Origin of the sequence: Wolbachia endosymbiont (group A) of Pogonocherus hispidulus, assembly GCF_964028195.1 — a bacterium.
Classification (GTDB): domain Bacteria; phylum Pseudomonadota; class Alphaproteobacteria; order Rickettsiales; family Anaplasmataceae; genus Wolbachia.
The window spans coordinates 57672-115342 of record NZ_OZ034750.1; the positions used below are offsets into that span (position 1 = coordinate 57672).

At 35.3% G+C, this 57671-nt stretch carries 53 protein-coding genes, 2 tRNA genes and 1 riboswitch (2 of these 56 cut by a window edge); of the genes, 28 read left to right on the forward strand and 27 right to left on the reverse strand.

Annotation, left to right across the window (positions count from 1 at the left end):
* Positions 1-192 carry the 3' portion of a tRNA 2-thiouridine(34) synthase MnmA gene (gene mnmA, locus ABWU58_RS00235; RefSeq protein WP_353283224.1) on the forward strand. 921 nt of this gene lie to the left of the window's left edge, so the window shows 192 of its 1113 coding nt (coding positions 922-1113); the start codon falls outside the window, past its left edge; the stop codon is at positions 190-192.
* A 553-nt stretch (positions 193-745) separates the two neighbouring features.
* On the opposite strand, the gene ABWU58_RS00240 is transcribed toward mnmA, so the two are convergent.
* Complete coding sequence (locus ABWU58_RS00240; RefSeq protein ID WP_353283225.1) at positions 746-967, reverse strand: hypothetical protein; 222 nt, start codon at positions 965-967, stop codon at positions 746-748.
* On the opposite strand from ABWU58_RS00240, the gene ABWU58_RS00245 reads away from it, so the two are divergent.
* The 7 genes from ABWU58_RS00245 (at position 966) to ABWU58_RS00275 (ending at position 5812) form a co-directional block, all read left to right on the forward strand.
* Positions 966-1106, forward strand: coding sequence for a hypothetical protein (locus ABWU58_RS00245; RefSeq protein WP_353283226.1), 141 nt, complete (start codon positions 966-968; stop codon positions 1104-1106). The two genes, ABWU58_RS00240 and ABWU58_RS00245, sit on opposite strands and share 2 nt — an antisense overlap.
* A 66-nt stretch (positions 1107-1172) precedes the next feature.
* Positions 1173-2432 (forward strand): hypothetical protein, encoded by a 1260-nt coding sequence (locus ABWU58_RS00250; RefSeq protein ID WP_353283227.1) that lies wholly within the window; start codon positions 1173-1175, stop codon positions 2430-2432.
* A 76-nt stretch (positions 2433-2508) separates the two neighbouring features.
* Positions 2509-3015 (forward strand): inorganic diphosphatase, encoded by a 507-nt coding sequence (ppa, locus tag ABWU58_RS00255; RefSeq protein ID WP_353283228.1) that lies wholly within the window; start codon positions 2509-2511, stop codon positions 3013-3015.
* 133 nt (positions 3016-3148) lie between these two features.
* Positions 3149-3239, forward strand: a tRNA-Ser gene (locus ABWU58_RS00260).
* 176 nt (positions 3240-3415) lie between these two features.
* The gene (locus ABWU58_RS00265) at positions 3416-4561 is read left to right on the forward strand and encodes a SurA N-terminal domain-containing protein (protein ID WP_353283229.1); all 1146 of its coding nucleotides are present in this window, start codon (positions 3416-3418) and stop codon (positions 4559-4561) included.
* A 95-nt stretch (positions 4562-4656) separates the two neighbouring features.
* Positions 4657-5277, forward strand: coding sequence for an oxidoreductase (locus ABWU58_RS00270; RefSeq protein ID WP_353283230.1), 621 nt, complete (start codon positions 4657-4659; stop codon positions 5275-5277).
* Positions 5261-5812, forward strand: coding sequence for a 5-formyltetrahydrofolate cyclo-ligase (locus ABWU58_RS00275; RefSeq protein WP_353283231.1), 552 nt, complete (start codon positions 5261-5263; stop codon positions 5810-5812). The genes ABWU58_RS00270 and ABWU58_RS00275 overlap by 17 nt, the downstream gene beginning before the upstream one ends.
* 32 nt (positions 5813-5844) lie before the next feature.
* Here the strand turns inward: ABWU58_RS00275 and ABWU58_RS00280 are convergent, their stop codons facing one another.
* Positions 5845-6885 (reverse strand): hypothetical protein, encoded by a 1041-nt coding sequence (locus tag ABWU58_RS00280; RefSeq protein ID WP_353283232.1) that lies wholly within the window; start codon positions 6883-6885, stop codon positions 5845-5847.
* A 149-nt stretch (positions 6886-7034) separates the two neighbouring features.
* On the opposite strand from ABWU58_RS00280, the gene elbB reads away from it, so the two are divergent.
* Positions 7035-7742, forward strand: coding sequence for an isoprenoid biosynthesis glyoxalase ElbB (gene elbB / locus ABWU58_RS00285; RefSeq protein ID WP_353283233.1), 708 nt, complete (start codon positions 7035-7037; stop codon positions 7740-7742).
* 170 nt (positions 7743-7912) lie between these two features.
* Complete coding sequence (locus tag ABWU58_RS00290; protein ID WP_353283234.1) at positions 7913-8221, forward strand: hypothetical protein; 309 nt, start codon at positions 7913-7915, stop codon at positions 8219-8221.
* Between the two features lie 2 nt (positions 8222-8223).
* Here the strand turns inward: ABWU58_RS00290 and ABWU58_RS00295 are convergent, their stop codons facing one another.
* Positions 8224-9771, reverse strand: coding sequence for a peptidoglycan D,D-transpeptidase FtsI family protein (locus ABWU58_RS00295; RefSeq protein ID WP_353283235.1), 1548 nt, complete (start codon positions 9769-9771; stop codon positions 8224-8226).
* 20 nt (positions 9772-9791) lie between these two features.
* Here ABWU58_RS00295 and ispH point away from each other — a divergent pair, with 20 nt between their 5' ends.
* The gene (gene ispH, locus ABWU58_RS00300) at positions 9792-10721 is read left to right on the forward strand and encodes a 4-hydroxy-3-methylbut-2-enyl diphosphate reductase (protein ID WP_353283749.1); all 930 of its coding nucleotides are present in this window, start codon (positions 9792-9794) and stop codon (positions 10719-10721) included.
* A gap of 581 nt (positions 10722-11302) precedes the next feature.
* A complete protein-coding gene (locus ABWU58_RS08095) occupies positions 11303-11545 on the forward strand; it encodes a hypothetical protein (protein ID WP_410542043.1) in 243 nt (80 codons plus the stop codon).
* 151 nt (positions 11546-11696) lie between these two features.
* Here the strand turns inward: ABWU58_RS08095 and ABWU58_RS00315 are convergent, their stop codons facing one another.
* From ABWU58_RS00315 to rlmB, 6 genes are all read right to left on the reverse strand, one after another.
* A complete protein-coding gene (locus ABWU58_RS00315) occupies positions 11697-11894 on the reverse strand; it encodes a hypothetical protein (protein WP_264688032.1) in 198 nt (65 codons plus the stop codon).
* A 236-nt stretch (positions 11895-12130) separates the two neighbouring features.
* On the reverse strand, positions 12131-13108 hold the full coding sequence (locus ABWU58_RS00320; protein WP_353283236.1) for a quinone oxidoreductase family protein: 978 nt from the start codon (positions 13106-13108) through the stop codon (positions 12131-12133).
* A gap of 202 nt (positions 13109-13310) precedes the next feature.
* A complete protein-coding gene (locus ABWU58_RS00325; RefSeq protein ID WP_353283237.1) occupies positions 13311-13463 on the reverse strand; it encodes a hypothetical protein in 153 nt (50 codons plus the stop codon).
* Between the two features lie 44 nt (positions 13464-13507).
* Positions 13508-14044, reverse strand: a complete 537-nt coding sequence (locus ABWU58_RS00330; RefSeq protein WP_353283238.1) for a cytochrome c oxidase assembly protein — start codon at positions 14042-14044, stop codon at positions 13508-13510.
* Positions 14045-14767, reverse strand: a complete 723-nt coding sequence (locus ABWU58_RS00335; RefSeq protein WP_353283239.1) for a Bax inhibitor-1/YccA family protein — start codon at positions 14765-14767, stop codon at positions 14045-14047.
* A gap of 79 nt (positions 14768-14846) precedes the next feature.
* Positions 14847-15611 carry a 23S rRNA (guanosine(2251)-2'-O)-methyltransferase RlmB gene (gene rlmB / locus ABWU58_RS00340; RefSeq protein WP_353283240.1) on the reverse strand — a complete coding sequence of 255 codons (765 nt, stop codon included), beginning with the start codon at positions 15609-15611 and terminating at the stop codon, positions 14847-14849.
* Positions 15612-15703: 92 nt separating this feature from the next.
* Here rlmB and ABWU58_RS00345 point away from each other — a divergent pair, with 92 nt between their 5' ends.
* Positions 15704-16204 carry a Smr/MutS family protein gene (locus tag ABWU58_RS00345; protein WP_353283241.1) on the forward strand — a complete coding sequence of 167 codons (501 nt, stop codon included), beginning with the start codon at positions 15704-15706 and terminating at the stop codon, positions 16202-16204.
* A gap of 514 nt (positions 16205-16718) precedes the next feature.
* Here the strand turns inward: ABWU58_RS00345 and ABWU58_RS00350 are convergent.
* The 9 genes from ABWU58_RS00350 to pgsA form a co-directional block, all read right to left on the reverse strand.
* Complete coding sequence (locus ABWU58_RS00350; protein ID WP_353283242.1) at positions 16719-16874, reverse strand: hypothetical protein; 156 nt, start codon at positions 16872-16874, stop codon at positions 16719-16721.
* A gap of 449 nt (positions 16875-17323) precedes the next feature.
* Positions 17324-18016: a thiamine diphosphokinase gene (locus ABWU58_RS00355; RefSeq protein ID WP_353283243.1), complete on the reverse strand. Its 693-nt coding sequence runs from the start codon at positions 18014-18016 to the stop codon at positions 17324-17326.
* Positions 17997-18272 (reverse strand): SemiSWEET family sugar transporter, encoded by a 276-nt coding sequence (locus tag ABWU58_RS00360; RefSeq protein WP_353283244.1) that lies wholly within the window; start codon positions 18270-18272, stop codon positions 17997-17999. The genes ABWU58_RS00355 and ABWU58_RS00360 overlap by 20 nt, the downstream gene beginning before the upstream one ends.
* A riboswitch (TPP riboswitch) is annotated at positions 18261-18363 on the reverse strand. (Overlaps the previous gene by 12 nt.)
* Before the next feature lie 76 nt (positions 18364-18439).
* The gene (locus ABWU58_RS00365) at positions 18440-19285 is read right to left on the reverse strand and encodes an SPFH domain-containing protein (protein ID WP_353278223.1); all 846 of its coding nucleotides are present in this window, start codon (positions 19283-19285) and stop codon (positions 18440-18442) included.
* Between the two features lie 7 nt (positions 19286-19292).
* Positions 19293-20456 (reverse strand): peptidoglycan DD-metalloendopeptidase family protein, encoded by a 1164-nt coding sequence (locus tag ABWU58_RS00370; RefSeq protein ID WP_410542044.1) that lies wholly within the window; start codon positions 20454-20456, stop codon positions 19293-19295.
* Positions 20453-21193 (reverse strand): YebC/PmpR family DNA-binding transcriptional regulator, encoded by a 741-nt coding sequence (locus ABWU58_RS00380; protein ID WP_353283672.1) that lies wholly within the window; start codon positions 21191-21193, stop codon positions 20453-20455. Before ABWU58_RS00380 ends, ABWU58_RS00370 begins: the two co-directional genes overlap by 4 nt.
* Positions 21194-21252: 59 nt before the next feature.
* Positions 21253-21960 carry an outer membrane protein assembly factor BamD gene (locus ABWU58_RS00385; RefSeq protein ID WP_353283245.1) on the reverse strand — a complete coding sequence of 236 codons (708 nt, stop codon included), beginning with the start codon at positions 21958-21960 and terminating at the stop codon, positions 21253-21255.
* A 60-nt stretch (positions 21961-22020) separates the two neighbouring features.
* Positions 22021-23007, reverse strand: coding sequence for a hypothetical protein (locus ABWU58_RS00390; protein ID WP_353283246.1), 987 nt, complete (start codon positions 23005-23007; stop codon positions 22021-22023).
* Between the two features lie 108 nt (positions 23008-23115).
* Positions 23116-23658, reverse strand: a complete 543-nt coding sequence (gene pgsA, locus ABWU58_RS00395) for a CDP-diacylglycerol--glycerol-3-phosphate 3-phosphatidyltransferase (RefSeq protein WP_353283247.1) — start codon at positions 23656-23658, stop codon at positions 23116-23118.
* Positions 23659-23792: 134 nt separating this feature from the next.
* Here pgsA and ABWU58_RS00400 point away from each other — a divergent pair, with 134 nt between their 5' ends.
* From ABWU58_RS00400 to grxD, 3 genes are all read left to right on the forward strand, one after another.
* Entirely contained in the window at positions 23793-25115 is a 1323-nt protein-coding gene (locus ABWU58_RS00400; RefSeq protein WP_353283673.1) for a malic enzyme-like NAD(P)-binding protein, read from the forward strand.
* Between the two features lie 78 nt (positions 25116-25193).
* On the forward strand, positions 25194-25412 hold the full coding sequence (locus tag ABWU58_RS00405; RefSeq protein WP_096641415.1) for a BolA/IbaG family iron-sulfur metabolism protein: 219 nt from the start codon (positions 25194-25196) through the stop codon (positions 25410-25412).
* Between the two features lie 15 nt (positions 25413-25427).
* The gene (gene grxD / locus ABWU58_RS00410) at positions 25428-25751 is read left to right on the forward strand and encodes a Grx4 family monothiol glutaredoxin (RefSeq protein WP_164224629.1); all 324 of its coding nucleotides are present in this window, start codon (positions 25428-25430) and stop codon (positions 25749-25751) included.
* A 66-nt stretch (positions 25752-25817) separates the two neighbouring features.
* Here grxD and ABWU58_RS00415 read toward each other — a convergent pair whose 3' ends face one another.
* From ABWU58_RS00415 to dnaG, 3 genes are all read right to left on the reverse strand, one after another.
* Positions 25818-26900 carry an efflux RND transporter periplasmic adaptor subunit gene (locus tag ABWU58_RS00415; protein WP_353283248.1) on the reverse strand — a complete coding sequence of 361 codons (1083 nt, stop codon included), beginning with the start codon at positions 26898-26900 and terminating at the stop codon, positions 25818-25820.
* Positions 26901-27109: 209 nt separating this feature from the next.
* On the reverse strand, positions 27110-28192 hold the full coding sequence (locus tag ABWU58_RS00420; protein ID WP_353283249.1) for a Fic family protein: 1083 nt from the start codon (positions 28190-28192) through the stop codon (positions 27110-27112).
* A 237-nt stretch (positions 28193-28429) separates the two neighbouring features.
* A complete protein-coding gene (gene dnaG, locus ABWU58_RS00425) occupies positions 28430-30169 on the reverse strand; it encodes a DNA primase (protein ID WP_353283250.1) in 1740 nt (579 codons plus the stop codon).
* Between the two features lie 514 nt (positions 30170-30683).
* On the opposite strand from dnaG, the gene ubiG reads away from it, so the two are divergent.
* Both ubiG and metG read left to right on the forward strand, forming a co-directional pair.
* Positions 30684-31853: a bifunctional 2-polyprenyl-6-hydroxyphenol methylase/3-demethylubiquinol 3-O-methyltransferase UbiG gene (ubiG, locus tag ABWU58_RS00430; RefSeq protein ID WP_353283251.1), complete on the forward strand. Its 1170-nt coding sequence runs from the start codon at positions 30684-30686 to the stop codon at positions 31851-31853.
* An 880-nt stretch (positions 31854-32733) separates the two neighbouring features.
* The gene (metG, locus tag ABWU58_RS00435; RefSeq protein ID WP_353283252.1) at positions 32734-34332 is read left to right on the forward strand and encodes a methionine--tRNA ligase; all 1599 of its coding nucleotides are present in this window, start codon (positions 32734-32736) and stop codon (positions 34330-34332) included.
* A gap of 73 nt (positions 34333-34405) precedes the next feature.
* On the opposite strand, the gene ABWU58_RS00440 is transcribed toward metG, so the two are convergent.
* Both ABWU58_RS00440 and ABWU58_RS00445 read right to left on the reverse strand, forming a co-directional pair.
* Positions 34406-35653, reverse strand: a complete 1248-nt coding sequence (locus ABWU58_RS00440) for a hypothetical protein (protein WP_353283253.1) — start codon at positions 35651-35653, stop codon at positions 34406-34408.
* Between the two features lie 116 nt (positions 35654-35769).
* Positions 35770-37221, reverse strand: coding sequence for a replicative DNA helicase (locus ABWU58_RS00445; RefSeq protein WP_064124936.1), 1452 nt, complete (start codon positions 37219-37221; stop codon positions 35770-35772).
* A gap of 114 nt (positions 37222-37335) precedes the next feature.
* Between ABWU58_RS00445 and ABWU58_RS00450 the strand changes: the two genes are divergently transcribed.
* Together ABWU58_RS00450 and ABWU58_RS00455 are read left to right on the forward strand one after the other, a co-directional pair.
* Positions 37336-37418: transfer RNA gene (locus ABWU58_RS00450), tRNA-Leu, on the forward strand.
* 24 nt (positions 37419-37442) lie between these two features.
* Entirely contained in the window at positions 37443-38039 is a 597-nt protein-coding gene (locus tag ABWU58_RS00455) for an RDD family protein (RefSeq protein ID WP_353283254.1), read from the forward strand.
* 33 nt (positions 38040-38072) lie between these two features.
* Here ABWU58_RS00455 and lysS read toward each other — a convergent pair whose 3' ends face one another.
* Positions 38073-39767 (reverse strand): lysine--tRNA ligase, encoded by a 1695-nt coding sequence (gene lysS, locus ABWU58_RS00460; protein WP_353283255.1) that lies wholly within the window; start codon positions 39765-39767, stop codon positions 38073-38075.
* A 116-nt stretch (positions 39768-39883) separates the two neighbouring features.
* Here lysS and ABWU58_RS00465 point away from each other — a divergent pair, with 116 nt between their 5' ends.
* From ABWU58_RS00465 to rsmD, 8 genes are all read left to right on the forward strand, one after another.
* Positions 39884-40180 (forward strand): type IV secretion system protein VirB3, encoded by a 297-nt coding sequence (locus ABWU58_RS00465; protein WP_353283256.1) that lies wholly within the window; start codon positions 39884-39886, stop codon positions 40178-40180.
* A gap of 9 nt (positions 40181-40189) precedes the next feature.
* Complete coding sequence (locus ABWU58_RS00470) at positions 40190-42595, forward strand: VirB4 family type IV secretion/conjugal transfer ATPase (protein ID WP_353283257.1); 2406 nt, start codon at positions 40190-40192, stop codon at positions 42593-42595.
* Positions 42588-45053 carry a type IV secretion system protein gene (locus tag ABWU58_RS00475; RefSeq protein WP_353283258.1) on the forward strand — a complete coding sequence of 822 codons (2466 nt, stop codon included), beginning with the start codon at positions 42588-42590 and terminating at the stop codon, positions 45051-45053. Before ABWU58_RS00470 ends, ABWU58_RS00475 begins: the two co-directional genes overlap by 8 nt.
* A gap of 33 nt (positions 45054-45086) precedes the next feature.
* A complete protein-coding gene (locus ABWU58_RS00480; protein WP_353283259.1) occupies positions 45087-47525 on the forward strand; it encodes a type IV secretion system protein in 2439 nt (812 codons plus the stop codon).
* Complete coding sequence (locus ABWU58_RS00485) at positions 47525-50554, forward strand: type IV secretion system protein (RefSeq protein WP_353283260.1); 3030 nt, start codon at positions 47525-47527, stop codon at positions 50552-50554. The genes ABWU58_RS00480 and ABWU58_RS00485 overlap by 1 nt, the downstream gene beginning before the upstream one ends.
* A 90-nt stretch (positions 50555-50644) precedes the next feature.
* The gene (locus tag ABWU58_RS00490) at positions 50645-53854 is read left to right on the forward strand and encodes a type IV secretion system protein (RefSeq protein WP_353283261.1); all 3210 of its coding nucleotides are present in this window, start codon (positions 50645-50647) and stop codon (positions 53852-53854) included.
* Positions 53844-54476: a hypothetical protein gene (locus ABWU58_RS00495; protein ID WP_353283262.1), complete on the forward strand. Its 633-nt coding sequence runs from the start codon at positions 53844-53846 to the stop codon at positions 54474-54476. Before ABWU58_RS00490 ends, ABWU58_RS00495 begins: the two co-directional genes overlap by 11 nt.
* Positions 54477-54599: 123 nt before the next feature.
* Positions 54600-55148, forward strand: a complete 549-nt coding sequence (gene rsmD / locus ABWU58_RS00500) for a 16S rRNA (guanine(966)-N(2))-methyltransferase RsmD (protein WP_353283263.1) — start codon at positions 54600-54602, stop codon at positions 55146-55148.
* Here rsmD and ABWU58_RS00505 read toward each other — a convergent pair.
* The 3 genes from ABWU58_RS00505 to murD all read right to left on the reverse strand — a co-directional run.
* On the reverse strand, positions 55145-56491 hold the full coding sequence (locus tag ABWU58_RS00505; protein WP_353283264.1) for a hypothetical protein: 1347 nt from the start codon (positions 56489-56491) through the stop codon (positions 55145-55147). The genes rsmD and ABWU58_RS00505 overlap by 4 nt on opposite strands.
* 90 nt (positions 56492-56581) lie before the next feature.
* Positions 56582-57172: a COQ9 family protein gene (locus tag ABWU58_RS00510; RefSeq protein WP_353283265.1), complete on the reverse strand. Its 591-nt coding sequence runs from the start codon at positions 57170-57172 to the stop codon at positions 56582-56584.
* Positions 57173-57179: 7 nt separating this feature from the next.
* Positions 57180-57671, reverse strand: partial view of a UDP-N-acetylmuramoyl-L-alanine--D-glutamate ligase gene (murD, locus tag ABWU58_RS00515; RefSeq protein WP_353283266.1) — the end only. It continues 915 nt past the right edge of the window; only the last 492 of its 1407 coding nucleotides appear in the window; its start codon lies off the right edge, out of view; its stop codon occupies positions 57180-57182.

Below are 57671 nucleotides of genomic sequence, written 5' to 3' on the forward strand. Positions count from 1 at the left end.
AAGGAAGGTATGGAAGTAACTGTGAAGCTGAGATCATCACATGCGGGAAGTTTAGCAACAATACATTCAACTGACGAAAAAAATAAAGCCTGTGTCATTTTAAACGACGATTACTTTGGCATCAGTCCAGGTCAAGCCTGTGTAGCGTATAAAGATGAGCAAGTAATTGGCGGTGGATGGATATGCTCTTAACTGAAAGCTTTGATGCAGAATGTAAACGTACAATAGACTTCTTGCATAACCATATAACAGAAACGAAAAAACTTACTTGACAAGCCTCGCCAGCGCCCTTATCATGAAACTGAAGCTATTTATTTATCTTCGCAATCTGTGCAGGTTAATGACAAAAAACTTAGGGTATTTGGCGTCTCATGTTTAATTTTTCGCACTACGTGCATCGCATGTCTTTAAAAATTTTTAGGTTTTTACCTATATAAGCCGAAACGCGCTTACAAAGCGTTTAAGACAGCAAAAAACGTCAAATTGACAAGGGAGAATTTGAATGCTAGCTACTACGGGGTTTCTTTGCCTTTTTTCCTGCTTAGTAAATTTCTTAAACACTTGCGGTGTAGGTAAGTTGCAAGTTAAAAGCAGCTAAATCGCTCTTAATCAAGCGTTTTAGAATAAAAAAACCGCCGATATTTTAGTACATAGTAAATAGCCAACCACCACGGGGCTTCTTTTGCCTTTTTTTTCGTTTGGTAAATTTCTTAATATTTATGGCTAAAAGAGCCCAAGAGAGGTGTCATTCCAGTGCTTGACACTGGAATCTAGCCTTTATTATTTGTTTGAAATTAAGTCTTCTGGATCCCAGTGTCAAGCACTGGGATGACAGGAGAAGGAGGCTACTTGCATGACACCATTCTTTTTTCTGAATCCCAGTGTCTGGGCACTGGGATGACAAAGAAATAGGCACTGGGATGACGAGAAAGGAGCACTGGAATGACATCATAGGGGCTACTTTCATGACATCATTCTTTTTCCTGGATCCAAGTAGTCAGGGCACTGGGATGACAAGAAGAGGGCACTGCCGTCATAAGGGAACCAGTGTCAGCTACTTGGGTGATACCTTTTTCTACTTAGTTTGGGTTATGCAAGAAGTCTAATAACATTTGTTGCTATTTTACCATATATCCCTTATACTATAAAGTAGAACATTATAGGTTTTAACAATGGTTAAGGAAGTTGAAGAACTAATAAAAATTGTTGGTAAGGGCAATTTATTAGAGGCTTTGTTTATTCGTTTAGGTAGCTTTCAACATGCCGATTTAGATCGTAGTATGGATCACAGAAATCACACAGATCTTTCTGCATTCATACAGAAGCAAGATGAACAATTAGATTACTATTTTAACTTAAAATTTAGTCTACAAGGGCTGTTTTTAATTTATGCTCAAGCTTATAGAGTTCTTGCAGAAAATGCTCATCTCAATACTCAAGAAGTAATTGATAAAATATATGCTGCAGTCGAAAGCGAAAAAACATCTACTACTTATAACGCACTAGGAAAATTGCTAAGAGAAATTGTAGATCAAGCAGGATTGACAGAAGATCAAAAAAAATTAAAGCTTCTTAACGTTTTAGCAAATCCAAAGAGAGACCCAATATTTGAAACAGTAGAGGATTTTGAAGATAAGGTACTTATTGATGTTAGAAAGTTGTTAAGTGAAGAAAATATATTAAACAACAAATATGACAGAGAGTTTGCTTTAAATAAATGTATTATTGATTTCTATTATTCTATTCATCAAGATATAAAAGTAGATAAAGATGTAGCATTGTTGTTTTCCATTTACTATGAAAAACTTTCACCGTTTAACAAAACAGTAAAAAGAGAAGTACTAGGGATAGATAAGAATCCGTTTATAGAGTTCTTAGCTCAAGCACTACATATGATCAAGTTATCAAGTAGAGATGGAACCATCAAATATACAATCAACCATGAGGGTGTGGATCGACAAGAGGAAGGATTGAAAATGGATGGACCTAAGTTATATCCTATAAATGCAAAAAATACCCTAGAGCAACTGTTAAAAAAACAGAGCAGTGATGAATTTGAGCAATTGGTAACGAGCCCTGAGAATATATACTACTCAGTGCCGCAAGAAGAGAATGGATGTAGGCCAAATTTCATCATCAGCAAGAAAAAAGAAAAAGACTATAAAAACACGATCTGTAAACTTATTTTAGGTATGTTTGTATTATCTGTTGGGTTATATGTTGCTGATTATTTCTTTATGGAGCAAAAATTGTTCAACTCAATAAAAGATGTTTTGCCACAAAATAACCTTACTAACCTGATAGTTGCTGCTGTGCTGACTATTGTAGTAGTATATGCTTTATTTCAACTATTGAAATCACCACAGGAACCACCACTTTCAACAGTCAATGGAATGACGAGTGAAAATTTAAAACAGTCCCATGAAAAATAAGCTTAGAACTACATAAATGTAGCAACTTAAAAGTACATATTGTATAATGCTTATTCTTAAGTTAAGAAGGTAATTTATGGATTTAAGTAAAATAACAGCGGTACCAAATGCGGTGAATGTGGTAATTGAAATAAGTGCAAATGCTGAGCCTGTAAAGTATGAATTTAATAAAGAGCTTGGGTTGTTACAAGTTGACAGATTTTTGTCTACCTCAATGACTTATCCTTGCAATTATGGGTTTATACCAAATACCTGCGCAGGTGATGGTGATCCTGTGGATGTTTTGGTGCTAACTCAATTTCCCTTAGCATCTAGTGTTTTAATACCGGTGCGTCCAATAGGCGCATTACTCACTAAAGATGAAAAAGGAGAAGATGAAAAGATATTAGCTGTGCCTGTTTCCAGTGTTGATAGCTATTATGACAATATAAAGGACTATTCTGACTTATCTAAAAACCTACTAGATAAAATTGCTCATTTCTTTTCTCATTATAAAGATCTAGAAAAGGGAAAAACGGTAGCAGTTGGAGAATGGGTTGGTATAGAAGAAGCAAAGAAAATCATTGAAAAAAGCAGAAATTAGTTTACGTTGATTTAGCCTGGAATTACAGTTATTCGGAAAAATGTTGTTGTTTTTAATGGGTAAATATTGCAATTAAAAGCATTAGACAGGCGGTAGAGGTCTTGGTATTATATAATCTTTAGGTTCTAAATTTGGAAGGGTGGCCGAGTGGCTGAAGGCGGCGGTTTGCTAAACCGTTATACGATTGAAAAGTCGTATCGAGGGTTCGAATCCCTCTCCTTCCGTATACTGTTTTTAGCACGATCTAAGCCCGCTATATTAGTATATTTTTAGCCTATTTACCAACGTACCTGATTTTGTTGCAATGGTTTTTATTTTCATTGCCACTTAGATCATTATTAAAAAGTTGGCTAGCATTGACTTAGTACTTACTATAGAATTGGTTATTAACCTTACTTATATGCATAAAATACTAATTTTACTGTTGATAGTGTTGCCACTTAGGTTGCTTGCAACCGAGATTGAAATTATTGCAGATGTAAATGGCGAGCCAATTTCAAATTTAGATATCGAAAAACGCATCAACTTTATAAATTCATTGTTTGGCACTCAAAGTGTTGATCGAAAAGAAGCAAAGCCTCAAATTCTTAGGGAGCTAATAGACGAAATTATCATTATCAATGAAGCACAGAGGCTGAATATAAAATTGAGCAACGAGGAGTTAGATAATGCTATCATATTATTTTTAACCCAAAGTTTTAAACTTAAGGCTAATGAAGTTGATCAATACATAGAGAAGCATAATATAGATCTTGGTATTTTAAGAAAACAAATAAAATGTCAGTTACTGTGGAGCAAAATTATTGAAGTAAGAATTGTGCCATTTATTAATATAAGCGATAAAGAAGTAGATGATGTAAAAAGGCAAACAGAAAAGCCGGATTATCTTATCACGTTCCAAGAGTTTATAATTCCTGATCAAAAAGACAAGGATGTTTATGGTATAGCTGAAGATTTAGTAAAAAAATTACGTAATAGTAATAACCCAGAATCTCCAATAAAGATGCGTAAAGCAACAGTTAATTTAAATCAACTGAAAGGCAAACTCAAGAACGTTTTAGAAGGATTAGAAATCAGCGACATAGCAGGTCCATTCAGTTTCAGTGAAGGTTGCTCTGTTATAAAAGTAATAGATAAAGTACAACTTAATCATGCACTGCTGGAAAGCACTTTAAAATTAAAACAGATTGTGGTTGAAGGTTCAGAAAGTTTATTGGATAATCTCAAGGAGCAAAAAGTTAATTGTTTAAATTTTGATAAATTGGCAGATAATTTTAAGTTGCCGAATGCAAAAGAATTTGAAATAAAAATGCGAGATTTAAATCCTGATTTACAGATTTTATTTAGTAAAACAAGTGTGAATGAAATAGTAGAATTAAGAGAAAATGGCACTGCAAAGTTAATGATGTTGTGTGATATCAAGAGTAATGCAGCGGATATAGAAGCAATTAAACAGCAGATGTACCAACAAAAGATTATGATACAAAGCAACTTGTTATTAGATGATATGCGTAAAAATTCAGCTGTCAGTTATCGGTATAGTTGAAGTCAGAGAGTGTCCTTGTCTCTGTCTTTGTGTGCGAAAATTACTTTATTCTATAAAATTTCAAAAAATTTGAACAAATATAGTTAAAATAGTACATGAAGAATATAATGCTAATTGGTGGTGGAGTTGGAAATGCAGTGTTATTTTCGATAGGGAAGGCATGTCTTGAAAATAATAACAAGGTTTTGTACTTCGCTGGCTATAAGAAGTTAAGTGATGTATTTAAACGAGCACTGATAGAGCGTGCATCAAATGCGGTAGTTTGGGCATGTGAAGAAGGATTGATAGAAACAAGCAGAGATCAAGATAAATCCTTTCATGGTAATATAGTTGATGCAATAGTCTCTTATCAACAAGGAAGATTAGGTATTAATTTAAACGCTATAGATAAAATTATCACTATTGGTTCTGATAAAATGATGAAAGCTGTGAATGAAGCTAGAAAAACAATTTTAAAGCCATATCTGAAGTCAAGTCACATAGCAATATCGTCAGTTAATTCTCCTATGCAGTGTATGATGAAAGAAATCTGCGCTCAGTGTGTTCAGCAACATATAAATACGGAAACAGGAGAAAGGAGTTTTGTTTATAGCTGCAGTAATCAAGACCAGGATATGGAATTTATTGACTTTGATTTTTTAAGTGAGCGCTTAAAGCAAAATAGTTTACAAGAAAAACTCACTGCAAAATGGATAGATCATGTTCAAAGATATTAAACAGCACAAAAAGGAAATAAGAGAGCAATATAGAACTATAAGAAAAGATGTTGATGAAAGTTATTCCAGTTATGCAGCAAATTCCCTTATTAATCTCTTTAATCAGAACTTAAGTTACGTTAAAGGCAAAACAATAGCGGCTTACATTCCAATGGATGGGGAAATAAACGTTATGCCTTTGATGCATAATTTACTCAATTTAGATTATAAAGTAGCAATTCCTAATAAAAATAAGTTACTAAAATTTGAGGAATGGAACAAAACAGATGAAGATGTAATTCCTGACACAATCATTACTCCTGTTATTGCTTTTGATGATCATTTTAATAGATTAGGTTTTGGCGGTGGTTGGTATGATACAATGATAGAAAAACTGCGGCCACTTGGAAAAATATTTATAGGTGTAGCCTATGAGAAACAATATTGTAAAGATTTACCTGTAGAAAAACATGATCAAAAATTGGATATTATAATCACTGAGATGTGTGTTAGGTGTGGAAGTGGATTGCTCAAGAAAGTGGATAGAAAGGAGTAGATCTCTATCTTTCCCATTCCCTCTCCAAGCCATCAGAGGGTTTTGTTTTCTCCTATGCTCGCTTGTTCAGAACTTGGACTATCTACTTGAGAATCTGGCTTCATTTCCTGAGCTTTCTCATTAACTTTTTGTTCTACCTCTTTTATGTCACTACCAATTGCCATAATTGCAGGTTGAAATTTATTTATAAGATCATCAAGTGCTTCTTGATCATCTAGATGAGTACTGAGGCCCTTTTCCAGAAGTCTGCTCATATCATCTTCTGAAAAATTTTGAATGGTTCCATCTTTTACTAATTCCTTTATGGCCATTAATTGCTCTTTGTTTTGAAGTATTTTTACCACTTCTAGCATATTAGAAAGATTGTTTTTAGTTTCATCTTCTCCAGTTTCTTCTCGCTTTTGTGCCGTACCAATTTCTATAATACGCCCAGACAAGTCATTTTTGAACTTATCAAAATTATTCTCTCTTGCTTGAATCGTAGGTAATTTATCTATTAAATCCTTATATGAACTTTTCACTGCCTTTCCTGCTTCAATCGCACCTTCTTTTATTTTTTCCCCTGCCTTTCCTATACCTATTCCTACATAACGTGCTCCAATAGCTACAAGCGCTATTAATGTAGCAAGCACAATAAGCGGAGAAAATGCTGCTCCTAATACCATTACGGCAGAAGCTATTCCAATTTTTTCATTTGCAGATGCTGATTTAAAATAGTTAACTAGATTATCCAGCGGACCTTTATTATTATTTATAACATTACTTATTGCTTGCTGATTAACAGATTGTAGTGCTTCTTCTATTATCTTTGGCTCGATATCTTCAGGCTTTAAATTTCCAAGCGCCTCTTCAATGAATTTTATAAATAATTCTTTGTTGACCTCCTTTTGCAAGCCTTGGTCATTAATTGCTAAACCTAAATCTTTGAGATTCATTTCTTTAACTTGTTCTGATAGGGCTTTAAGCAACTCCTCTTTTCCCTCTGATGGGGATTGTGCGATGCTTTCTATTATATCTGAAATAGCTTTTTTTAGTTCTTGGTAGTCAGTTTCATTATCAAAGAACTCAGCCACATTTTACTCCATTGACTATAAATATGCCTAATTATACATAATAATTATTAATTATATTATAATAAATATGAGATAATTAATATAATAACCTCTTTCCAAATATAGAATTTGTATTAAAATATCTAGATTACATGAAATTAAGGTACTTTATGGGTGGAAAAAAATTAAAAGCTGCTGTGGTTTTATCAGGGTGTGGTCACCTTGACGGTGCAGAGGTAAGAGAAGCGGTTTTAAGTTTGCTTGTGCTTGATCAGCAGGAAGTGGATGTTAAATGCTTTGCACCTGATATCAATATCACACAAGTTATGAATCATAAAACAAAAGAGGCAACAAAAGAAAAAAGGAATGTACTTGTGGAAGCAGCAAGAATCGCAAGAGGCGAAATATATGACTTAAAAGAAGCCAAAGCTGAAAATTTTGACATGCTAGTTGTACCTGGTGGATACGGGGTTGCAAAAAATTTGTCTGACTTAGCTGAGAATAAAGACATGGTGACAGTAATGCCTGAATTTGAAAGATTAGTTTCAGAATTTTTTGTTACAAAAAAGCCGATAGGAGCGATATGCATATCTCCAGCCATCATTGTTTCAATTTTAAGTAGCAAGATAGGTAAAGAAGAAAGTAAGGTTAAGGTAACTATAGGAGATGACAGAGAACAGTTGATAGAGAAGCTTGGTGGTGAACACATAAAGTGCGATACAGGGTTATCAATAGAAGACGAAGAACATAATGTATTTTCCTGTTCTGCTTATATGCGTAGCGACGAAAGTACATACTCTGTATATCAAGGGATAAAGCATATGATTGACAGCATGGTAAAAAAGATTAACAAAAAAACTAAACAACCATTCCTCTAAGATGTAGTAATTTAGACTTCCTTACACAATTAACTGTTGAATTTTACATTCCTAGCTGTATTATGGTTATATAGCTAAGAGACCTAGGTTTACTGACTATAGCGGTATGGCGTAGGGCTGCACTAGCTATATATATTTAGCTCTTTTTTTATAAACGTAAGGTATTTTATATGTCAGACCTTTTCTATATTGAAACTGTGTGTTGTGTGGACGGTCAGTGTGATGTCTATACAGGGGAAGTGAGTTTTAATGATGTCATGTCAGGCAAGTTCAGTCTAAATTCGTGCAGTGGGAAAGAAGCTATGATAAATCTAGACGTTATTACATTCGATATTAATATCGCTATCGATGGTCAAAATGGAAAGACAATAAAAAGAGACCTTAAAGGTCTTGAATTTGTAACTAAAGATGATGGTTCTTGGTATATTAATAAGGATTTTGGTAATGATAGATTTGAAGTTATAGTAAAGCAATCATAATTTTACATCTCAGGTGTAACATTTAGTATAGGTGCTATTCTATTTATAATGTTCTTTACTATAGGCGCAGCAATTATTCCCCCGGTATGGTGTATCCCTTGAGGTTCATCAATAGCAATTAGCACTATATATCTTGGGTCAAGCATGGTTAGCACTCCTATAAATGACGCTATGTTTGCATCTTTGCTATATTTACCATCTACAACTTTTTCCGCCGATCCAGTTTTTCCTCCTATTGAATATGCCTTTATTTTTGCTTTTCTGCCAGTGCCATCCGTTACTGCCGCACGTAATAATTTTCTCATTTCCCTGGAAGTTCTTCTTGAGATAATTTGCTCTCCTATACTTCTTTTATTCAATATCAAGGTTGCGTTATGAAATATCCCATTGTTGATTAATGCTGCTGCAGTTTGTGCAAGATGTATAGGAGTTACAGCTATGCCATAACCGTAAGATGCAGTTATTAAAGTGCTTTCACTCCATTTATCCGGGATTATCGGTGTAGATTTTTCTGGTATTTCTATTTTTAAAGGAGAAAATAGCTTCATAGCTTTAAAGTATTCTACTTGTTTTTCAATGCCTAATTTGACTGCAATTTTCGCTGCACCAATGTTGGATGATTTTACAAATATATCTTGCACAGTAATTTTTGGAATTTTAGATTTGTGAAAATCCTGAATTTTATACTTTCCAATGGTGATTGGTGTTGATACGTCATATAAATCGCTAGTTTTTGTAACGTTTGCATCAAGCGCTGCGGCTATTGTAAAGAATTTTAATACCGACCCCATCTCATACACCCCAAGACTGGCGCGATTAAACTTTTGTACGTCTTCTGCCTTATTCTGTAGGTTGGGGTTAAAATCAGGTAGACTGACCATCGAGATAACTTCACTATTTCTCACATTTAAAACAATTCCAACTCCGCCAAGTGCCTGATATCTGCTTACAGCTTTAGTTAGCTCTTCATGCACTATGCTTTGCACTCGTGTATCTAAGGATAGTATTATGGGCTTTTCTTGCTCATTGTTTTTACTTATATATGCCTCAACTCCTGCAATACCGTTGCCATCTATGTCAGTGTAACCAAGCACGTGTGAAAATAAATTACTGTGAGGATATATACGTTTTACATCGTTATAGAAACTTATTCCTGGCACGCCGGCATTTTTTATTACTAACAGTTCTTTTGGAGTCAAGTGCCGCTTTATCCAAGCAAATTTCTTTTTTGAAGTAAGTACTCTATATAAATTCTCGTATTCAAGATCATTCAAAATAGAACACAGTTGTGCTGCTATACTTTCCGGATTCTTTACTTTGGTTGCATCTGTATATAGTGATGTTGTGGGCACATTTGTTGCTATTACCACTCCATTTCTATCTAAAATATCAGGTTGTTTATGTACTATATTATCTTTTCTAAAATTTTCTGAAGTAGTAGGTTGATCAAATGTTAAAGAGAATATGCGAAAAATAATTATTATATAAAACGTAAATAATGGTACTATAAAACACAGTGAGCGGAGCTTATTTTTAAGTAATGCTTGCATATTTACTTGATTTGACAAAAATGGAAATCATCTTAGCTGAGCCGCGAGGTTTTTGTGCCGGGGTAAAAAGAGCTGTGGACATATTAGCTATTACTTTAGAAAAGTACAAAAACAAGTGCCAAGTTTATGTGCTACACGAAATTGTTCACAATAAATATATAGTAGAGGACTTTAAGAGACAAGGAGTGGTTTTTGTGAACAGTATCGAGGAAATTGAAGATAATGGAGGAATACTGATCTTCAGCGCGCACGGAGTATCAAAAAATATAGAAGATGAGGCAAAAAGAAAGGGTATTCAAGTGATTGATGCAACATGTCCTTTAGTCAGCAAAGTGCATAAAGAGGCAAAAAGGTATGAAAACGGTGGTAAAGAATTAATTCTCATTGGGCATGAAAACCATCCAGAAGTTAAGGGAATTAGAGGAAGAGTAAATAATCCTATCATTTTAGTGCAAACTGTGCAGGACGTACGCAATTTAAAAGTTAAAGATCCAGATAATTTATCTTATGTTACGCAAACCACATTAAGCATCGACGATACACGTGAAATTATTGCTGCTCTGAAGCTCAGGTTTCCAAGCATAACAGGTCCAGATTTAAAGGACATATGCTATGCAACGCAAAACAGACAAAATGCTATTAAAAAGCTAGCTGAAATTGTAGACATGGTGTTAGTTGTAGGAAGTAAAAATAGCTCAAATTCAAACCGCTTATTAGATCTGTGCACTGCCAGAGGAAAAAGAGCCTACTTGATTGATAATTACAGCTGTGTGAATAAAAGCTGGTTTCATGGCGTAGAAAAGATAGGAATCACTGCAGGTGCTTCCGCTCCTGACATATTGGTTGATGAATTAATGGACTACCTAAAAGTAAACCTGAGTGTAAAAATTTCAGTTATGCCAGGTGGTATTATTGAAAATGTTCAGTTTAAAATACCGAATCTGGTTTAAAACACAACTTATCTACTAAGCTTCTCTTGAAATTACTGGGAGCACACAAATCAGCATCTATAGCTAAGACGTCATACCGCGATTCATTAGACTTCTTGCATAACCTTATAACAAACTTTTATTGGGAATAGAAACGAAAAACTTACTTGACAAACTCCGCCAGCCCCCTTATCATGAAACTGAAGGTATTCAGTTATCTTCATCTGTGCAGATTAAACAGCAAGAAAACAACGTAGTTGGCGTCTTATTTTTAATTTTTTGCACTATGTGCACCTTATGTCTTCACAATATTTCTAGGTTTTTACCTATATAAGCTGAAACGCGCTTATAAGTCGTTTAAGACAGTATAGTACGCCAATTTGAAGGATTAGAGAGTGAACACTAATTACCACGGGATTTCTTTTGCCTTTTTTTCTGCTTAGTAAATTTCTTAAACATTTGAGATAAGGTGAGTTGCATTTAAAAGCAGCTAAATTGCAGTGTTTAAGGCTTAAAAAACGCCAATACTGAAAATAGACAATGACCAGGGCTTCTTTTGCCTTTTTTTTCGTTTGGTAAATTTCTTAATGTTTGTAGCTAACATGAACAAACATTTGAGAGTAACTTCCGCTAGTAGGGTGTCATCCCAGTGCTTGACACTGGGATCCAGCTTTCTTTATAAATTCACCAAAAGTGCTTCATTCTATAACGCAAAACCCATACTCACCAAACCCAATGCATTACTTGCAATTAAGTTTCCTGGATCCCAGTGTCTGGGCACTGGGATGACAGGAGAAGGTACTAGCCTGACAACCGTCATCCCGCTATGTGTTAGCGGGATCTAGAGATACCGCGAATGAATCGCGGTATGACGTAGGACTGCTGTCATTCCAGTACTCCTTTTTTTGTCATCCCAGTGCTTGACACTGGGATCCAGTTTTCCATATAATCTCATCGAAAACGTTGTATTTTAACGTAAAACATCTATTTTTATGCTTACCAACTTAATAAAATTCCTGGATCCCAGTGTCTGGGCACTGGGATGACACCATTCTTTTTTCTGGATTCCAGACTGGAATGACACCGTCTTGGATGGAAACCAGTGTCAGCTACTTTCATGACACCATCATAAGGTGAAACTGGATCCCAGTATCTGGGCACTGGGATGACAGGAGAAGGGGCTACTGCCGTCATAAAGGAACCAGTGTCAGCTACTCGGATGATACCTTTTTCTACTTAATTTGGGTTATGCAAGAAGTCTATTCGCGGTATCTCAGCATAGATTCCGCTAACACGTAGCGGGATGACGGTTGTCGGTAAATCTAAGTCAGTTTAGCTATATGCTTTTAATTCCCCCAAAAGGAGAATTAAATATGTGAAGTTCTAGTTGATATGATTTAATGAATGGTTAGTTTAAATTACTAATTTATTTAAGAGATTTTAATAATATTTAACCCACTCGCTTTTCTATTTTCCATATCGCGATGAGCTTGAATTATTTCATCAAATTTATATTTTTTATTGATCCGTACAGTTAAAAGTTTTTTTCTTATCATCTCGAAGATTTCCATTGTGGTAAGCACTAATGTGAATCTATCATGCTTATAATGGTATATTGAGGTTCCAGTTGCAAATAACGAACGTGAACTAAGTAAAGAAAAACTAATAGGAGCGTTACCTGATATCTGCCCATAGGAAACGTATATGCCGAACCTGCCTAAAGATTCAAAAGAAAGCTTGCTTGTAGCGTAACCTATAGGGTCATACACTGCACCTACTCCTCTGTTTTGCGTAATCTCCATAACTTTAGAAACGAAGTCTTTATCATTGTAGTTTATTGCGTATGTGCAGCCACTTTGTAAAGCTATCTTCATTTTTTCATCAGAGCTTACAGAACCTATCACTACACCTTTTTTATCCTTTGCCCATTGGCATATTATTTGTCCTAAACCACCATTAGCCCCATGAACTAGCACGAAAGCACCAGACCTAATTTTATAAGATTGATTAACTAAATAGTGAGCTGTCATACCTTTAAACAGCACTGCAGCAGCAACTTCATCAGATATGTTATCTGGAATTTTTATCAGATATTTTTGGTGTATAACGCGCTTTTCACAATATGCCCCTGGAGGAGCTGTGCAATATCCAACTCTGTCTCCAACTTTGAATCCATCACTGATTTTTTTACCAAGCTTTTCAATCACTCCCACTGCTTCCACTCCAAGCACTGATGGTAAATTTTTAATTTTGCGCGTACCTTTTCTGTGCTCTAAATCATAACGATTTAAGCCGATAGTTGTGTGACGCACTAAGACTTCCTCGCCTTTTGGCTCACCTATGCTCTTATCTACAAACTCTAATACTTCTGGTCCCCCAGTTTTTTTTATTTGTATAGCTCTAACCATGATGAATGTAAGATAAAAACTTTAATTATGTTATCTAACAATTAATATTTTGCAAAGTTATTGTTTCCACAATCAATAGACTTCTTGCGTTACCTCTTGTCATCCCAGTGCGTGACACTGCTCTCCTTTGTCATCCCAGTGCCCAGACACTGGGATCCAGGAATTTTATTAAGTTGGTGAGCATAAAAATAGCTGTTTTACGTTAAAATACAATGTTTTTGATGATTATGGAAAGGCTGGATTCCAGTGTCAAGCACTGGAATGACACTATTTGTTGTAAACTCACTTTTTCTTGATTTTTTGGTTTATCTCGTCTACCTATTTTGCCACTTTGCTGAACGGATACACAACACACTCCTTCCAGCTCATGCTGCTTGGATGACAGTAGGAAAAAGTTTATTACTTAAGCTTAAAAAACGTGTATGATAGTGTTATTTCGCCCAAATCTTTTGTATTACTATCAAGCATTATCTCAGGATCTATATAGAAAGATACAGGCATAGCAGCTTTTTGTTTTGGTAGCAACATTTGTTCTTCAAAACAAAAGCATGCAACTTTATTAAAATACTTACCTGCTTTAAAAGGCGTAACATTATACACTGCCATACCAAATGAAGGCTGATCAGATAGATTTTTTGCGTAATAAAAAGCTAAACTTTGTTCTCCTATGTTTACGTCAACGTAGTTAGTTTCTGATTTAAACTCCCAAGGTAGATCGGACATTATATCAGCATTGAAGTGGACCCTGATTTTTTGGTCAATTGCACTTATTGTCGTGTTAGTCACTTTTCTCGTTGTGCCACCATATCCAGTGGCTTTACAAAAAATGCTATATAGAGGCACCGATGCATATGCAAGACATAACATCAACACGACTAAAGATATTAAAAAGAAAACTATAGAATTCTTACTGCCTTTCCTTAAAAAGGAAAACATCTAATCTCTATTATTAAATAAATTAAGTAACCTGAGTAGATTGAGAAATATGTTAATAAAGTCAAAATAAAGACTGGTTGCACCCAGTATTGCCAATTTAGTAGTAGCGACTTCTGATCCGTCGTTATATTTATAATAAACGTCCTTGATTCTTTGAGCATCATACGCAGTCATTAAGGTAAATACTATTACTGATATGAACGATATTGCAAAGTAGAGAGGACTACTTCCAAGGAATAAATTTACTATGGATGCTATAATTATCCCCAAGACTCCCATAATCAAGAAAGAGCCCATACTTGTAAGATCTCTTTTTGTGGTATTACCATATAAAGCCATAGAGCCAAACATGATTGATGTAATGAAAAACGCCCTTGCTATATTTTCTGCAGTATAAACTATGAAAACATAAGATAGGGAAAGCCCCATTAAGACTGAAAATAAGAAAAACATAGTGACTGTAGACTGAGCACTTAGGTGTTGAATCCTATAAGACATGTAGAACACTAACGCGACCGGAGATAACATTACCACAAGCGATAGGACGGGATTAGAATGAATTACCTGAAAAAGACCAGAAAATACCGTTAGAAATGCAACAAGCCCTGTAACGCCTAAAGCTAAAGCCATGTAGTTATATACTTTAGTTAGGTAACTTCTAAGCCCAGCACTATAATAAGCGCCTTGAGAGCGAATATCCTGTTCATTTCTCATGTAAGACATAATATAACTCCTTTTGTCCATTATTTAACACATTATAATATAAAACCACATTTTTATCAAGTATTTTTATTATAAACAGCTATGCGCTGGCATTTGTTTTAATATAAATAGAATATAGGCCTATTGCTGCTGCATTTGAAACATTTAAGCTGTCAATTACGTTTGACATTGGTATTTTTAAAAGATAATCACAATTTTCTTTAACTAACCTTCGCATTCCTTTCTCTTCGGAACCAAAAATAATTACTCTTTTTTTCTCAAAGCTCTTTATTTCATCTATGTTCTCTTTAGCATTGCAATCAAACCCGTAACACCAGTAGCCGACCTTTTTTAAATACTGCATAGTTTTTACTATATTTGTAACGTATATTAGCGGAACAATATCCAATGCTCCACTTGCTGCTTTTGCAATAGATGCATTTTCACTCGGTGAGTGGTTATGTGGTAAAACCAATGCGTTGACATTAAAACAAGCTGAAGTTCTTAAAATTGACCCAATATTGTGCGTGTCAGTGACTTGATCTAAAATGACTATAGTAGAGCTGTCGTTTGAGCTTTCAGCTACTTCTTCGATGCTTAAGTTATAAAGAATAGGGGCAACATTTAAAGCAATTCCTTGATGGTTAGCACCTTTAGATAAAACGTCATTAAGTATTTTGTTTTCTACTAATCGAACTTTAATGCCCTTACTATTTGCACATTGCCTAATTTCTTTTTCGTGTTCTCTATAGAAATTTTCTGTTACTAACAGTTCTATACACCGCCTATTTTTATTCTTCAGTGCTGACATGCAGGTGTGCTTTCCATACAGCCAAAAATTCTCATTAGTTTTTGACGATTTCATCGTATTATCGAAAGTCGGGTTTTTATAGAATAAGCAACATTTTACTATGTTTGGATATTGTTGTAAAATTATACAATTCGATTAATGCGTTTATGTCGGACGATGAGTTGGATTGGCAAAAAAATGTTAAGCCAATAGAATGTGGAAAAGTTACTTTGAAAGTTGATCATAAAGTAAATATAAAGTCTATGGTTGATAAAGGTACCTCTGACTTACAAAGGAATTTTCTTAATACCAATAATGGTAACTCATCATTTTGTCTTGACCAAAACACAAAATCAAAAGTTGATAGGGGTAAATATTTTATAAGCGATAAGCTCGATTTGCACGGCTATAGTATAGAGGATGCTTACTGTAAATTGATAGATTTTATTATCAAAAATTATCGAGCAGGAAATAGATGTTTATTGGTAATTACGGGATACGGCAGTGCAACAAATAAAACAGACACTATAAAGAATAACTTAAATAAGTGGTTAAATGATACTAAAATCCAGCATATGGTTCTATACTACCAGCAAGCTACGAAAAAACATGGTGGTAAAGGGGCTTTTTATGTTTTATTAAGAAGGAATAAAAACCTTGAGTCCTGATACTTAAAATTCCTTTTAAGCCTTAATTTTTCTTGTATAACCATATAAAAATCAGTGTTCGGCAGCGCGTGACGCACAATTGTACAAACATTGTAGCCGTTATTCAAGTAGCCCGCAGAAACGAAAAAACTTACTTGACAAACTCCGCCAGTCCCCTTATCATGAGACTGAAGCTATTTATTTATCTTCTCTGTACAGATTAAATGACAAAAAAACTCACGTATCTGGCGTATCATGTTTAATTTTTTGCACTATGTGCACCTTATGTCTTTATAAAATTTCTACCTACATAAGCTGAAACGCGCTTATAAAGCGTTTAAAACATAAAAAAACGCCAACTTAAAAAATGGATAGTGAATAACTAGCTACCCTAGGGTTTCTTTTGCCTTTTTTTCTGTTTAGTAAATTTCTTAACGTTTATAATTTAGGTTAGTTGCATTTAAAAGCAGCTGAATCGCGGTTATTAAGTGTTTAGAATAAAAAAACGCCATACTTGAAAGTATAATGTAAGTAACTAGCCAACCACGGGGCTTCTTTTGCCTTTTTTTTTATTTGGTAAATTTCTTAAATATTTATGGCTAACATGAACTGGGCAGGAAGGTGTCATTCCAGTGCTCCTTTTTTTGTCATCCCAGTGCCCAGACACTGGGATCCAGTTCTTATTGTACATTCACCTAGTATGCTCATTTAAAGTTAAGTTTTCTGGATCCAAGTAGTCTGGGCACTGGAATGACACCATTCTTTTTTCTGGATTCCAGACTGGAATGACACCGTCTTGGATGGAAACCAGTGTCAGCTACTTTCATGACACCATCATAAGGTGAAACTGGATCCCAGTGTCTGGGCACTGGGATGACAGGAGAAGGTACTAAGATGACACCCTGACAACCGTCATCCCGCTACGTGTTAGCGGCTAAGAGATACCGTGACGGTATGACAAGGGAGAACAGTTGATATTCCGCTACTTGTTAGCGGGATCTAGAGATACCGCGGCGGTATGACGTAGGACTGCTGTCATTCCAGTGCTTGGCACTGGAATGACACGTCATAAAGGAACCAGTGTCAGCTACTTGGATGATACCTTTTTTCTACTTAGTTTGGGTTATGCAAGAAGTCTATTTACTTCTTAACTTGACGCACATGATGTCTCGCAGCATCATCTACTGCTTCTAAATAAACCATCGCCAAACATATACCACTGTGTACTTCTATGGATACCTTATTGCCTAAACTTCGATTAAAGCAAGAATTCTTTCCCGGAAAAGCAAGGTTGCTAAGACGCAGTTCCCATTTTAATCCTTTGGTTGATATTTGAGCTTTGGGTATACCAAGCAAAGATATTTTAGTATTTTTTGATAAAGAAAAAAAATGGGTAGTACCTTTTTGTAAGGTATAACCTACCATGGGAGGTGAAGGTGTGTAAAAGATACTACCTGTACTTAGAAAAACGTTAATATTTTGTAGTATATGATCAATTGCTCCTCCAGTAATACCCGTTACTATTGATGGCAATAACTTTACTGTTTTTAAGTGAGCCATTGCTTTAGAAAAGTCGCAATAATCTTGATCAGGTAGATATATCGTATTCAAATTAGCACGTAAATCCGGATTTACACTATCCAAATCTCCTACTACAAGATCAGGTTTTACGCCAATTGATAGAAGCTTGTTTGCTCCTCCATCTACAGCAATAATAGGTATATCTCGTTTAAAAAACGATGAGCTCGGTATTTCTCCATTTAGCACTACAATAGAACGGTATTGTTGTTGTGTACTGCAGTGCAGCACATGATCATGGTGCAGGTTTTGCATCGTAGTAACATTTTTGAATAATTGACATTATGCTAATCACTAATCCAGCAATATTGCTAAGCACCACAAAAATTGAGCTCTGGTAAAGACCATAGCCAATCCAAGACAATGAACAAATAAGATAGTTTACTAACATTAGCATCGATACATCACGAGTAACTTTAGTGATATATGCTTTATATACTTGAGGTGATAATCCAATTAGAGATGCAATTAACGCAATGAAGCCGAAGCATTCTTCAATATTTATATACATACATTTTCCTACGCTTGCTTTAACAATATCAGGTTCAAAGGGTTGTACTTTATGTACTCTCAGCTTTTCTAGAGCACCCCTAATGCGTGTAATTTATAACATCATTTAGTCTATTAATCAAGAAATTAATAGTGACTTGCATTCATGAAACCCAATCGGCTTCTATGCTAATTATTATCCAAACTAATCGTCGGTTGTGCATCTTGCTCAGAGATTAGGGCAACCAACAAATTATTTATCAATTGAACCTTTTGCTTGCCATCTAATTGTAAGCTTTTGTTTTTTTCAAAATGAGCTATTACTTCCTCGACAATTCCTATTGCATTTTGCACTATATGCCTTCTTGCCGAAGTGATAGCATGTGCTTGTTGACGCCTTAACATTGCTTGTGCAATCTCGGACGAATACGCCAAATGCGATATTCTTGCTTCTGTAATCTCAATTCCTGCAATATCTAATCTTTGTTGTAACATTGACCGCAATTCATCTGAAATTTTATCAGAATTTTTACGTAAAGATTCCTCATCGCTTTCGCTATCATACGGATAATTGCTTGCTAATTCTCTTATTACTGAGTCACTTTGTACAAAAACAAATTCGTGATAGTTGTTAACATTATAATACGCCTTTGCAGGGCTGTTTACTCTCCAAACAATTACTGCAGAAATCTCTATTGGACTTCCATTTGCATCATTCACTTTTATTTTTTCTGTGTTGATATTTTGAAATTTTAGGGAAACTATATATTTGCTTGAAAAGGGAAGCGTTACACATATTCCAGACTTAAAATAAGTTCCAATATAATGACCAAAAAACTCTATCACTCTTGCTTCATTAGGGTCATTAATAAAAAATCCTTGAAGAAAAGTCAAAATTGAAACAGCAGCAACTCCAAGCGCAATTGTGCTGTCATATGCCAAAAAAAGCAGCGATAAAATTAATCCTAGCGCTATTAGTACAGGAAAAAACCGGAGTTGACTTAAATTTCTATCGTTTATCGTATTCTTATCCATATTGTCTTTAAACTTCTTTTTCACTTGAACCCTCTCTGTTGATCGTTTTATTTATCTTATTTACAAATAGTTTAAACTCTCTTAATTCATGATCAGGCAATTTTACTTCAGTTTTATGCGCTATCGTAAGCGGATCGATGTGTTTGCCGTTATATATAACTTCGTAATGTAAATGGGGTCCTGTTGCAACACCAGTGCTACCAACATAGGCGATGACCTGCCCCTGCTTTACTTTAGAGCCTAACTTTATATCGCCACTAAATCTACTTATATGCGCATAACAGGTTGAATATTCATTTTTGTGTTTTATTTTGATGTAATTTCCATAGCCACCATTCTTTCCTATATATTCTACCACACCCTCTGCAGCAGCGTATATGGGAGTGCCAAGCTTAGCTGCATAATCCACTCCTTTGTGAAAAGCAATTTTACCGCGAACAGGATGCTTTCTATTGCCAAATTTTGAGGATATGCGATAATCTCCATTTAAAGGATTTGCAAAAATTTCGCCATTTTTTAAGCTTATTCCTTCTTTATTAAAATACCTTTCTTTGCCGTCTTGCAATTTATAATGATATAAACTAATAGCTTTCTTGTTTATTGTCAGTGAAGCATATAAAATCTTTTCTTCAGTCTTCTGATTACTGAGCGATCTCTCAAAAAGAACCTCCAATTTACTCTTCGGCACAATGTCTTTTTTAAAATCAACACCAAAATCTTTATATATGTTGATCAATTTTACCACTGTATTTGGCGCCAACCCTTGCTCAATTCCCGTGGCAAAAAAGGAAGATTTTATGGTACTGGACATGAATAATAATCTTCTATCATGGTTACTTTCTGTCACCTCAAAATCCTCTCCTGTCATTCCAGCGCTTGACGCTGGAATCCAGTTGGTGTGTCCATTTGTAATTGAATTTTCTGGATCCCAGTGTCTAGGCACACAACTGTACGAACATTGCAATTTGCGGGTGGTGTCATTCCAGTGCTTGACACTGGAATCCAGCTCTTTGACTGACAATGCTGCATAGTGTGCTTGAATTTTTCTGGATCCCAGTGTCTGGGCACTGGGATGACACCCTACACACTGGAACAGCACTGCAAGATCTGTTGATGTTTCAGTAGCATATGCTGGTAAAATACAAAGCAATACAAATATTACCAGCCTCATAGCTTATCAACAAAAGTAAAATTACCTTCCACATACTGTACATCATCATTATCTTCTAATTCTTCAACCAATGTGGATAATTTATCGATCAACTCTTTATCGCTAATTTCAACTAGATCCTTTGGTTGCCACGAAAGACGAGCAAGTTCTGGTTCTCCGAATTTTGCATAAAAGGCATCGCGTACTTTACCAAAATCTTTTATTTCACAAGTTATAACGTGTAATCCTTCTTTGTCATTTTCCTCAACATTCAATACTTCTAACTCGATCCCATAATTAAATAAATCATCAAAATTCACACCCTCTGCTTTATAGACGATTAAGCCTACATGATCGAAAAGGTAACTAACACTTCCTGTTTCTCCCAAGTTTCCATCCTTGCGAGAAAATATATAACGTACCTCAGAAGCAGTACGGTTGCGGTTATTAGTCAAGGCATGGACAATGAGTGCAGTGCCAGAAGGCCCATGACCTTCATATTGGATTTCCTCATAATTTTCTCCAGCAACGTTACCAGTTGCATTTTTTATTGCTGTTTCTATTTTATCTTTTGGTAGATTTTCCTTGCGCGCAGCAAATATAGCAGAGCGAAGGCGCGGGTTGAGTTCGGGATCGGGTAGCCCTTGCTTTGCAGCAACTGTTATTTCTCTAATGAGCTTCGTAAATTTTTGAGAGCGCTTTGCATCCTGAGCACCTTTTCGGTGTTTTATATTTGAAAATTGTGAATGACCAGCCATATTCAAATAGTTAAAAACCTAATTATATATCAAAGCATAGAAAAAACTAAAGCAAATTTTCAAGCCTCCGGCTTGGCATCTTGCAGGTTTTCTGCTAATAACATACTCTCATACTGTTCAGCTTCTAAGTCAAGGCCAATAGCTGAATGGGCTGCTATTAAATAGTTAATAGACTTAGAAAAATATTTAGAATCCTTATAGCTTGCTATATTCTGGAAACGCTTAATTGCTGCTAAATATTCACCACGCCTCAGGTAAAATTTACCGATAGAATACTCTTTTATTGATATATGTTCTGTGATTAATTTTGCTTTTTCCTTGATCTCATCTATATATTCGCTGTCTGGGAAAAGGTTAATGTACTCTGTAGCCAGCTCTAAAGTTTTATATGCAATTTGCTGTCCAAGCTGCACTTTATTAATTTGCATGTAATAAAATAATACTCTTAAGTAGTATACATATGGTAAATCTTCACCATTTGGATAAACATATATATAATCATCCATATCACTTGCAGCACTGCTATAGTTACCCATATTATAATGAGACACACCAGATAATAATTTTGCTTTCCTTGCCCAATAAGAGAAAGGGTACAAATCCTCTATCTTTTGAAATGCCCTAATAGCTTGTTTATATTTTTTCTGGTCAAAAAGTTCAACTGCTTCTTCATATAGTTCAGTTTCAGTTTTTTCAAGATCATTCGCATGTGACTGCACAAAGGAACAAACCAGAAAAATAAAGCACGTGATTAAAGTCTTATACATAAGATTTTTTTCGATCAAAATAAAGTATAGACCTAAATATTACTTAAATAAATAAATTTCTTAGGCAATAGCCGGCCCTTCCTCTTTATAACTACGGTCAGAACTACCTGCATTCCTCGATTTACCTTGTCCTTCCACTTTTGGATCTTTCAGCGTCTTGCTATAGGAACGTATAGTTAATATCTGTACAACCATAAAAAGTGCAATACCTATCAAGCCTAAAGTAGGCCCAACAGCAGGATTTAAGGATGATGCTAATGCCATTAACATTATCCTTCTTATTAAAAATATAGAAGAACCAGCAAGCGCCAATCCGGTTACAGACATATTGCTAGTTTTCTTGCTAGATTTCTCATCAAGATTAGATTTTTCTGTTTCCTTTTTCTTATTTTTTTCATGCTCACCAATATAAGAAGCAAGAGTTACAAGAAAAGCAATTGCATTGGCAAGAAATAAAATTGCATCCTCTGCTGCTTCAAGTGAAGATGTTTCACCCATTATCATACCTACAATAACCAGTGCAGTTGTTATAGCCTCAATATAGATCAAACACTGACCTATATCAGAAATATTGTGCTCTTTTTCCTTTACTTCCTCTCCATTTTCAATATTCTCCAACTCTCGTTCTTTTTGTGCTATTTTCCTATTATTGTAAATTAAATATAGCGTACAAATAAGAGATAGGACCATAGAAGGTAATATAGTGTGGCTTAGCGCGCCACTTATCACGCCAAGTAATACCTGATCGCTACATGTTTTTTCCAGTTCAATCGCCATCAGCAATGCAAATGGGACCATTGTTGCCAATGATACACATTGTCTATATAGCTCTCTTTTTTTTAGTGTTAATAGCTCTTGTTCTAGCTTCTTCTTTTTTTCTGCTTCTCCTACTTTTAGCATTAATAACTCCTGTTCGAGTTTCTTCTTTTTTTCCGCTTCTTCTTTTAGTGTTAATGACTCTTGTTCTGACCTTTCTTTTTTGACTTCCTTATCAACTGTCAGCCAAAAATCTCCAGGAGAAAACGTAGTCTTAGGGTTACCAGTCATATAGATCCCGTTGATTTATGAACTAATATATTATACAGGATTTTAACTATTCAGTCAATATTATAAAAATGTTAACCACTTTTGTATATTAACTGTTTCTCAAGAAATTCAGTCAACCTGTTTGATGCCGGCTAGGATATAATTATAGCCTGACCACATAGTTATAATAGCTGCAACCCATAAACAAATCACACCTATATATTGAATCATATCATAATCGTTCATTATTAGCGCTACTACAGCAACCATCTGTAGAAACGTTTTAATTTTTCCAGCTTTGCTTACAGGTAGACTAACATTTGTAGCTATCAAAAACTCCCGCAAACCCGAGACTAATATCTCCCGACAGATGATGATAATCGACGGTACTATTGTAAAATCATTTATCTTTTGCTTATAAATTAGCATAATTATCGTTGAAACCACTATTAATTTATCAGCAATTGGATCAAATAGCTTGCCAAACTTTGATTGGACTTTCCACGCACGCGCCAGGTAACCATCAAAAAAATCTGTAATGCATGCAAATATAAAGATTGATATTGTTATCAGGCTTGCATATTTATTTTCTATATAAAAACTTAATATTATTGCTGGTATTGCAAGCGCACGAGAAATTGTAAGCAAATTAGGCACGTTTTTCTTAAGCATGTAATACCATTCTACGTAGTAGGTAAACTTATACAGAAGTACACCAGAGTTCACAAGCTAATAGTTTACAATTGAACATTCATAAAAACTCCATATACTTAAAAAATACAAGCTTAAAATATAAGGATGTAATGATGAACGATGATTTAGATAGTACCACAAAACAAGAAGCACTTAAGTATCACAGTAGAGGTGGTAACCCTGGTAAAATTTCAATCATGCCAACAAAACCTTTATCTACCCAGTATGATTTGTCACTTGCTTATTCCCCTGGCGTTGCAGCTCCGTGCCTTGAAATAGCTAAAAATCCTGAGGTTGTTTATGATTATACGGCAAAAAGCAACTGTGTTGCTGTCATTTCAAATGGCACTGCAGTGCTTGGACTTGGTAATATCGGTCCTCTTGCTGCAAAACCTGTCATGGAAGGCAAAGCTGTTTTATTTAAGCGTTTTGCTGATATTGATGCAGTTGATATAGAAGTTGGTACAGAAAATATAGAAGATTTCATCAATGCAGTAAGGTACCTTGGGCCAAGTTGGGGGGGGATAAATTTAGAAGATATAAGATCTCCCGATTGTTTTATAATAGAGAAACGTCTGAATGAACTGATGGATATTCCAGTATTCCATGATGACCAGCATGGAACTGCGGTGGTTGTTGCAGCTGGCATAGAAAATGCTCTTGATATTGTTGAAAAGAAATTAGAGGGCGTTAAGATCATTATGAATGGTGCTGGAGCAGCCGGTATTGCATGTTTAGAAATACTAAGCTCCATGGGCGCTAAAAATATAGTGCTATGTGATAAGCAAGGAGTAATATACAAAGGTAGAAACGAAGACATGAATGAGTGGAAGGAAAAATATGCAATTGATACTTCCGAACGTTCTCTACTTGATACAATAAAAGGCGCTGACGTATTCATCGGACTATCTGCAAAAGATGTGTTAAATGAAGAGATGTTAAAGAGTATGGGCAAAGACCCGATTATTTTCGCTCTCGCCAACCCCGATCCAGAAGTAAGGCCTGAGTTTGCAAAATCTGTGAGGCCAGATGCAATAATCGCAACTGGTAGGTCAGATTACAACAACCAAGTTAATAATGTCATGGGTTTTCCTTATATATTTAGAGGGGCGCTTGATGTACATGCAACAACAATAAATGATGAAATGAAAATTGCAGCTGCAGATGCAATAGCAAAGCTTGCCCGTGAGCCAGTACCAGGTGAGATATCTGCAGCCTATGGTGGTCGTAAAATGAGCTATGGACGTGAATATATAATACCTACTCCATTTGACCCAAGATTAATTTCTATAGTATCTCCTGCTGTTGCAAAAGCCGCAGTTGATTCAGGTGTTGCAAGAAAGGCAATACAAGATTGGAGTAAATATGAAAATCAATTAAAATCTCGCCTTGCTAGTGCACTTAACACGCTGAATCTACTGTCTTCACAATATTAGTAACCATATAATCAATAATTCAATTGCACCCAGTCATTTTAGATTTATAATGAAAGTATTGTAATTTAAAGCAAATCAATGACTATTGCAATTCACGAATTAGAAAGGATCATCAAACAATCGTTCCCCGACGCTGATATAAAGGTTCATGACCTTGCTGGAGATGATGATCATTATCATTTAAAAATAACCTCCAAGCGCTTTCTTGGAAAGACAAAAATAGAACAGCATAAAATGGTATATAAAGCTCTGGAAGGTCAGTCTATACACGCCTTGCAACTGGAAACTAATACTTAAAAATAAGGTGAATTTATGAGCAGTTTTGAACAAATAAAAAAAGATATAGCGGAAAATGATGTGGTGTTGTACATGAAAGGCACTTCTGATTTTCCTCAATGCGGATTCTCTGGACTCGTCGTGTCAATCCTAAAAAAATTGAACGTGAAGTTTAAGTATATTAACGTGTTGGAGAATGATGAAATACGTGAATCTATAAAAAAGTTTTCTGATTGGCCAACAATTCCACAATTATATATAAAGGAAGAGTTTATCGGTGGTTGCGACATCACTCGCGAGATGTACGAAAAAGGCGAACTGCAAAATTTATTGAAGGAAAAAAAAATTATTGCGGAATAAGTACCAAGAAACCAGTGCCCAGACGCTGGATAACGTAGTATAAGCTATGAAAAAGGATCTTATGTCTTAAACCTTATCACCAGGCTTAACAAATAGGTGGCCCAATACTATTAACTTTATGGGTTTACCTTCGTTATTTGCTACTATCCAAACCCCATCGCTCTCATGATCAACAATTTCTATTGGTGCAAATATTACATAATTATTGTCATCAACAATCTTTATTCCAAGAGCACCTTCGTCACTTAAGCTCAGGGCTGAAGAAGGAACTTTATATGCAAATCTTTCGCCTGAAGGTAGTCTTACGTTGGCAGTTAGTCCCTGCAAGGATATCATTTTATTATTAATTACCTTGACCTCTACCCTATAAGACCCAGTTTTAGGCTCAGCAATTTTACTAATAAAACTTACTTCACCTGCCAATTCTTTTCCGTCCAGTAAATTAATTTGAGCTGTGCTGCCTAGCTCTATTTTATTTACTTCATTTTCCGAAACGTATAACACTACAAGAATTTGATCGAAATCGACCACGTCAGCTATTTTTTGCCCAGCATTAACAAAATCCCCTTCGTTTGCATTGATTTTATCAATATAACCATCTATAGGAGATTTGACTGCAGTATTTTCTAAATCCAATTCTAGCCTTTTTAGGTCAGCTTTTGCACTTTGTAACGCAGTAAAAGCTGCTTCTACTTTTATTTGTGCTCCATAGCCTTTTTTATTCAGTTTGTGAGAGGAATCATACTCAATTTCACGCTGCTTTAATAAAGCTTTGGCTTTCTGAGCTTGCTCAATCCTGTCATAATCTTCTATCTTTAACACTACATCATCTCTTTTTACCTTTTCACCATCAGGTAAATAAATAGCAATAATCTTACCACTTATTTTTGAGACAAGGCTAGCTCTATGTAAGGGATTTACTGTACCAGAAAAATTTAAATATATAGTGCGGTTTTGCGGCGCACATTCTTGAGTTTTTACTGAAAAGCTACTAGTTGCATTATCACTATGAACCGCCTGATCTTTTTTTAAAAATGCACTGCTGATAAAAAACAGTAGAATAAAAGCAATACTGGAAATGATGATTACTTTATTTCTCATCTTTAAACAATAGAATTTGTTGACCAATCTTGTTAGAAACAACTGCATAAATTCTCGAATTAGAAATGTAAGTATAATACATGCACCATTGTCACTCCATAAATAGTTTTATATGAGAACAAACACAAGATTTTCCTACAATAAGTAAGTTTTTTATTGCTAAAATGCAATTTTTAATCGAATAAAAATGTAAAATTGCAAACAAAGTTGTGCATAAGATTGGATTTAAAAAAATCTCGAAAAACATACTAAAACTTTTAAATAATAACTTTATATCTAGTGGCTTTGCCTTCTCCAAGACGCTGTAAGTATTTCATCCCTAGCAGTTTCTTTGTAATTGCCTCTACTGTTCTTGGAGGAAATCCTAGAGCTTCTATAGCATCTTTTCTACTAAATTCTTTATCTGCAAGGCTAAGTGCCCATTCCCAGAAGAACAATTGTTTTCTTGATAATAAATATTCAGTATTCTCCCTCTCAAGAATATAATGCGCCTCATTTGCTTGCGTTTTGAGCACATTAAGAAAAAATATTAACCATGGGGAAATATCTTCTTTGCCACTTTTCCAGCTACTTTGTGTTTTATTAAGCGCTAAATAGTAATCAAGTTTGTTAGTTTCAATTATCTTTTCATGTGATACAATAGATACAAAATCATAACCCTGCTGCAACAGCATTAAATTAGTCATCAATCTACTAGTTCTGCCATTCCCATCTTGAAAAGGGTGTATTGCCAAATACTCAAAAACAAAGTTAGCAACAATAATAAGAGGATGCTTAAATTTATTATTTAAGGACCAGTGATACCAATCAATAAGCTCTTGTACTTCCTTTCTAACAAGGTAAGGTGGTGTGGGATCAAAAATTATACCAACAACTTTTCCATTCTGATCTTTTGCCTCAACTCTATTAGAACTTGCTTTGTATTTTCCTCTATGATACAAATCTTTTTCACTATAAAGTAGCATCTGGTTGTTAATGTGCAATATTGATGACTCACTAATTGGAATATCCGTATAATCATGAAATATTAGTTTAAGCATTTCTAAGTAGCCAGCAATTTCTTGCTCATCTCTATTTTTAAATTTTTTGACACGTAGGTTTTTATATAGATCCTCAACTTCTTTATCGGTTAGACGATTTCCTTCAATACGGTTAGAAGCGCCAGAAGATGTAACAATAACTGAATGAGTTAATCTTTCAATTGTTTGTGGTAGTAGTTTTTTCGTTACCTGCCAGCTATTTTTAACACTATCAACTGCAGCAATTAACTCGTACACTTGCTCAATCACAGGCCCTTCTAGGTTGAGACGTGTACTAAGACGAAAATTCTTCCAGTTCATATTCTTCTCACATGCATATTATGTGAGATAATGTGAGATAATGTGATAAAAGTCAATAGTAAGCTTTATATGCACAGCAGAGCTAACTACAAAAATTATATATTTTCAAGTGATCCTAACCATATCAAAAACTACAGGGCAAAGCTGTTGGAGGAAGGCTTAATTAGTTAAAAATTTCAATCTTATGTAAAATATTGTCTTATTTTGTAATTTTCTTGTTGACTAACGAGACGATATCTACTTTTCAATAAACTCCATTTGCATTTCTTGTATATTACTTTCTATTTGCTCTATTTGTTCTATCAACCTTTCCTCTAAGTCAAGATTACCGCTCAGCCTCGCTTCGGTTCTTTCTTTTCGTAATGCATTTAATTCTTTTAGTAACACTATATTATTCCACACAATTTCTGCAGATTTTCTCTCGTTCAGTTGGCTACTTAGTATGCTAGTTTTTTCAAATACATACTTTATAACGTTACACTGTTTCAATTCTTGCTCTTTATCGAGTTTGCTTTTGTTACTTATTACATCAATTATACGCTGTTGTAATCTTTTCATCTCATTAGTAAATTCAAAATGAGAAAATTGCTCAAAAAATATAGGACGGTTCAAGATTTCAGGAAATTCTACGGCTATACGCAAAATTATGGCCTGATTTTGCTCTGTTTCAATTAGCTCTGGAGATTTGTTATGAAGATACTCACCTTGTGTTGCTCTAGTTTTACTATTAAAAATCTGTTTTTTGAAGCTACTTCTTAGTTCACTAGCCTTATTGTAAAAATAATCTCTGTAATACCTTCTAATACTGCTGTTGCTAATAGTATTTACATATTCCATGAACTTGTGCTCAAGAATTGAATATTTTTCCGGAGCAAGTTTTTCATAATTTTGCAAATTGCTATCGATTATGTGATGCCATAAGTATTCAGAATGCAGTTTTGTTGAATGGTCAAGAGCAGTCAATACGTCTTCTTTCTTGTATTCCAGTTCGTTACATATATCGTATGGATCTTTATTACTCGGCAAAGTCACAAACTTTAACGTGTATCCAGGCTCTAATATTGGCAGAGCAAGTTCTGCAACTCGGGTAGCAGCATGACGTCCAGCACTATCGCCATCCATACAGATGGAGATTTCTTTAGCAAATCTCCATAGATTTTTTATCTGTTCTGCAGAAATTGCGGTACCAAGCGGAGCAACTGCATTATTAATTCCCGCTTGATGTAGCGCTATAGTGTCCATATATCCTTCAACAACAAATATGTGCTGTTTTTTACGTATTTCGCTTAAAGCAAAGTTTAATCCGTATAAATTCTCCCTCTTCTTGAAGAGCTGACTCTCTGGGCTATTTAAATATTTCGGCTGTTGCTCAAAGCTCAGCGCACGTCCGCCAAAACCAATAACTCTCCCTGCAATGTTGTATATAGGAAATATCAGCCGGTCATAAAAATAATCACGAAAATTTTTATTTATTAATCCGACATTAATCAAAATTCTGTCTTCAATACCTGAAGAGTTTAAATACTCTTTCAAACCAGAGCTTGGTGCATAACCTATCTTAAATTTATCTATGATTTTAGGTGAAATCTTACGCTGCTTTAAATAATCTACAACACCTTGATTTTTTTGTGCAAACCAATTTGCAGCTAAATCAAGCGCTAAAAATAGTTTATTGTCCTCTTTTGTAATACTAAGATTTTTGGGCAGTTCAACACCTGTAACCGATGCTAATCTTTCCAATGCTTCTTTAAAGCTTAATCCTTCAGTTTGTGAAATAAATTCAAATGCATCACCACTAGCTGAACAACCAAAACAGTAATATAACCCCTTAGTATTGCTCACCGAAAAAGATGGGGTTTTTTCGTTATGAAATGGACAGAGCCCAACAAAACTATCTCCTCTTCTTATTAGCCTGACTTTTTTACCTACTATGTCAGATAATAATAATTTTGATTTTATAATATCTATGTGATCCATCTTATTGAATTAGTAGTAGGATAAAAATTATATAGAATTTATGCACATCTGACTCGAAATTTATTTCAAGGCTCGCAAAAAATCAGGACAGCTTGACAAAGAACCCAAAATAAATTACTCAAGAATCATGAATATAATTAAAGAAGGTTGATTTAAAGTAGGTACAGTAAATAGTTTTCTTGGATAGCTACTTAGATGACAAAAGAAGGGCATTTGAGAATGAAGAGGAACTATAGCTCCATAAGGTGTCATGCCAGTGCTTGACACTGGCATCCAGGAATTTTGATTGGACACTGAGCTGGTGAGCATAAAAGTAGCTCTTTTATGCTAAAATGAACGTCTTTGACGAGATTGCATGGATCCCAGTGTCTGGGCACTGGGATGACACCCTTCCTTGGTGGACTAAAATCGCAACGTTCGTACAGTTGTGTACTTGACACTGTAATCTATTCAATTTATTAAATCTTATCTGCTTTAATTATATCATTTAATTAGTATAAAATTAATTATTTATATGTTAGATGTAGTATCAATTGCTTCAGATCATGCTGGTTATGAATTAAAATCAGAAATAAAACCTTACCTGGAAGCCCTAGGTTATAGAGTGGTAGATCAAGGCTGCACTGCTAAGCAAAAGTGTGTAGATTACCCAGACTATGCTGTTAAAGTTGTAGAAGATATAACAAGCAAAAAAGCAAATTATGGGATATTAATTTGTGGTACAGGTCTGGGCATGAGTACTGTGGCAAATCGTTTTGAAGGAATCTACGCTGCTTTATGTAATAGTGTTGAGATCGCAAAATTAGCTCGCGAGCATGGCAACGCAAATGTACTGTGTCTTGGTGCAGGATTTACTGCGAGTGGATTAGCAAAAGACATAGTCAAACAATTCCTCGAAACAGAATTTTCAAAAGAAAGCAGACATAAAAAACGCCTTGATAAACTTAGCAATATAGCCTCTAAGAAAAAAAAAACAAAAACTTATAACGAAGATGAAATATCAAAATTCGCTAAAATGGCAGGTGAATGGTGGGATGAGAATGGTAAATTTAAGCCATTGCACATGATGAATCCTATTAGAGTATCTTACATTATTGAGAAAATAAAAGAGTTAAAAAAATGCGATTTAAAAGAATTATCATTGCTTGATGTTGGATGCGGTGGTGGCATTTTGTCAGAGTCAATGGCACGCGTTAGCATTAACGTTGTGGGAATAGATGTATGTGAAGAAAACATCAAAGTAGCGCATTCACATGCGAAAAAAGTAGGGTTAAATATAGAATACATGCACACCAGCATTGAAGAGCTAAGCAATGACAAGAAGTACGACGTGGTTCTGTTGATGGAAGTAGTTGAACATGTGGATAATTTAGAGCTTTTCATGAAGAAAGCAATAGAGCTGCTAAAACCGGAGGGGTTAATCTTTATATCCACAATAAATAGAACTATCAAATCCTTCTGCCTTGCAATAATTGGTGCAGAGTACATATTAAATTGGCTGCCAAAAGGTACGCATAACTGGAATAAATTTCTCAAGCCGTCAGAAATTGCAAATCACTTAAGAGAAAATAATGTAACGCTGCAAAACATGGCTGGCATGGAGTACAACGTAATAAAGCGTGAGTGGAATCTAACTAAAGGTGTGGATGTTAATTATATACTCTGTGGAAACATTGTAGTTTGAGACGGTTCTAATATCATCCGAGTAGCTTGACTACTTGGATCCAGATTGGACACTGAGTTGGTGAGTATAAAAGTATAGCTAACGCGAGCTCTACGTCATACCGTCACGAACCGTCATACCGCGATTCATTCGCGGTATCTTAGCCGCTAAAACAAAGCGGGATGACAGCAGTCCTACGTCATACCGTCACGGTATCTCTAGATCCCGCTAACAAGTAGCAGGATGACGAGTTACTATACCGCCGCGGTATCTCTTAGCCGCTAACAAGCAGCGGGATGATGGTTGTCGTTTAGCTATAAATGTTTAAGAAATTTACCAAACGAAAAAAAAGGCAAAAGAAGCCCCAGTTACTATCTATTTTCAGTATTTGGCGTTTTTTAAGCCTTAAACGCTGCAATTTAGCTGCTTTTAAGTGCAACTAACCTCAGCTAAAATGTTTAAGAAATTTACTAAGCAGAAAAAAAGGCAAAGAAATCCCGTGGTAATTAGTGTTCACTCTCTAATCCTGCAAATTGGCGTACTATACTGTCTTAAACGACTTATAAGCGCGTTTCAGCTTATGTAGGTAAAAACCCAGAAATATTGTGAAGACATAAGGTGCACATAGTGCAAAAAATTAAAAATAAGACGCCAACTACGTTGTTTTCTTGCTGTTTAATCTGCACAGATGAAGATAACTGAATACCTTCAGTTTCATGATAAGGGGGCTGGCGGAGTTTGTCAAGGAAGTTTTTTCGTTTCTATGTTGTCAGCTACTTGGATGACACCATCTGCTGTACGGATTGCTTTCTAAAACAAACGTTTGTATAGTTATACATAGTGTACTACATATTGATTTTTATTACTAGCACAGATACGATAAAGCTTTAAGCACTGCATAATGGAACAATTCGAGAACTTTTACATCACCACGCCAACATATTACGTAAATGACAAGCCACATATCGGGCATGCATATACCTCTCTTTTGTGTGATGTTGTGGCAAGGTTCATGAAACTAGCTGGGAAAAATGTCAAATTTACCACCGGTACAGATGAACATGGACAAAAAATAGAAAAAGCAGCTAAAGCAAAGGAAATGCAGCCAAAAGAATTTACAGATGAAGTGAGCGTTTCATTTAAAGAATTGGCTAAGTTCATGAATTTTGAGTATGACGATTTTATTCGCACTACGGAGGAACGTCACAAAAAAGCAGTTATAGCTTTATGGAATAGACTTGAAGAGAGAGGACAAATATATTTGGATTCCTATTCGGGTTGGTATTCAGTTCGTGACGAAGCATTTTATCAGGAGTCAGAGCTGATAGATGGCAAAGCACCAACAGGCGCAGAAGTTCAGTGGATAAAAGAAGAGAGCTACTTTTTTCGCTTGTCAAACTGGCAAGACAAATTGCTAGAGCTATATGAAAATCAACCAAATTTTATCTTTCCTGAGAGCAGAAAAAATGAAGTGATATCGTTTGTAAAATTAGGGCTCATTGACCTTTCAATCTCTCGCACTAGTTTTAACTGGGGAATAAAAGTACCAGGTAATGACAAACACGTAATCTATGTCTGGATAGATGCATTAACCAATTATCTTACATCAATAGGTTTTCCTAGTACTGAAGGTGAAGAATATAAGAGGTTTTGGGCAGAATCCAAAACGCAGATTCCAGTGTCAAGCACTGGAATGACGCCGAACCTAGCTGACAGCTCTTTCAACGTTCATGTAATCGGCAAAGACATATTGCGCTTTCACGCTGTATATTGGCCGGCTATCCTCCTTGCAGCAGGTTTGCCACTACCAAAACAAGTAGCAGTTCATGGTTGGTGGCTAAACGAAGGAGAAAAAATATCCAAGTCCCTTGGTAATGTCATAGATCCAATTGGCCTCGCTCAAGAGTTTGGTGTTGATCAGCTACGCTATTTTCTCCTCAGGGAAGCAAGCTTCGGCCAAGATGGCAACTTTAGTAAGAAAAATATGATCAGCCGGATAAATTCAGAACTGGCAAACAACATAGGCAATTTAGTACAAAGAACAATTTCATTTTTACACAAGCAATGTTCTGGAATTGTACCAACAATCGATCAAAGCCTACTTAAAGGTGAAGAAAGTCTTCCAGGTTGCAAAGCTATACTCGATCAAGTGATGAATCACCTATCAAAGTATGAATTTAACCATATCATACTTCTAATCATCAACATCTCTTCTGAAGCAAATGCCTACATAGACAAAAGTGCACCCTGGACACTAAGCAAAACTGACAGAGAGCGCATGAATTTAGTAATTTACAAGTTACTGGAATATATCAGGATAATAGGCATTTTATTGCAGCCAATTGTCCCGAGGTCAGCGGAAATGATACTTGATCAACTGCAAATCCCGAAAGAGCAACAAGATTTAAAATCTCTGTGCAACGCATGCGTAAGCTTAGGCATTACGCTGCCTAAACCTACGCCGGTTTTTTTGAGGGTTGATGCTAAAGAGGAGAAATAGTGTAAAAACTATTTCTCCTGGATGGGATTATCTTTAGTTAACAACGGTGCACACCGCTGTCTACATATTCAAGTTAGGTGGCAAGTGCCTTAGTTACTTTAGCAAAATATGGTTTAGTAACATCAGCATCTATCACTACTACTTCAGTCATTGCCGACTTAACCTTTCCTAGGCTCCATGCAAACCAGCCTTGACCATTTTCTTCTTTAGTTGGCTGACTTTCTGGGCTAGAAATCTCAGTACCTTTTTCATCACCAGATTCTGCATCATAAAATACATCCTGATCCTCAGAAAGACTCATTAAATAACTTTTAGCAGCATCAACATTTAAATGATCAGGTTGCTTAGGAACGTTATCAATATTTAAATAATCCAAACTATTAGCTCGTTGCTTTTGCTCACTGGAAAGAACCTCAAGATTTAAATAATCCAAACGAGTTAGTTCTTGCATGCTAGGTTTAGATCCATCTTCACGCTTAAACTGCTCTTCCGGACTAGAAACCTTAGTACCATAAATCCTACTGTACAAGCTGCTTCCAACGCTGTTAAGTGCTCCTTTTGTATACTCAACTAATGTACCATAAACATTTTTTAATTTATTTCCAGCACTATTAAATTTCCCTTTTACATACTCAACTGATGTGCCATAAGCATTTTTCGCACTACCTACGACATTTTTTAAGTCATTTGCAACATCACTACGGCGCTGCTTAATAGTACTATGAACGCGCCCACTACTGTAGGCTTCTGCTACATATGCAAATGCTTCTTGAGATGCTTCTTTGATATTCTTTATTGCTTGCGGAACAAAAGTTTTCTTGTGTTTAAATTTTTCTATTTCTTCTTTTGGATTATTAATCTCCTCATTTTTTTTATTAATTTCAATTTTCTGCTTAGAAATTTCTTCCTCTTTAGCTTTTACTTCCACTTCTTTTTTAGTCAGCTGGTCATTTTGCCCAGAAATTGTTTGTTCTTGAGCTTGTATCTTAGCTTCTAACTCAGAAATGGTTTGCTTTTGATCCTGTACTACAGCTTCTTTCTCAGAAATTATTTTATTTTTAGCTTCTACTTTACTTTTTTCATCAGCAAGCTGAGCTTCCTTCTCAGAAATTGTTTTGTTCTTACTAATTGCTTTATACGAAAGTGCAATAGTTACAACAGAAAACACAGCATAACCAATAATAAATGGCAAGCCAACACTTAATGCTGCAACTGGAGCTAAGAAACCAATATAAGGAGCTGCAGCAAACACTCCAGATGCTAATAAAGTGAAAGTAGCCAGAGTTCCAGCTATATAATAGGGTACATTGTTTTTATTCATCATCTCACGTATTATAAAATATAATACCATTATAAAAGGATTTTTAAGAAGTTGTCAAGCTATCTTTATATAAAAAAATAATTGATAAACTTGGGAACAAGAAGATTGCTGCCAAGCTATGAACTATGCCTTTCCGTGTAATCTTTAAATGCACCTCTGTTAGAGTCAAAATATAGCTTCACACTGCCAATTGGTCCATTTCTCTGCTTTGCAATAATGAGCTCTGCAATGTTTCTAATTTTTTCCATTTTCTCTTGCCATTCCCGATGTTTATTGTTTCCTTCATTTGGCTGTTTTCTTAGTTCATAATACTCTTCTCTATAGAGAAACATTACTATATCTGCGTCTTGCTCTATGCTCCCTGAATCACGTAAATCAGAAAGTTGTGGTTTTTTATCATCCCTCTGCTCAACAGAACGAGAGAGCTGAGATAGTGCAACAATAGGAATATTTAGCTCCTTTGCAATTGCTTTCAAACCCTGCGTCACTTCCGAGATTTCTTGCACTCTATTTTCATTACTCCTTTTTGTTGTTCCTCTGATTAGCTGCAAATAATCAATGAATACCACTTCTACATTATATAATTGATACAGCAAGCGTATTCTGGTGCGAAGGGCACTAATTGATAGCGCAGGGGTGTCATCTATGATGAAAGGCAGTTCAGATAATTCTGTACTAGTATTGATAAATTCATGCAATTCAAAATCACTAATTCTCCCGGTTAATGCCTTATAATAACTAATCCCTGAATCTATAGTGATCAGCCTTGCAGTTAATTGCTCTGCTGACATTTCAAGCGAGAAAAACGCTACATAGTGTTGCTTATCTGCTCTTTTTTGCAACATCTTACAAGCATTAAGTGCGATGTTTAGCGCCAATGCTGTTTTTCCCATAGAAGGCCTTGCAGCTAAAATTAATAAATCAGATTTTTGTAGACCACCAAGAAGCTGATTTAGATCTTGAAGTCCGGTTGTAACGCCTAGCGCTTCTGGATTATTTTTCAGTGTGCTGATCTTCTCAACTACATCTTTAATTGAACTTGCAAGTTTTATATATGTTTTCTCACCTTGTTTTTTTACTGCCAAATTGAACAATTTTGTCATTGCTTGTTCAATTTGCGCCTGTGCAGGATTTTCAATATCGTAGTTGTAGCTATCACCAACTATTTCTTGCCCGAGCTTAATTAAACATCTCCTTAAGTAAGTATCACGGATTATTCTAGTCAAACTATAGATATCAAGTGCAATACTTGCCTTCGCTGCAAGCTTTGCTAAGTACTCTACCCCACCACATTCGGTAAATGCTTTGTCGTGCTCAAAAAACATCTTGAGGCTCAGTTCATTGGCAATTATGCCATGTTTCCTGGTTTTGGATATTTGCGTAAAAATACTTTGATGTAATGGATCATAGAAATTCTCCGCTGTGATTGTGTCTTCAACCGCATCACAGATTCTATTATCACGAATCATTGCACCAATAAGCATCTGTTCAGCTTCTAAATTATGCGGTAATTTACATATTTCCTTGTCTACACTTCTTGAACCCAAGAGACTAGCTAATTCATTCATTTTAAGTTTTGAGAGTAACTATTGATTATTGTAGAATATTTAGTCCTCATTTGAAAGATGTAAAGGCAAAAAAATTTGACTAATTCCGTGTTGCCTATAGCATTAAAACTTAATGCCCCTGTGGTGGAATGGTAGACACGGCAGACTCAAAATCTGTTGCTTGCAAAAGCATGCTGGTTCAAGTCCGGCCAGGGGCACGTTAAATATTGGAAAGTGTATATATGTTACATAAATTTTTTGATCGTTTATTTTCTATTTTTTCTTCTATAAATGTTGTTCAAAAGGTGAAAAAGGATGAAAATGGAATATGTTATGTAACGGGCCTCAGGCGCTATATATCAGTATTGCTTGATTTAATTATTATCGTTTTGTTCTTGCAGTTTTGCAGCCAAGCCTTAAACCAGCTCTTTACAAACTCAGAGGATAGCAAAATATTAAGTCAAATTGCTGCAAAATACCAAATGCAAGCGCCACTGTCTGCAGAAGAAAAGACAACGCAGAGTAGACTTGTAAAATTAATGATTCTAAATCAAATAGTCCAGTTTATTATGCTCTTTTGCTATGTAATATATATGTGGGTAAAGTTTGCTGCTACACCTGGAAAACTATTATTTGGGCTCAGAGTTGTAGATGCACAAACCTTCGGAAAAATGACTTTAAGGCAAGCAACCAAGAGATTTTTTTCCCTCATACTATCAGTTGCACCATTATTCTTGGGCTTTTTATGGTCAAATTTCAACAAACGCTGCCAAACTTGGCACGATAAGATCGCAGGCACAGTGGTTGTCACGAGTAAAAGCCTCAGAAGGCAGAGCTAAAAACTAAAGAGCTCAAATGAAAGAAGGTAAACTCTAAAGTATACATTTAGTAGCGCTTTCTATGAGAGAAATCGTATTATCTATTCCATAAAGCTTTATGAAAGATCCCATTCTTGGACCGGTTTTTTGGCCAAGTAACGTTTCATATAATAGCTGAAACCAGTCACGTAAGTTGGTATAATCATATTTTTTTCCAATAGAAAATACCTGAGATTGAATTTCTTCAGCAGTAGCAGTTGTAGATAGAGAATGTAAAGTGTCCTTCAAATCTAGTAACGCTTCTTTCTCTTTTGCATTTGGAGTTTTATATGATTTTGTTGGTTTGATAAAATCGTGGTAATACTTTACTGCAAAGTCTGAAAGTCTATCAAGCATTTTATTATTTTCTGGTGTAACGTTCAGTGCATAAGAGGATATAAAACCCCATAGGATCTCTTTGTTTTCAGCATTACAAGCCGCTGCTAGGTTTAAAAGTAGTGAGAAATTTATGCCTGAAGTTTCTATGTTGGGAACATTGCCCCGGTGGATATGCCAGGCGGGATTATCTAATCGTTGTTCTAGTGAAAGATTAGCACCTCGGTCAGGTGTCATTCCAGTGCTTGACACTGGAATCCATATTTTTTCTTCCTGGATCCCAGTGTCAAGCACTGGGATGACAGAAGAGAACTCTGGAATGACAATAGATGATTCTGAAGATTCTGTATTGAGCACATTATCCTTATTTTCATGATAACGCTTAACAAACTCTAGATACTCGTCAGTTGATTTTGGTATCACATCAAAATATAAACGTTTAGTTTTTTTAGGGCTCTGAAAAATGTACAATGCTAAACTCTCTGTTGGTGCGTAAGTTAACCACTCTTCAATTGAAATGCCATTTCCTTTTGATTTTGATATTTTCTTTCCTTCTTTATCAAGGAAAAACTCGTAGCAAAACAGAAGTGGTGGCTTTTCTCCAAGTATTTCACATATTTGACTTGAAAGCACAGCAGATGGAGTTAAATCTTTTCCGTGAGCTTCATAATTTACTCCAAATGCGGCCCACCTCATTCCCCAATCAGGTTTCCATTGCAGTTTACATTTTCCTTTTGTCACTGGAACTTCTATTTTTTCCCCGTTTGGGTCTTCATACGTGATTGTTCCTTTATCTGTATTTGTTTCAATTACTGGAACTTGTAAAACTTGGGAAGTTTTTGGGCATATCGGCAAGAATGGACTGTAAGTCTGCTGCCTTTCTTCCCGAAATGATGGAAGCATTACGTCCATCACTTTATCATAATTTTTCAGCAGGAGTAAAAGTTTTTCATCGTAAACGCCAGATTTATAACACTCTGTTGCACTCCTGAACTCGTATTCAAATTCAAACAAATCAAGAAATTTACACAACAATGAATTCATATGATGACCATAACTTTCATGAGTCCCAAATGGATCTGGGATTATAGTGAGTGGCTTATTTAAGTGCTCTCTTAGCATCTCTTGATTTGGCACGTTATCTGGTATTTTTCGTAAACCATCCATATCATCTGAAACTGCAATGATTTTGGTTTTTATACCAGGAGCTATTTTTTTTAATGCATTTACAACAACTGTAGTGCGGAAAACCTCTCCAAAGGTTCCTATGTGGGGTAAACCAGAGGGTCCATAACCAGTTTCAAATATTATTTCTTTTTTATTAGGAAACTCTTGCAATATTTTTTCTGCTTCTTGAAATGGCCAACTTGTCATTATCTGGGTTAAATTATTAATCAATGTATCTTAACTTAAAGTGCTACTAGTTTCAATGGATTTTTAATATAATGGTATAGTATTAGTGTTAGAGCTATTATTAGAAGGTTAAAGATATGTCCACAGGTAGTATACAAACAGATCAATTATTTAAAGGTCTTACAAGACCTGCAATGCTCTTTGGTGTGAGTTATATGTTTGCAATATTAAACGTCCTGATTTGCATGCTAATTTTCATTAATTCAAATGATTTGCGAGTGATTCTCTTAATGTTACCAGGTATACATGGAGTTGGCTATATAGCTTCTGCAAAAGAACCGTTGTTTATTGAATTATTTATGGTAAAATTAGGAAAGTGCTCGAAATGTTTAAATCGTTTTTACCATGGAGCCAATTCTTATGATATTGCTTAATGTTGTGTGATGCTGAGGTTTAGGGCTATTCAATCAAAGAGTAAATCTACTCTGAGCAGGGAAGTTCACGCTGCTGAATTTATTCCTTATTCTTGCTATTGGAATAGCACAACCTTGATGACAAAAGAAAATTGGTTGGTTAAGGTTATAAAATTAAGTGGCTTTGCATTTGAAACCGCCGATGACGAGGATTTAGTAATACAAAATAATATCAGGAATCAGATGCTCAGAAGCATTTCATCTCCGGCATTTAGTTTGTATTTTCATACCATCAGACGTAAAAAAAATATTTTTTCTGATGAATTTGCAAGTCAAGGTTTGCCGAATTTTTTCGCTAATCACGTAAATCTAAAATGGAGAGAAAAACACGCAACAAGGCAATCATTTATTAATGACCTATACATTACGATTATCCGTAGAGCGGACACAAAAGGAGTAGAATTTTTGTCACATCTACTAAAAAAATTCGGACATGTAACTTCAAAACATGCTTGGGAAAGTGATATGCGTGCTACGTATGAAGATTTAGAGGAAACGACAAATCGTGTAGTGACAAGCCTTAGAAACTATTCACCCAAAGTTCTTGCAGTAAAAGAAACTCCCAATGGCCTATTTTGTGAAATAATGGAATTTTTATCCAGAATTGTAAATTGTGGCTTCGTTACAAATACACTTTTTCCGCTGAGGACTGAAATATCAAGGTATTTGCCAGTACACAGATTGTTCTTTGGTCGCAAGATGATACAGGTTGTGACTCACAATGAAAGCAAATATGCTGGAATAGTTAGTATCAAAGAATATGGAAATCATACTTCTGCAGGAATGCTTGATTCGTTTTTACAACTTCCTTACGAGTTTATAATTACGCAATCTTTTCAATTTATAAACAGGCAAATGGCGATTGGAAAAATGCAGATACAGCAAAATCGAATGATACAGTCTGCAGATAAAGCTATTTCTCAAATAGCAGAAATTTCTCAAGCGCTTGATGACGCAATGAGTGGTAAGATTGCATTTGGTCAACATCACCTGACTATTTTATGTATAGAAAAAAGTCCTAAATCATTGGATAACGCTCTGTCGTTGGTAGAATCAGAGCTTTCTAATTGCGGTGTTTACCCTGTCCGTGAGAGAGTTAATCTTGAACCAGCATTTTGGGCGCAAATTCCTGGTAATTTCGATTATATAGTGAGAAAAGCTACAATAAGTAGTCTTAATTTGGCTGGATTTGCATCTCAACATAATTATCCTACTGGTAATAAATTCAATAACCACTGGGGAGATGCCGTTACAGTTTTCGACACGACATCTGGTACTCCATTTTTTTTCAACTTTCATATAAGGGATGTTGGACACACTATGATAATTGGCCCAACTGGTGCTGGTAAAACTGTTTTAATGAATTTCTTATGTGCTCAAGCGATAAAATTTTCTCCAAGGATATTCTTTTTTGACAAAGATCGCGGTGCAGAGATTTTCTTAAGAGCACTTGGTGGTATCTATACTGTAATAGAACCAAGAACTAAAACAAATTTTAATCCTTTGCAACTTGATGACACCTCTGATAATAGAACATTTTTAATGGAGTGGATAAAGTCTTTAATTTCGGTATATAATGATAAATTTACTTCAGAAGATATTGCACGAATTAATGATGCAATTGAAGGAAATTTTAAATTAAGAAAAGAAGACAGGTTCTTGAGAAACCTTGTACCGTTTTTAGGGCTTGCAGGTCCTGATACTCTAGCTGGGGCAATATCTATGTGGCATGATAATGGTTCTCATGCTGCAATATTTGACAATAAAGAAGATTTGCTAGATTTTTCACGAGCAAGAGTATTTGGTTTTGAGATGGCTAGCTTGCTCAAAGATCCTGTTGCCCTTGGACCAGTATTGATTTATTTATTTCATAGGATTAGTATATCTCTTGATGGCACTCCATCTATTATCGTTCTTGATGAGGCATGGGCATTAATAGATAATCCAGTTTTTGCACCCAAGATAAAAGACTGGTTGAAGGTACTGAGAAAACTAAATGCTTTTGTGATTTTTGCTACTCAGAGTGTTGAGGATGCAAGTAAAAGTGCTATTAGCGATACGCTTGTACAACAAACAGCGACACAGATTTTTTTACCAAATCTGAAAGCTACTAGTGTCTATCGGGATGTTTTTATGTTAACTGAACGTGAATATATATTAATTAAGCACACAGATCCAAGCACTAGATTCTTTTTGGTGAAACAAGGAGTTAATGCTGTGGTAGCTAGAATAGACTTAAAAGACCTAGATGATATAATCAACGTATTATCCGGACGTGCAGAAAGTGTTCTCTTGTTACACGATATATTAAATGAAGTTGGGGACAACCCAAAAGTATGGTTGCCTATATTTTATCAGAAGGTAAAAAATGTTTAAGACTAAGCTGTCATTGCTATTAATTGCGATATTTTTACTAAATATAGACTTTTTACTCTCATATCCAGTGCTTGCAAATGGAGTAAGTGGTACTGACAAGACAGAATTTGTTAGTAGATTTAACTCTACTGGCAGCTTTAGCCGTGCCTCTAACCCTGATTGTGGGGCGTTTAAAACAGCTGCAGCACTTGCTGGAATAGCTATTGCTGTTGGTGCAATATTTACTGGCATTGTTTTGATCGTCTCTTCTGCTGGTTTGTTTACTGCTCTTGTTGTCATTGGAATGATAGCTGCAATCGTTGGAGTCTGGAAAGCCGTAGGAGGGCTTGTTGTTTGTGAACATAGTTTTGTTAAACACCCAGTTGCACGTGGTCATGATGGAAAATACAAAAATTTTAAATTAGAAGACACAGGTTATAGTGGCTGTACCAATAAAAATTACCAAACAGAAGATGAATATTTTTCTTGTTTGCAAGATAAAGCTCGGGAAGGCGTGAACAAAAAAGACTATGACGGGAAAAGAGCAGAAAAAGAAGCCTTAAATTCTAACGTTCAGGAGAGTACAGAGAGTTATTACTGGCCAAAAAACGGTGTGCAATACAGTGAATATATAGAAGTATGTCATCGAAACCCCTTAACGTTTGGTAATCTTTTTGGTGATATAAACTTTAATGTCAGGGAGAAAGATACTGGATATGTAGATGGATCATGGTCCCCAAAGGTTGATGGTGAACTGGAATGTAAAGTTCTCAAAGCAGGACAGAGCGAACCCATACATGGAGCTACATTCAAAGCAGTGAGAAAAATGGGCAGATTGTGTGTGGAGTTAGCAAGTGTGAGAATGCTTGGTATCGAAATGACTCCTTGGCCGCAAGGGGTTGATATGGGATGCACAGAATTGCCACCTGATCCACTTGCTCCTATGTGTGAAAAATCTGTGATGAAATTCAAAAATAAAGATGGTACAGGAGAGGAAAAAGTTCCTATTGGTAATAATGATGACTATAAAACTACCATAAGAAATAAGGAAAAAGAAGGAAAAATTTTTGTAGGTTATGACAATGCCGGTTGTTTTAGCTCGTATGTCTCTGAAGCTTGTTATAACCAGGCAGGGAGTAAATCATTAGCTCCTATTCCCGTAACTTCTATGATAGTGCAATGCATTAAGGAATCGTTAGATAATTTAGTTGCAGGTATTGATTCAAGTGGCAGCCCACTTAAGGATCAAAATGGACATAACAAGGGCAGTTTCTTATCTGTAGCACAGAAAAGGCTGAAAAACACCATAACTGCTGTTTTGGTTTTAGCTTTAATACTGTTCTCTATAAAAGCTATGTCTGGTGGAGTTCGCAGCCCACAAGAAATGTACATGTTGATTATTAAATTCGCTTTAGTGATTTACTTCACAACAGGCAGTACCATGTCTCATTATTATGGAGAATTAACTCGTCTCTCAAATGGTTTGTCAGAAATAGTGCTCAAAGCTTCATCTGAAAGTAAAGGTATATGTGATTATGAAGCAAAAGATTATACAGGCACTCCTGCATACAGTTATCTTGCACCTTGGGATAGGCTTGATTGTAGAATTTTATTTTATTTAGGTGCTCCTTTAGATGGAATTGGTGGCAAAATTGGTACTGGAGGTGTTGTAACGTTAGCAGTCTTGCTTGGCGCTGCTCCTGTCTTGTTAGTTGCAGGTTCGATAATCGGTATTATTTTTGCTGGTGGACAGATTTTAGTGGCTCTTGTCTGTATATTTATGGCCATTTTGATGATGATGGTTATTTTGTGGCTGTGCTATGTATTTATTTTATCTCTAGTTGCTTTAAGTGTAATCATCATTTTATCACCTTTGTTCATTCCTATGGTTTTATTTCAACACACCAAAGGATATTTTGATGGCTGGGTAAAAGAATTAATCACCTATAGCTTATACCCGGTTATCCTTTTTGCGTTTTTGTCCTTTATGTTCATAGCATGTGATAAAATCTTTTATAGAGGTCTGAGTTTTGATAAAGAGAAAGTTGAAATATTAGGCAAGAAAACATATTGGTTTAAGTTGAAAGAAGGAGAATGTGCTAGCAATCCAAATACTTTAGCATGCATGCTGCAAAATTACAAATGGGAGAAAAGCATGCTACTTGGTCTGGTTGATTTTGCGTATGTTGAGTTTAGTGACTCTGTGCTTGGAGAGCTAATGAAGTTATGTTTAGTACTATTTCTATTTTATCACTTTTTAAACATTCTTCCTGGCATGGCTGCTGAACTTGCTGGTAACCATAGAGCAGCACTTGGCTCAGGTCATACACCTGGACAAATGGTGGGCAAAGCTTTATCTGCTGCCAAAGCTGCTGCTGGAGGTGTTGGTCAAGCTGCTGCTGCGGCTGTCAAGAAGGCAAGAGGTACTGGTGGAGGAGGTGGAGATAGTGGTAAAGGTTCCAGCGAAAAGATTAACTAAGGTGGCGGTGATGCTAGTTAAGGTAAGTAACAGATGCTTAAACGTTTAAGTAACCAAAACTTGGGTAAGCTATGCATAAGTTTTGTGGTGCTTTTTTTATTGTCTGGATGCGGAGAGGATCACTGTATTAAGCCAGAAAATTTATCAGGTTTGCGTGAAAAACTAGATATAGTGTCAACAGAGCAGAAGTGGGTTGATTCCGGTGTTAATATCTCAGATAGAATAAGAGTAACAGAGATTAATATAGTGCCTAGTAAGGTTAATTTTTGCCCTAAGCAGTATGCAGATTTTGCAATTAGACCTGGGAAAAATTACGGTACGTTGCCATTTGCACTTAAAGCTGAAGATACGATAAGCTTTAGTGTGATTGGAAGTAAAGTGTGTAAAGATAAAGAGAGTGAGACAAAAATCAGGTATGTGAAAATCGACGAAAAGTGTAGCGAGCAAGAAACGGAACATTTTGCACATGTTTTAAATCAAGAGAAATGCCAAGGTGGCAAGGATGGGATATGTCCTAATAAATATATAATAGGCGATGCGCAATGGTTGAGTGGAAGAGAGTACTGGGATTCAGATTTTTCGAAGTTAGATCAAGATGAAAGAAAAAAGGAAATTGAAAATATTATTAACTCTATAAAACAACAAGGAAAAGATATAGACTGCAGCTCGCTTTCAAGCAGTCAGGCAGGGATAGATACATACATTTTAAATCTGGCCTGTGAACGTATATGTAAGTTTTATAATTCTAACACAGGAGCAGAGAATTGCGCTTATGTTGAATATAATACTACAGAACATAAACTATTTACATCTATTACCAACGCTTTAAGTAGTTCTAGCGGTAAGTTTGTTGATGCTGAGGTCATTGGTGATGTTTTAAAGAATACAAAAGTAAACACTGATGTTCCTGTCTTAAGGGTTCATATGAATGGCAAAAGTTTTGAATATGCGCAAAGAGGCGGCACATACACTAATTATGACCACAAGATAAGTAATGGCCATCCAGTACCAAGGTTAACTTTTAGGTTAGGTAATAAAAATGACAAAGGTGGTTTCAACATAAGAGTAGCGAAGAACCACAGTCTGGAGAATAGTTTGTATATAAGCGTCTCTGACAAACTTCCTGAGCATAAGCCTGGTGAAAATCAGGGAGATATATCCGTAGATATTAGCCAAGTTCATGACATCCAATATATGGAAAACTTGAAAGAAAAGTTAAAAGACAAAACAGGCATCATATATTACGGAATAAGAGACCATGGCTGCGATTACAAAAATGAAGGTCAATTTAGTATTAACCTAACAACTAAAGAGCCACCTACAAGAACTTTTAGTGCAATCTATAATTTTTTTGACGAAAAAGTAAAAACTGCATTTTTTGGTTCCAGCTATAAAGACTCCAACGCGATTCACTCTGATACTAGTCCTGTAAAGCATCTTTACGAAAGTTTTGTAAAATCAAGCAAAACAAACACCATTAGATCTACGATAATATCGCTGTTAGTATTATACATAATCTTATATACCCTTTACTACTTTTTTGGATTAACTCATATTTCTATATATGAGTTTCTAATTATATGCGTAAAGATAGGAGTTATTACCCAGCTGCTGCAGGACAACAGTTGGAATTTTTTTTATAACAATGCATTTTCTATTTTTATTAACACCCCAAAACAGTTAATAGAAATAGCAAATTTCAGAGGCACTACTTCAAATGTTTTTGAGTTTCTTGATTTGCCGTTAAATAGATTTCTGTCATCGCATTCAGTATTGTTAATAGTATCTCTTATATTTTCTGGCCCTTTGGGCATTGTATCTTTTTGCTTGGTGATTTGGGGTTTAATCACAGTGAGCTTATCTATTTTTAATGCCTTATTTTCTTTTATTACATCTATAGCAATAGTTGCGCTATTGCTTTCTTTAACACCTATTTTTATTATTTGTCTTTTATTTGCGTATACTAGGCAGATGTTTCACAACTGGGTTAAAAATTTAGCAAGATTTGCGATTCATCCAGTAGTGCTTTTAATTTTTATATCACTGATAAGTCAGGTTATGGATTATATCATATATTCAGTATTTGATTTTGAAGTCTGCTCTACGTGTATACTTAGTATTAACCTAAAGATTTTTAACCCTTGTATCTTCTATGGTTATGCTTCCAAATATACACCTAATATTACCGCTATGATGGCTTTTGTTATTTTGGGACACGCTATGGAAGCTTTAGTTGAAGCTTCTTCGAAAATATCTGACTCGTTGTTTGGTGTTTATGTGCAAAAAGAACCTGGAAAAGAATATCAACAAAGCTTAATGGGAACAGTAGGGTTAGATGAACAAAGCGTTCAAAGAAGAGGAGCAGAAGGCGGAAGAGGAGGAGGTACTTCTCAACAGTCAGGTGCGTCAAGACCTCAAATACCGCAAAGGGCTCAAGGACCTCAAGGACCTAAGATACCAGGGGGCTCATAATGATAAGTAAAAGATCACTATTATTGATACTGTGTCTTGCAATCACTGGTTGTAACATGGATTGTGTCGAACCTGGGTTGCAGAGCAGAAACACTAGTGTTAACGTGGATGTTCCAGTTCATAAAGCAGATGAAGGAGTTAAAATTCATTGGGTTGATTCTGGTCAGATAATTAGCAAGGGTGAGGAAATCAAATTCACCCTCGATGGATCAGTAAATTTTTGCCCTTTTAAAGAAGACAAAAATCCAAGGAAAGTACTTGTGCCAGCTAGCTTTTGTGCTGATGGCTCAGAACCAAATTATAGTAAAGCTGCAAATATTAACGATGTGCCTAATAATTATGGCGTTGATGAAAAAGGCGTAAATGAAAACGAATTGTGCGGCGGTAAAGGATTTGGCAGCAATAGACGTTATGTAGACACTGGAATAAAAGTAAGTCCTGGTGACAGGTTAAGCTTTAGCTTAGTTCCCAGAAAAATAACAATTGATTATGACAATCCAGGAGGGAAAGGTATCAGCTTTGATGACAATTGTTATAGAGCTGAAGAAGGAGGTGAAAAAGTGTCAGCAAGTGAAATATTGAATGTTAGCAAGCAAGAGGGAGAGGAATTTTTTTGTGAGGGCAAGGATGGAAAGAGAAATAAAATAAAATTTTTACCTCTTGATAAAACAAAAGCAAAGGAAAGCAAAGTGCTAGTTGGCAATGGGTACACTCCATATGATAATAAGGTGCATTTCAATCAATATCATATTAAAAACAACGAACCATGGGTATATGGTTCACTGCTCGATTTACGCCGCGCTAAAATAGGATTGAACAAATTATGTGATGGAAAAAGCTGCGATTTTAACGAGGTGAAAAAGTATAGCTCTACTAAAATAGGGTTGGAACGACTATGCAACGGAAAAAATTGCGATTTTAACGAGATAAAAAAGTACAGCTCTTATGAGCTTAACTGTTACTATCAGAATATATGTTACAACAAAAAAGGTATATGGAATGCTACTTTTCCTGAAGAGAAGAATTGCGTCTTTTCTATAAGGTATAGCAAATATGATAAAGGAAATAAATGTGATATGTATTCTCACCTTAAAGAAGTTGAAGATAAGCTTAAGAATATAGAAGAAAATAAAGGGGATCTCAAGCAGATTAACGAAGATATTTCCTGGGCTGAGGCTCTTGTTGCAAAAATTGGTGATCTTGGTGATCAAGATACTGCTAAAGGTGTTCAATGTCTTCCAGAGAAAAAGGGTGCAAAAGAGGATAATGTATGTTCACAAATTAGTGATAATTTTGAACATTTTTCCTTAAAATTAAATCATGACTATCCAATAGGAAGTGTAACACCTGGTAGCAGTGTGATGCTTGCCATTGCAGATTATGGTCACTATGAAGCTAATAGGGGTGGGTACCATGTTAAAGTGACTAGATCATGCGAATTTACTAACGGCAAAAAATTATATATATACCTAGGTAATGAACCACCTAAAAATAAATCTGTTGATACTAATGATTTTAAAAGGGTAAGAAATTTACGTAAAATAAAAGAGGATAATGTAAAATATTATGAAATAGATGGAAGTCATTTAAAAGATAAAGAATCTAAGAAGATATATTTCGGCATCAATGTAAGCAACGTAGAGAGAGATGACATTACAGATAAAAATGGCAAATATTATGAAAATAATAAGTACACAGTAACTTTATTTGTCAAAAGAAAAATTAATGATTTTATTTCATCAAATATAAACAAGATATTTGGTTTTATGAAAAAAGAAGTAATTGGTGACAGCGTTAAAGATTCATACAAAGGATATGCAAGAGGTCTTCTTCAAGGAGTAAGAGCTTTGCTTACTCTATACGTTATATTTACTGTCGTTGGCTATATGCTTGGAACAATACAGCTAAGTAAATTTGATTTCATTGTAAGAATGTTCAAGATAGCATTTATAGCTTTTGCCTTTAGCGATAGAAGCTGGGAACTTTTTGGTACAACTTTATCCAGACTTTTTGTAGATGGTAGCATTTATTTAGTTGATAGCTTTTCTGGCTATGTGGGGGAAGGGGGGGGGAAATTTGCATTCTTAGACTTGACAGCAGGAGTATTATTCACAGCAGAAACTTGGTTGAAGTTTTTATCGTTGATGCTCTCTGGTCCTTTTGGCTTTATTGCATTTTTGGCAATACTCTACGCTACTTTTGCGTTTTTAAAATGCATTATTAGCGCTACGTTTAAATATGTAATATCTACTGTTCTAGTAGCATTTTTACTGTCATTAACACCTTTGTTTATCGTGTTTATTTTATTTCAACAGACTAAATCCTTGTTTGATAACTGGATAAAAACGCTAGCTCACGTTGCAGTACAACCAGTTATTTTATTTTCATCTTTATCTCTTTTAAATCAGTTGATGTATTCAGTTCTATACAATCTCACAAATTTTTCTGCATGCTATCAATGTTTAATTAGCGTAAATTTCTTATCGTATGATCTGTGCTTGATGAAATCAATACTGCCTCTTGGATACAGTCCTGGCACTAATGTTGATGTTGCACTCAGTACCGGGGAAAGGGCTGGTGGGCACTTTGCAGCGTTGCCCATAGATCTGATCCAAGCATTTATGTACTTAATTATTGCTAGTGCAATGGAATCTTTTGTTTCCATATCGGAAGCTATGGCACAAGCACTATTCAGCTCTGGTTGGGGAGTTGCTGGCAGTGTTGGTCAAGTTGCCACAAGCGCATCACAATCTATACTGTCGGCTGTTGGCCTTGATAATGAGACCCAAGGTATGATACAGAACATTAGGCAACAAGTGGGTAAAGATCGGGGAAAAATTGAGGCTAGATTGCCTGACACACCAAAGCAACCAGACAAAAAAGAAGATTCTAAAGGAAGTTCTGATAAAACAACGGGTGATAGACCTAAAACATTAAAACAATCAGATCAGCAAAAAAATCCTGATGAAACAATAAGAAGTGATCCTAGTGATAAAGCTAAAAACAAGGAAGGAAATGGAGAGGGGTAAGATATGAATGATGTTATGGAGTAACTAATTAAAAAGATATTTTAAGTAAAGTTTTAGAAATTTATTTCTGTATTTGGAAAAAGTTTAGATATGCAATCACGCTTAGGCAAATGTTGGTTTAGGGTATTACTTCTTGCAGCTTATGTGCTGATCACAGGTTGTAGTAAGAACGATATGCCTTTTCCAAGGTGCATATCTGCCGATTATTTTGGTCCTGAACCTATTGCAGTAAGCGCTCATTTTTCAAGCGAACACGATGCTTTTATTCCAGAAGATGGAGAAGTTATTGATCCTGAAACTGGAGAATTTAATTATGGTTCCCACCATAACCAGGTGGTGAAGTGGAAAGATACTGGATTAGAAACCGATGGAGATAGCTTAATAGTGCGAGTTAATGGTGCATGGACATCTTGGAGTAATAATAACAAGAAAGAATCTAAAGGCAGTTATGACTTGCAGAGCTTGGAGCAGTTAAAATATGCAACTAAATTTGAAGGCAAGTCAGGTGATAATAGTCTACCTGACTTTCACTTAGTTTGTAATGATTATAAACCTAGCATACAAAAATTTTCAAGTGATCCTAATGCAAGTTGCACTGTGAAGTGTAAGTGCGTTAATGAAGATGATAGCAAAAATGCAGTATCACGTGGTGCTCCATGTTGGTTTACCAATGGTCATGGTGCTTATCTTTTGTTTCAAACGGGGAAAGATGATCCTAACGAAAATCTAAAGTTAATGCGCGATCCTCAATATCCTACTGTACATCTAGGTTATAACTCCACAGCAGAAGGCGACAGTGGATTTTTTACTTTAGAAAGAGATAGCACTAAATTAAAGGACAGGAATTGTGATACGGTGAAATTAAAAAAGGGATGGAAAATATATGTAAAAATATTAGATAGATATTACTTAGATAATGTAGGTGGCTACTCTTTTGAGTTCTTAAGTGGAGTGCAGCAGCCAAGTAGTTTTGGGTTTTTTGATTACATTTATCACTATCTAAAATGTGTATTATTGATTAACGAAAATTGCAAAAAGCATTTTAACGGTGACGATCCTGCAGCTGCACAAGCTATGTTCGAAAATATAGCTGAAAAAAGTACGAGCTTTCACAATTTTGTTCTTTCCTTGCTTGTTCTATTTGTAATGATTTCATCGCTTCTTTATCTTTTTGGCATGATACGAGAAACTAAGCATGATATGCTCATCAGAATGATGAAAATCACTCTAGTAATAGTGCTTATATCTCCTGGAAGTTTTAGATTTTTCTATGATCATTTTCTCGTTTTATTCATCAAAGGCCTTGAACAATTGATAAGCATAATTACTAATTTTGCTCCCAACATGAACAACGGAAGTATTGCTCAAGGAGATGAAGCTAAGTTGTTTAGCTTCATGAAGGACATGTTCAATAAGTTTTTTGCTTATTCTGTTTGGAAAAAGTTTGCAGCGTTTTTACATTACCAAATGTGGGCAAGCCTCCTTATGATACCAGCAATTTTCATAGGAATTGTTTTATATTTTCTGCTATGTTTATATGCTTACATAATATTTCTCTCTGGCTTTATGGGTATAGCTTTTCTTATAGCTATCATGCCATTGTTCCTGATCTCTATTTTATTTTCACCGCTGAAAAGTCTGTTTGAAGGTTGGATAAAATTCTGCATCAGTTTTTGTTTACAATCGATTATGATATTTGCTCTCTTGTCATTACTGGCTTCCATTATAATGAATACCTTTTATAGGCAGTTAGGTTTTACTGTATGCTACAATAAATGGTTCGAGGTAAGGTTATGTGCTCCAAAATGGGTGTTTGGCGGTTTTTGCATCATTGATAAGCAGTACTTTGGTTGGACCCCAGGGCAAATTTTCGTACCTTACACTCTTGGAGAAGCTTCTCCGCTGAACGTAGATAAGAACATAGAAGGTATAGAAAAGATAAGCAGAGAAGGTGGTACAATAAAATTTACTGGCGGTGCTGGATATATCCCGCTTCCACCGGATTACCCTAAAGATAAAAATGGTGAACATATAAAAGGGTTTCGTTATATAGATTATCCTTTCTTTAATCCAATTCCTGGAACTAAAGATAATCCAGCAGACCACTATATTGCGGAAAGTGATATAGTAGTGGATAATAACTGTAGTGCAAAGGATCTAGTACGCTTAACAAATAGTTTATCACATGCAGTAGAAAAATTTGATATCTTATTGCTGATTAATAGTATAGATAGAGAAATAGGTATAGACAGTAAAATAAGAAAATTTTACTGCAGGTCAGTAGATGAAAAATGCAGCAATTATCGTGAGATGATGAATGATTATAGAAATGGTATCATAAGACCAGATCTCAAAAGAGAGATAAGGTCTTTAGTGGAAAAGGTGATTGAAAGTGATAAAAGCTGTAAATTGGAAAATTTCTCTGGCTTAAACAAAGATTATCAAAATAATAGCGATTACCAAAGGGTGCAAGACATACAGAGAGGTTATTTAATCAATGCAGGGGAAATCTTTGTATTATTCCTGCTTTCATTTTTAATGTTCTCTTTACGCGAGTTTGTACAACAAATGGGCTCAAGTATAGCTGGTGGTGGATTCAGCGTTTACAATATATCTAGAATGTATGAAGCATCGCCTTTGGTTGGCATAATGGAAGAATTCAAACAGCAGTGGCAAAATTTTGCTGGTGGAAAACTAGAGTCTTTAGGCAATTGGGCTACTCATTTACCGGATAGATTAGCCGGAGGTACAGCTAATTTATTAGGCAGGATACCAAGAGTTGGAGGAGTGCTGAAATACGCTATTGATGTGCCACGTAAATTTGTAGGTGCTACTATTGAAGCAACGAAGTTTGCAACATCGCCTGAAAATGATGTTGACAAGCTTGAGGAAAAAATTTACAGGGCATTTGGAGTTGATAAAGAAGATATTACACATAGAAGGATTGGTAAATATTTAGATTATTATAAAGGATATGTAGGGTCACATTTGGGCTATACAATAGAAGATGCTATGAAGTTTACTTGGGAGCATGGCGTTGACTCCATAGGAAAACATGGCTATAACCATAACCTACTCTATAGAGCAAAAGAATATAGGAGAGAGTTTTTAGAGAAGCTTCATGATTACACTATCGGTCGCAAAAGGACGCCGGAAAGACATAAAGATGAAGGTGGTAGTGGTCAATCAAGTGCGTCAGATCCAAAACAAGGCGAGGGCCAGCCAAATGAATCAATAAAAAGAGGTGTACCGAATGAGCCAAGAGAAAGAAGCGGGGATGAGGACAACAATGAAGGCTAGTAAAAAAAATTTCAAAGGTCTTGATTATTATAAATTGCAGCAAGACGATAATGGCAATATAGAGTTAAATGACTACGATGACATTTTAAATGCGCGTAGGGTGAGAGTAGATCTACTATTAGATAACACACCGGACAACAATATCGACCTCGCTAGGTTAAATAAAGCTTTGAGTGAGAAATTTGTGGATAATCATAGTTTATTGTCTGAATTTGATAAGGAAGACAAAGAGATTGCACAAGAAAGGCTTAAGGTGTTTAGTATTTTAGAAAGCCTTGAAGACCTTAAAAGCGTGAAAAGTGAAGATCTATTAGAGATTAGTTTATTACTGTCGGATCTTAGCTTCATAGAGAGAAATGTTGTACTAAATACCGATCAGAATTCTGATCTTGCAGAGTTTAAAAGTCTATTTATCGAAAAAAAGGCATCTGGTGAAGAGTATAGTGAAGAAGAATGTAGAGGCTTTCTTGATAATATAGATAAAATCAATACTATAATTAAGTTAGAATTAGAAAACAGAATTGAAGGGATCAATCACGATGAAGGAAATAGTTATGGTGATTTACAAGATGAGATTGGTCAGGCAATTAATGCAGCAGGCAAATCAAAGAAAAACAACTGATTGGTCTTATGTTTGTATTTTTCTTACAAGCGACTCGATAGCTTCTCTCTATTAAACTGCTAAAGCCATATTGACATTAATCATATAGTATTAAATAATTAGTTATTTTGGAGCTTATTTAATATGCTACGCATCATTGCAGGCAAATATCGCGGAAGAAAAATAACTACAGGTAAGCATTTAGCTGCACGGCCAACTATGAGTATTGTTCGAGAAGCAATATTTAGTATACTTTCCTCAAGAAAACCTATTTATAACTTGAATGTACTTGATTTATTCTGCGGAAGTGGCTCTTTTTCATTTGAAGCGCTTTCTCGCGGCGCTAAATATGCATTCATGGTGGATTCAGATTATTACAATTTGCAACTGCCTAAAAAAACAGCAGAAGATTTTGGAATTACGAACAATGTCACGCTAATTTGTTGCAGTGCTAACAAATTGCCACAACCTATTTCAAAGTGCGATGTAGTTTTTATAGACCCACCTTACAATAGCAATCTAGTTGAATCAACGTTGAATGGACTAGCTCACTCAGGCTGGTTAAGTGATGATGCATTGATAATTCTAGAGATTAGGAAAAACGAAGGTTTTGAGTGCAATAAAAATTTTGGTGTAATTTTGGAACGTACTTACGGTATAGCAAGAATAATTTTTCTTTCTTTATTAACTTAAACTTGCATATACTTTTCATTGATGGGTTTCAGTTCTATTTCCGTCAATTTTCCAGAGAAACCACTTTTTCTGTACTTCTCTAGATCAAAATTTTTATTAAATTCAGAGTCTATTAAATATTCACGTGCTTCTTCAATAAATTTATTTTCTTTTTCTTCATACTTTTTTATACTACCGTTATCTTCATGATAAACTAAATGTTCTTTATGATCAGCATGAATATTTTTGCTCTTACACTCCGTGTTTTGAGGATCGTGTTCAAGTACTATATTCCATCTAAACCGTTCAGATGTGGATGAATCTGGAAGTTTACCAACGAGTTGTGCTTCCTGTGGAATTACAGTATCACCTTTTCTACCAACAATCAATACAGGACATTTTGTATTCTCTATAATCTCTCGTGAATTAAATTCCAATCCGCAACGACTAAACCAAAAATTCAAGAATTTTGCAGGAAGCCGTCTCATGAAAAAATTCCCTACCCCATGAGGAAAGTTATTAGTTGCATCCTTAAGTGAGCTATAAGAATTACTGTGAATTAGTGTTAAATGAATGCCCTGATCTTCAAGTCTTTTTAAAACTTCTGCTGCAACTCCTCCTCCAAGAGAATTAGTGTCTAAAATTATATTATCTGGATGTATACCATCCATAAGCAACATATTTACCATTGCCATTCCTGCTTGAACTAACTTTTCACCGTTTGTTAGAAACTTATATAGTGCTAAAACCTTTCCTCTTTTCAAAAAGAATTCAATAATCTCTTCTATATCTTTGTTTTTTTCTGACTCCTGATCATGAGCTTCTGCACTTGTTTCTGATTTTTCGCCTATAAGTTCATTTTTAAAGCATTTTATCCACTCAGGACTGAATTCATTTTCCAAAAAGCTTTTCATTTTATGCATGACAAACCTTTCCTTAACAAAATTAAAAAATACCCATAAGCAAAGTACGACAAAACATATGGTAGCCAAAATTGATAGCACTACCGACGTAAAAGCTAACCCTGTAATTACCTTTTTTGATTTTTGATTCTGGTATGCCAAGTATAACGATACAATAGAAGCAGTGGACAATATAGCAAAACATAACCATAGCGATACTATTCTCCTATTGAATTTTTTTTCTTCAGCTTTTAATTCTTCTCGGAAGAATTTTGGATTAACAATTCTAGAGAAATAGGGATAGTCAAAATAATGCTTAACTAACTTACTTTCTTGCCCGTCAGGTGCATTTTTACCGAGTGCATTAACCTTAATACACCCAAGTACTCCAAAAAAGTTTATCACGTGTTTTGCATTTTCTTCTGGCTTGATATTACCATTGGTGTAATAAATAACTTTCATTTTATTGTTAATAAATATTAAGCTATTTTAACATAAAGATCAAAAAAAAACAAGAGAATATAAATATGAATAACCAGTATGATGAAAAGCTTATAAGAAATTTCCTATGATTCCTTTTAAGCGAGTTTTGAATTTTTGAAATGTCATGACATTGTTGATACGTTTATCAAGAAACGATAAAGTATCCGCAAAATCTTCTGAATAATCATTGATAAAAAAAAGTATCGTACTTAAGTACACTCCAGCTAATATTGCTCTTTTTGTATAGTAGTTAAAATCTGTTGATTGGTCATGAATGCCATACCAAATCGCGCTAATAGTTCTGTATAAAAGTTTACTAGAAAAATATGTATTTTTTGGTGATACGGAGAATGATAAAACATTTTTTAAAAGTTCTCTATAATTCGGTAGCTTAGCGTAGTTTGAAAGGCGTATTTGAATAGCTAACTTTACTCGCTCTCGCACTTTCATATCTTCTAAATTGGAATTTCTTAGTTCAGCCTCCATTGAGCTATTTAAGTTTTCTGCTATGTGTTCCAAAGCGCTATATATTCCATTCTGAAATTTGCAAAAGCTATTAGCTAGATTAAGGTCAGTACACACCTTTAATAGGGTTTCATCGCTTATCCCTTCAAATGGAATAACCCTAATTAGCTTATCTATTATTAACTTTTGTTCCACAGTAGCATTATACTAAACAGCATGTGTGATTGTACCTGAGATTTTCAAACATTCTACAAAATGCTTCGCCGCGTTCTTCAAAATTTTTCCATTGATCAAAAGAAGCACACGCAGGAGAAAGTAATATTGTTACTTCTTCTGCGCTATTTAAGGCCTCTTCAAAAGCCAATCTGAATGCATCTTCTAGGTTGCAACATCTAACATAATCTACTTTATTCTCCATAGTGTTTGCAAAGGCTTCGGTTGATTCCCCAATAAGAAAAGCTTTTCTAATCCTTGTGAAATGCTTGCTTAATGATTCTATTCCACCTTTTTTGCTTCTTCCACCAACGATCCAATTTATGTTTTCATAAGATAAGATCGCCTTTTCGCTCGACTTTGCATTAGTTGCTTTGCTATCGTTCACGAAAAACACATTTCTTATTTTGCCAAGCAGTTCATTCCTATGCCTCAGTCCTGAAAAGGACTTGATTCCATTGATAATAGTGTTGCTATCTAC

Bases quoted from the DNA above. Each gene is read 5' to 3' on its own strand.
- ABWU58_RS00245 (WP_353283226.1), top strand. From the start codon at position 966: ATGACATCATTCTTTTTCCTGGATCCAAGTAGTCAGGGCACTGGGATG.
- ABWU58_RS00240 (WP_353283225.1), bottom strand. From the start codon at position 967: ATGAAAGTAGCCCCTATGATGTCATTCCAGTGCTCCTTTCTCGTCATC.
- ABWU58_RS00250 (WP_353283227.1), top strand. From the start codon at position 1,173: ATGGTTAAGGAAGTTGAAGAACTAATAAAAATTGTTGGTAAGGGCAAT.
- ppa (WP_353283228.1), top strand. From the start codon at position 2,509: ATGGATTTAAGTAAAATAACAGCGGTACCAAATGCGGTGAATGTGGTA.
- ABWU58_RS00265 (WP_353283229.1), top strand. From the start codon at position 3,416: ATGCATAAAATACTAATTTTACTGTTGATAGTGTTGCCACTTAGGTTG.
- ABWU58_RS00270 (WP_353283230.1), top strand. From the start codon at position 4,657: ATGAAGAATATAATGCTAATTGGTGGTGGAGTTGGAAATGCAGTGTTA.
- ABWU58_RS00275 (WP_353283231.1), top strand. From the start codon at position 5,261: ATGTTCAAAGATATTAAACAGCACAAAAAGGAAATAAGAGAGCAATAT.
- elbB (WP_353283233.1), top strand. From the start codon at position 7,035: ATGGGTGGAAAAAAATTAAAAGCTGCTGTGGTTTTATCAGGGTGTGGT.
- ABWU58_RS00290 (WP_353283234.1), top strand. From the start codon at position 7,913: ATGTCAGACCTTTTCTATATTGAAACTGTGTGTTGTGTGGACGGTCAG.
- ABWU58_RS00295 (WP_353283235.1), bottom strand. From the start codon at position 9,771: ATGCAAGCATTACTTAAAAATAAGCTCCGCTCACTGTGTTTTATAGTA.
- ispH (WP_353283749.1), top strand. From the start codon at position 9,792: ATGGAAATCATCTTAGCTGAGCCGCGAGGTTTTTGTGCCGGGGTAAAA.
- ABWU58_RS08095 (WP_410542043.1), top strand. From the start codon at position 11,303: ATGAACAAACATTTGAGAGTAACTTCCGCTAGTAGGGTGTCATCCCAG.
- ABWU58_RS00315 (WP_264688032.1), bottom strand. From the start codon at position 11,894: ATGACGGCAGTAGCCCCTTCTCCTGTCATCCCAGTGCCCAGATACTGG.
- ABWU58_RS00320 (WP_353283236.1), bottom strand. From the start codon at position 13,108: ATGGTTAGAGCTATACAAATAAAAAAAACTGGGGGACCAGAAGTATTA.
- ABWU58_RS00330 (WP_353283238.1), bottom strand. From the start codon at position 14,044: ATGTTTTCCTTTTTAAGGAAAGGCAGTAAGAATTCTATAGTTTTCTTT.
- ABWU58_RS00335 (WP_353283239.1), bottom strand. From the start codon at position 14,767: ATGTCTTACATGAGAAATGAACAGGATATTCGCTCTCAAGGCGCTTAT.
- rlmB (WP_353283240.1), bottom strand. From the start codon at position 15,611: ATGAAATCGTCAAAAACTAATGAGAATTTTTGGCTGTATGGAAAGCAC.
- ABWU58_RS00345 (WP_353283241.1), top strand. From the start codon at position 15,704: ATGTCGGACGATGAGTTGGATTGGCAAAAAAATGTTAAGCCAATAGAA.
- ABWU58_RS00350 (WP_353283242.1), bottom strand. From the start codon at position 16,874: ATGTACAATAAGAACTGGATCCCAGTGTCTGGGCACTGGGATGACAAA.
- ABWU58_RS00355 (WP_353283243.1), bottom strand. From the start codon at position 18,016: ATGCAAAACCTGCACCATGATCATGTGCTGCACTGCAGTACACAACAA.
- ABWU58_RS00360 (WP_353283244.1), bottom strand. From the start codon at position 18,272: ATGTATATAAATATTGAAGAATGCTTCGGCTTCATTGCGTTAATTGCA.
- ABWU58_RS00365 (WP_353278223.1), bottom strand. From the start codon at position 19,285: ATGGATAAGAATACGATAAACGATAGAAATTTAAGTCAACTCCGGTTT.
- ABWU58_RS00370 (WP_410542044.1), bottom strand. From the start codon at position 20,456: ATGAGGCTGGTAATATTTGTATTGCTTTGTATTTTACCAGCATATGCT.
- ABWU58_RS00380 (WP_353283672.1), bottom strand. From the start codon at position 21,193: ATGGCTGGTCATTCACAATTTTCAAATATAAAACACCGAAAAGGTGCT.
- ABWU58_RS00385 (WP_353283245.1), bottom strand. From the start codon at position 21,960: ATGTATAAGACTTTAATCACGTGCTTTATTTTTCTGGTTTGTTCCTTT.
- ABWU58_RS00390 (WP_353283246.1), bottom strand. From the start codon at position 23,007: ATGACTGGTAACCCTAAGACTACGTTTTCTCCTGGAGATTTTTGGCTG.
- pgsA (WP_353283247.1), bottom strand. From the start codon at position 23,658: ATGCTTAAGAAAAACGTGCCTAATTTGCTTACAATTTCTCGTGCGCTT.
- ABWU58_RS00400 (WP_353283673.1), top strand. From the start codon at position 23,793: ATGAACGATGATTTAGATAGTACCACAAAACAAGAAGCACTTAAGTAT.
- ABWU58_RS00405 (WP_096641415.1), top strand. From the start codon at position 25,194: ATGACTATTGCAATTCACGAATTAGAAAGGATCATCAAACAATCGTTC.
- grxD (WP_164224629.1), top strand. From the start codon at position 25,428: ATGAGCAGTTTTGAACAAATAAAAAAAGATATAGCGGAAAATGATGTG.
- ABWU58_RS00415 (WP_353283248.1), bottom strand. From the start codon at position 26,900: ATGCAGTTGTTTCTAACAAGATTGGTCAACAAATTCTATTGTTTAAAG.
- ABWU58_RS00420 (WP_353283249.1), bottom strand. From the start codon at position 28,192: ATGAACTGGAAGAATTTTCGTCTTAGTACACGTCTCAACCTAGAAGGG.
- dnaG (WP_353283250.1), bottom strand. From the start codon at position 30,169: ATGGATCACATAGATATTATAAAATCAAAATTATTATTATCTGACATA.
- ubiG (WP_353283251.1), top strand. From the start codon at position 30,684: ATGTTAGATGTAGTATCAATTGCTTCAGATCATGCTGGTTATGAATTA.
- metG (WP_353283252.1), top strand. From the start codon at position 32,734: ATGGAACAATTCGAGAACTTTTACATCACCACGCCAACATATTACGTA.
- ABWU58_RS00440 (WP_353283253.1), bottom strand. From the start codon at position 35,653: ATGAATAAAAACAATGTACCCTATTATATAGCTGGAACTCTGGCTACT.
- ABWU58_RS00445 (WP_064124936.1), bottom strand. From the start codon at position 37,221: ATGAATGAATTAGCTAGTCTCTTGGGTTCAAGAAGTGTAGACAAGGAA.
- ABWU58_RS00455 (WP_353283254.1), top strand. From the start codon at position 37,443: ATGTTACATAAATTTTTTGATCGTTTATTTTCTATTTTTTCTTCTATA.
- lysS (WP_353283255.1), bottom strand. From the start codon at position 39,767: ATGACAAGTTGGCCATTTCAAGAAGCAGAAAAAATATTGCAAGAGTTT.
- ABWU58_RS00465 (WP_353283256.1), top strand. From the start codon at position 39,884: ATGTCCACAGGTAGTATACAAACAGATCAATTATTTAAAGGTCTTACA.
- ABWU58_RS00470 (WP_353283257.1), top strand. From the start codon at position 40,190: ATGCTGAGGTTTAGGGCTATTCAATCAAAGAGTAAATCTACTCTGAGC.
- ABWU58_RS00475 (WP_353283258.1), top strand. From the start codon at position 42,588: ATGTTTAAGACTAAGCTGTCATTGCTATTAATTGCGATATTTTTACTA.
- ABWU58_RS00480 (WP_353283259.1), top strand. From the start codon at position 45,087: ATGCTTAAACGTTTAAGTAACCAAAACTTGGGTAAGCTATGCATAAGT.
- ABWU58_RS00485 (WP_353283260.1), top strand. From the start codon at position 47,525: ATGATAAGTAAAAGATCACTATTATTGATACTGTGTCTTGCAATCACT.
- ABWU58_RS00490 (WP_353283261.1), top strand. From the start codon at position 50,645: ATGCAATCACGCTTAGGCAAATGTTGGTTTAGGGTATTACTTCTTGCA.
- ABWU58_RS00495 (WP_353283262.1), top strand. From the start codon at position 53,844: ATGAAGGCTAGTAAAAAAAATTTCAAAGGTCTTGATTATTATAAATTG.
- rsmD (WP_353283263.1), top strand. From the start codon at position 54,600: ATGCTACGCATCATTGCAGGCAAATATCGCGGAAGAAAAATAACTACA.
- ABWU58_RS00505 (WP_353283264.1), bottom strand. From the start codon at position 56,491: ATGAAAGTTATTTATTACACCAATGGTAATATCAAGCCAGAAGAAAAT.